46 protein-coding genes and 1 pseudogene (1 of these 47 running past the window's edge) are annotated in these 57,671 nt (G+C 61.6%); 30 read left to right on the top strand and 17 right to left on the bottom strand.

Translation table 11 applies throughout. The features are described 5' to 3' along the window. Nucleotides 1-214: 214 nt before the first annotated feature. On the bottom strand, nt 215-1,195 hold the full coding sequence (locus APH33_RS07055) for an NAD(P)H-quinone oxidoreductase (protein ID WP_054884443.1): 981 nt from the start codon (nt 1,193-1,195) through the stop codon (nt 215-217). Between the two features lie 161 nt (nt 1,196-1,356). After that, nucleotides 1,357-2,187 carry an alpha/beta fold hydrolase gene (locus APH33_RS07060; RefSeq protein WP_054884444.1) on the bottom strand — a complete coding sequence of 277 codons (831 nt, stop codon included), beginning with the start codon at nt 2,185-2,187 and terminating at the stop codon, nt 1,357-1,359. A gap of 625 nt (nt 2,188-2,812) precedes the next feature. Here APH33_RS07060 and APH33_RS07065 point away from each other — a divergent pair. Next, nucleotides 2,813-3,892: a trans-acting enoyl reductase family protein gene (locus APH33_RS07065; protein ID WP_054884445.1), complete on the top strand. Its 1,080-nt coding sequence runs from the start codon at nt 2,813-2,815 to the stop codon at nt 3,890-3,892. Between the two features lie 38 nt (nt 3,893-3,930). On the opposite strand, the gene APH33_RS07070 is transcribed toward APH33_RS07065, so the two are convergent. Next, nucleotides 3,931-4,863 carry an SDR family oxidoreductase gene (locus APH33_RS07070; protein WP_054884446.1) on the bottom strand — a complete coding sequence of 311 codons (933 nt, stop codon included), beginning with the start codon at nt 4,861-4,863 and terminating at the stop codon, nt 3,931-3,933. 319 nt (nt 4,864-5,182) lie between these two features. On the opposite strand from APH33_RS07070, the gene APH33_RS07075 reads away from it, so the two are divergent. Next, nucleotides 5,183-5,623 (top strand): MerR family transcriptional regulator, encoded by a 441-nt coding sequence (locus APH33_RS07075; RefSeq protein ID WP_054884447.1) that lies wholly within the window; start codon nt 5,183-5,185, stop codon nt 5,621-5,623. A 61-nt stretch (nt 5,624-5,684) separates the two neighbouring features. Here APH33_RS07075 and APH33_RS07080 read toward each other — a convergent pair whose 3' ends face one another. Next, nucleotides 5,685-6,629, bottom strand: a complete 945-nt coding sequence (locus tag APH33_RS07080; protein WP_054884448.1) for a hypothetical protein — start codon at nt 6,627-6,629, stop codon at nt 5,685-5,687. A gap of 222 nt (nt 6,630-6,851) precedes the next feature. Then, entirely contained in the window at nt 6,852-8,288 is a 1,437-nt protein-coding gene (locus tag APH33_RS07085) for a coniferyl aldehyde dehydrogenase (RefSeq protein WP_054884449.1), read from the bottom strand. Between the two features lie 102 nt (nt 8,289-8,390). Here APH33_RS07085 and APH33_RS07090 point away from each other — a divergent pair, with 102 nt between their 5' ends. Further along, nucleotides 8,391-9,011, top strand: a complete 621-nt coding sequence (locus APH33_RS07090) for a TetR/AcrR family transcriptional regulator (protein WP_054884450.1) — start codon at nt 8,391-8,393, stop codon at nt 9,009-9,011. A 94-nt stretch (nt 9,012-9,105) separates the two neighbouring features. Further along, nucleotides 9,106-9,807: a type 1 glutamine amidotransferase domain-containing protein gene (locus APH33_RS26445; RefSeq protein WP_082433475.1), complete on the top strand. Its 702-nt coding sequence runs from the start codon at nt 9,106-9,108 to the stop codon at nt 9,805-9,807. Nucleotides 9,808-10,476: 669 nt separating this feature from the next. On the opposite strand, the gene prpR is transcribed toward APH33_RS26445, so the two are convergent. Beyond that, entirely contained in the window at nt 10,477-12,429 is a 1,953-nt protein-coding gene (prpR, locus tag APH33_RS07100) for a propionate catabolism operon regulatory protein PrpR (RefSeq protein ID WP_054884452.1), read from the bottom strand. A 12-nt stretch (nt 12,430-12,441) separates the two neighbouring features. Further along, the gene (locus tag APH33_RS27385) at nt 12,442-12,681 is read right to left on the bottom strand and encodes a hypothetical protein (RefSeq protein WP_177332357.1); all 240 of its coding nucleotides are present in this window, start codon (nt 12,679-12,681) and stop codon (nt 12,442-12,444) included. Between APH33_RS27385 and APH33_RS07105 the strand changes: the two genes are divergently transcribed. The 7 genes from APH33_RS07105 (at nt 12,632) to APH33_RS07135 (ending at nt 19,799) form a co-directional block, all read left to right on the top strand. Further along, nucleotides 12,632-13,690 (top strand): phosphotransferase family protein, encoded by a 1,059-nt coding sequence (locus APH33_RS07105; protein ID WP_054884453.1) that lies wholly within the window; start codon nt 12,632-12,634, stop codon nt 13,688-13,690. The genes APH33_RS27385 and APH33_RS07105 overlap by 50 nt on opposite strands. Further along, on the top strand, nt 13,687-14,043 hold the full coding sequence (locus tag APH33_RS07110) for a DUF6285 domain-containing protein (protein ID WP_054884454.1): 357 nt from the start codon (nt 13,687-13,689) through the stop codon (nt 14,041-14,043). The genes APH33_RS07105 and APH33_RS07110 overlap by 4 nt, the downstream gene beginning before the upstream one ends. Nucleotides 14,044-14,094: 51 nt before the next feature. Continuing rightward, nucleotides 14,095-15,267, top strand: a complete 1,173-nt coding sequence (locus APH33_RS07115; protein WP_054884455.1) for an acyl-CoA dehydrogenase family protein — start codon at nt 14,095-14,097, stop codon at nt 15,265-15,267. After that, entirely contained in the window at nt 15,267-16,034 is a 768-nt protein-coding gene (locus APH33_RS07120; protein WP_054884456.1) for an SDR family NAD(P)-dependent oxidoreductase, read from the top strand. Before APH33_RS07115 ends, APH33_RS07120 begins: the two co-directional genes overlap by 1 nt. An 83-nt stretch (nt 16,035-16,117) precedes the next feature. Beyond that, nucleotides 16,118-17,764 carry an acyl-CoA synthetase gene (locus tag APH33_RS07125; RefSeq protein ID WP_054884457.1) on the top strand — a complete coding sequence of 549 codons (1,647 nt, stop codon included), beginning with the start codon at nt 16,118-16,120 and terminating at the stop codon, nt 17,762-17,764. Nucleotides 17,765-17,820: 56 nt separating this feature from the next. Then, nucleotides 17,821-18,144, top strand: a complete 324-nt coding sequence (locus APH33_RS07130; protein WP_054884458.1) for a DUF485 domain-containing protein — start codon at nt 17,821-17,823, stop codon at nt 18,142-18,144. After that, nucleotides 18,141-19,799 (top strand): cation acetate symporter, encoded by a 1,659-nt coding sequence (locus APH33_RS07135; protein ID WP_054884459.1) that lies wholly within the window; start codon nt 18,141-18,143, stop codon nt 19,797-19,799. Before APH33_RS07130 ends, APH33_RS07135 begins: the two co-directional genes overlap by 4 nt. Nucleotides 19,800-20,064: 265 nt before the next feature. Here APH33_RS07135 and APH33_RS07145 read toward each other — a convergent pair. Beyond that, nucleotides 20,065-20,901: pseudogene (locus tag APH33_RS07145) on the bottom strand (NAD(P)-binding domain-containing protein); the annotation flags it as partial. Here APH33_RS07145 and APH33_RS27635 point away from each other — a divergent pair. Next, entirely contained in the window at nt 20,892-21,086 is a 195-nt protein-coding gene (locus APH33_RS27635; RefSeq protein ID WP_256218599.1) for a hypothetical protein, read from the top strand. The pseudogene APH33_RS07145 and the gene APH33_RS27635 overlap by 10 nt on opposite strands. A gap of 135 nt (nt 21,087-21,221) precedes the next feature. On the opposite strand, the gene APH33_RS07150 is transcribed toward APH33_RS27635, so the two are convergent. The 7 genes from APH33_RS07150 to APH33_RS07180 all read right to left on the bottom strand — a co-directional run bounded on the left by APH33_RS07150 (nt 21,222) and on the right by APH33_RS07180 (nt 30,001). After that, nucleotides 21,222-22,475, bottom strand: a complete 1,254-nt coding sequence (locus tag APH33_RS07150; protein ID WP_054884462.1) for an aspartate aminotransferase family protein — start codon at nt 22,473-22,475, stop codon at nt 21,222-21,224. A gap of 46 nt (nt 22,476-22,521) precedes the next feature. After that, the gene (locus tag APH33_RS07155; RefSeq protein ID WP_054884463.1) at nt 22,522-23,946 is read right to left on the bottom strand and encodes a gamma-aminobutyraldehyde dehydrogenase; all 1,425 of its coding nucleotides are present in this window, start codon (nt 23,944-23,946) and stop codon (nt 22,522-22,524) included. 79 nt (nt 23,947-24,025) lie between these two features. After that, the gene (locus APH33_RS07160) at nt 24,026-25,357 is read right to left on the bottom strand and encodes an APC family permease (RefSeq protein ID WP_054884464.1); all 1,332 of its coding nucleotides are present in this window, start codon (nt 25,355-25,357) and stop codon (nt 24,026-24,028) included. 12 nt (nt 25,358-25,369) lie between these two features. Continuing rightward, the gene (locus APH33_RS07165) at nt 25,370-26,527 is read right to left on the bottom strand and encodes an iron-containing alcohol dehydrogenase (RefSeq protein WP_054884465.1); all 1,158 of its coding nucleotides are present in this window, start codon (nt 26,525-26,527) and stop codon (nt 25,370-25,372) included. A gap of 219 nt (nt 26,528-26,746) precedes the next feature. Next, a complete protein-coding gene (locus tag APH33_RS07170) occupies nt 26,747-27,622 on the bottom strand; it encodes an alpha/beta fold hydrolase (RefSeq protein ID WP_054884466.1) in 876 nt (291 codons plus the stop codon). After that, nucleotides 27,619-29,145, bottom strand: a complete 1,527-nt coding sequence (locus tag APH33_RS07175; protein ID WP_054884467.1) for an NAD(P)/FAD-dependent oxidoreductase — start codon at nt 29,143-29,145, stop codon at nt 27,619-27,621. Before APH33_RS07175 ends, APH33_RS07170 begins: the two co-directional genes overlap by 4 nt. A 274-nt stretch (nt 29,146-29,419) precedes the next feature. Further along, nucleotides 29,420-30,001, bottom strand: a complete 582-nt coding sequence (locus APH33_RS07180) for a TetR/AcrR family transcriptional regulator (RefSeq protein WP_054884468.1) — start codon at nt 29,999-30,001, stop codon at nt 29,420-29,422. A gap of 249 nt (nt 30,002-30,250) precedes the next feature. Between APH33_RS07180 and APH33_RS07185 the strand changes: the two genes are divergently transcribed. The 8 genes from APH33_RS07185 to APH33_RS07220 all read left to right on the top strand — a co-directional run bounded on the left by APH33_RS07185 (nt 30,251) and on the right by APH33_RS07220 (nt 41,747). Further along, nucleotides 30,251-31,138, top strand: a complete 888-nt coding sequence (locus APH33_RS07185) for a phytanoyl-CoA dioxygenase family protein (protein ID WP_054884469.1) — start codon at nt 30,251-30,253, stop codon at nt 31,136-31,138. 20 nt (nt 31,139-31,158) lie between these two features. After that, on the top strand, nt 31,159-32,526 hold the full coding sequence (locus APH33_RS07190; RefSeq protein WP_054884470.1) for an FAD-binding oxidoreductase: 1,368 nt from the start codon (nt 31,159-31,161) through the stop codon (nt 32,524-32,526). 89 nt (nt 32,527-32,615) lie between these two features. Beyond that, complete coding sequence (locus tag APH33_RS07195; protein WP_054884583.1) at nt 32,616-33,263, top strand: hypothetical protein; 648 nt, start codon at nt 32,616-32,618, stop codon at nt 33,261-33,263. Nucleotides 33,264-33,737: 474 nt separating this feature from the next. Next, on the top strand, nt 33,738-35,159 hold the full coding sequence (locus tag APH33_RS07200; protein WP_054884471.1) for a DUF1329 domain-containing protein: 1,422 nt from the start codon (nt 33,738-33,740) through the stop codon (nt 35,157-35,159). Nucleotides 35,160-35,183: 24 nt separating this feature from the next. Next, complete coding sequence (locus tag APH33_RS07205; RefSeq protein WP_315973029.1) at nt 35,184-36,830, top strand: DUF1302 domain-containing protein; 1,647 nt, start codon at nt 35,184-35,186, stop codon at nt 36,828-36,830. Nucleotides 36,831-36,838: 8 nt separating this feature from the next. Next, nucleotides 36,839-39,253, top strand: a complete 2,415-nt coding sequence (locus APH33_RS07210; RefSeq protein ID WP_054884472.1) for an RND family transporter — start codon at nt 36,839-36,841, stop codon at nt 39,251-39,253. Nucleotides 39,254-39,263: 10 nt separating this feature from the next. After that, nucleotides 39,264-40,226, top strand: a complete 963-nt coding sequence (locus tag APH33_RS07215) for a YCF48-related protein (RefSeq protein ID WP_054884473.1) — start codon at nt 39,264-39,266, stop codon at nt 40,224-40,226. A gap of 267 nt (nt 40,227-40,493) precedes the next feature. Beyond that, nucleotides 40,494-41,747 carry a CdaR family transcriptional regulator gene (locus APH33_RS07220; protein ID WP_218187126.1) on the top strand — a complete coding sequence of 418 codons (1,254 nt, stop codon included), beginning with the start codon at nt 40,494-40,496 and terminating at the stop codon, nt 41,745-41,747. Between the two features lie 56 nt (nt 41,748-41,803). On the opposite strand, the gene APH33_RS07225 is transcribed toward APH33_RS07220, so the two are convergent. After that, complete coding sequence (locus tag APH33_RS07225) at nt 41,804-42,370, bottom strand: TetR/AcrR family transcriptional regulator (protein WP_054884475.1); 567 nt, start codon at nt 42,368-42,370, stop codon at nt 41,804-41,806. A gap of 94 nt (nt 42,371-42,464) precedes the next feature. Between APH33_RS07225 and APH33_RS07230 the strand changes: the two genes are divergently transcribed. The 3 genes from APH33_RS07230 to APH33_RS07240 are packed head-to-tail and all read left to right on the top strand — an operon-like array spanning nt 42,465 to nt 48,145. Further along, complete coding sequence (locus tag APH33_RS07230) at nt 42,465-43,598, top strand: MexC family multidrug efflux RND transporter periplasmic adaptor subunit (protein WP_054884476.1); 1,134 nt, start codon at nt 42,465-42,467, stop codon at nt 43,596-43,598. A gap of 15 nt (nt 43,599-43,613) precedes the next feature. Further along, nucleotides 43,614-46,742: an efflux RND transporter permease subunit gene (locus APH33_RS07235; protein WP_054884477.1), complete on the top strand. Its 3,129-nt coding sequence runs from the start codon at nt 43,614-43,616 to the stop codon at nt 46,740-46,742. Continuing rightward, a complete protein-coding gene (locus APH33_RS07240) occupies nt 46,742-48,145 on the top strand; it encodes an efflux transporter outer membrane subunit (protein WP_054884478.1) in 1,404 nt (467 codons plus the stop codon). Before APH33_RS07235 ends, APH33_RS07240 begins: the two co-directional genes overlap by 1 nt. Nucleotides 48,146-48,229: 84 nt before the next feature. Here the strand turns inward: APH33_RS07240 and APH33_RS07245 are convergent, their stop codons facing one another. Then, the gene (locus APH33_RS07245; protein WP_054884479.1) at nt 48,230-48,787 is read right to left on the bottom strand and encodes a TetR/AcrR family transcriptional regulator; all 558 of its coding nucleotides are present in this window, start codon (nt 48,785-48,787) and stop codon (nt 48,230-48,232) included. A 331-nt stretch (nt 48,788-49,118) separates the two neighbouring features. Between APH33_RS07245 and APH33_RS07250 the strand changes: the two genes are divergently transcribed. The 7 genes from APH33_RS07250 to arnT all read left to right on the top strand — a co-directional run. Continuing rightward, entirely contained in the window at nt 49,119-49,730 is a 612-nt protein-coding gene (locus APH33_RS07250) for a class I SAM-dependent methyltransferase (RefSeq protein WP_054884480.1), read from the top strand. Nucleotides 49,731-49,887: 157 nt separating this feature from the next. After that, nucleotides 49,888-51,438 (top strand): glycosyltransferase family 39 protein, encoded by a 1,551-nt coding sequence (locus APH33_RS07255; protein WP_054884481.1) that lies wholly within the window; start codon nt 49,888-49,890, stop codon nt 51,436-51,438. A 370-nt stretch (nt 51,439-51,808) separates the two neighbouring features. Beyond that, nucleotides 51,809-52,957 carry a UDP-4-amino-4-deoxy-L-arabinose aminotransferase gene (arnB, locus tag APH33_RS07260; protein WP_054884482.1) on the top strand — a complete coding sequence of 383 codons (1,149 nt, stop codon included), beginning with the start codon at nt 51,809-51,811 and terminating at the stop codon, nt 52,955-52,957. Further along, on the top strand, nt 52,954-53,976 hold the full coding sequence (gene arnC, locus APH33_RS07265; RefSeq protein ID WP_054884483.1) for an undecaprenyl-phosphate 4-deoxy-4-formamido-L-arabinose transferase: 1,023 nt from the start codon (nt 52,954-52,956) through the stop codon (nt 53,974-53,976). The genes arnB and arnC overlap by 4 nt, the downstream gene beginning before the upstream one ends. Then, nucleotides 53,973-55,979 carry a bifunctional UDP-4-amino-4-deoxy-L-arabinose formyltransferase/UDP-glucuronic acid oxidase ArnA gene (gene arnA, locus APH33_RS07270; RefSeq protein ID WP_054884484.1) on the top strand — a complete coding sequence of 669 codons (2,007 nt, stop codon included), beginning with the start codon at nt 53,973-53,975 and terminating at the stop codon, nt 55,977-55,979. The genes arnC and arnA overlap by 4 nt, the downstream gene beginning before the upstream one ends. After that, nucleotides 55,979-56,863: a 4-deoxy-4-formamido-L-arabinose-phosphoundecaprenol deformylase gene (arnD, locus tag APH33_RS07275; RefSeq protein ID WP_054884485.1), complete on the top strand. Its 885-nt coding sequence runs from the start codon at nt 55,979-55,981 to the stop codon at nt 56,861-56,863. Before arnA ends, arnD begins: the two co-directional genes overlap by 1 nt. Next, on the top strand, nt 56,860-57,671 hold the 5' end (the start) of the coding sequence (gene arnT / locus APH33_RS07280) for a lipid IV(A) 4-amino-4-deoxy-L-arabinosyltransferase (RefSeq protein ID WP_054884486.1). Its footprint extends 838 nt past the window's final position; 812 of the gene's 1,650 nt are visible here — the first part of the coding sequence; the start codon lies at nt 56,860-56,862; its stop codon lies beyond the right edge, outside the window. Before arnD ends, arnT begins: the two co-directional genes overlap by 4 nt.

Here is a 57,671-nt window from a genome sequence, read left to right on the forward strand (position 1 = left end):
ACGGCCATGGGTTTCGATGAAGAGATCGGAGACCACATCCCAGGCCTCGTCCGTGAGTTCGTAGCGCCTTGCCATCACAGAATTCCTTTCCGTTAATGGCGCGTGACTCTACAAAATCTCAGCGCTAAAGGAGCGACGATTAGGTTTCTCGGGATTTCGTACAGAGCCTAGGGCGTGCGTTAAACGTCGAAAACAGTCTTGGGGGAAGTCGACACTAGGTAAGAAGAATGATTTTTCCGATGTGTTGCCCATCTTCCATGAATTTGTGTGCTGCACGTGCTTCAGTCAAACTAAACGCTTTGCAAAGCCGGGGCTTAATTTGACCATTAATGATATACGGCCAAACTTGGCTTTCAAGTTCGTCGATAATTAACTTTTTCTCATCATGAGTGCGCGATCGCAAGGTAGAACCAATGTGAGTAAGGCGTTTCACAAGAAGCTGGAAGTAATTTACAGTCGCCGAGGGACCTTTTATTAGTCCGATCTGGACGATGCGGCCATTCATCGCTGCTACTTGGAAATTCCGATCAACGTAGTCACCCCCGATGATATCTACAACAATGTCGACGCCCCGGCCTTCGGTTTCCAGCAAGACCTCATTTACAAAATCCTGCTCTGTATAATTTATAGGGTGATGGGAGCCAAGTTCACGGCTGATAGCTTGTTGCTCCTGGTTCTTAACCGTGGTGAAGATTTTCGAGGCTCCGAATGCTTTAGCAAGCATGGTCGCAGTTGTACCAATTCCAGAGGCACCACCGTGGATCAGCACCGACTCACCTGCTTTCAATTGCCCCCGCTGAAACAGATTGGTCCAGACAGTCATGAAAGTTTCCGGCAGCGCCGCCGCCTCTTCCAAACTCAAACCTGCAGGCAGATGCAGTGTTGTACGCTCATCAGCGGCAGCGTATTGGGCATAGCCTCCGCCAGGTACCAGGGCCATGACTTTGTCGCCAATGACGAAATTAGTTACCTTGGAACCCATGGCTACTACTTCGCCCGAAACCTCTAGCCCGGGAATGTCGGAGGCGCCAGGCGGTGGATCATATAGCCCTTTTCGCTGAAGTACGTCAGGCCCATTAACGCCTGCAGCATGCACCTTGATCAGTATCTCCTGCTCCTTCGGGCAAGGAATCGGCCGCGTGGTAGGTACCAGCATATCTGGTCCTCCAGGCTGGCTGATTTCGATAGCAATCATATGTGATGGAAGTTTGGTAGGGTTCATACTCTGAATCTCAGCATAAAATAATGCGGCATGGAAATTCCGATATGTCCACAGTTCGCTTTAACACGAGGAAGTCGACGTAGGTCAAAATGGCCAAAAAGGAGCCAGGATAAAGACCTGGCTCCTATGGCTAATCAGCCTCGAATAAAGGCAAGGAGATCGGCGTTGATTGTATCGGCTTCAGTGGTTGGCATCCCATGTGGATACCCAGGGTAAATTTTCAGCGTGCTATTCTGAAGCAGCTTTGCAGAAAGAACGCCAGCATCCTCGTATGGAACAATCTGATCGTCATCACCATGCATAACCAATACCGGGATGGTGATTTTTTTCAGATCTGCGGTGAAGTCCGTTTGCGAGAATGCGACGATTCCGTCGTAATGAGCTTGGGCACATCCCATCATGCCTTGGCGCCACCAGTTCCAAATGACACCTTCCGAGGGCTTCGCACCTGGACGGTTGTAGCCATAGAAGGGTCCCGCCGGCACGTCATAGTAAAACTGCGCGCGATTGGCCTTGAGCTGGGCTTGGAGATCGTCGAAAACCTGCTTGGGCAAACCACCCGGATTGCTATCAGTTTTCACCATCAGTGGTGGTACAGCGCTGATGATGGCAGCCTTGAGAACGCGGTCTTCACCATGACGGGCAATGTAATGCACCACTTCCCCGCCACCGGTGGAGTGACCGACATGAATGGCTCCTTGAGTACCGAGATGATTGACCACCGCAGCCACATCGTCGGCATAGTGGTCCATGTCGTGACCGTCCCACACTTGGCTTGAGCGTCCATGACCCCGTCGATCGTGGGCCACGACCCTGAAGCCTTTGGCGAGGAAGAACAGCATCTGGGCGTCCCAGTCATCAGCGCTGAGCGGCCAGCCATGATGGAAATGGATTACCTGGGCATCCTTGGGCCCCCAGTCTTTGTAGAAGATTTCAACTCCGTCCTTTGTCGTGACGTATCCCATGTTTGCGTCTCCTAAATTCGGTGGAGTTCGGTGAACGCCGCATAGCAGCCATCACCGCTTGTTACGCGAGTATTGCTCCTTCTTTTTTCGGTGATCTGAGGCTCATGCTGCTTGCTAAGCCTTCTGGTGCGTGACCACCTACTCCTCCCATGCCCCTGAACGGTGTCAATCTTCAGGGAGCCTTCCTTGGTCAATCAGAGTATTCGTCCTTTGGTCACTGTAAGGTTAAAGTCGGCTTTAAGGTCAAGCCTTGAAGATCAGAGTGAGGATAGGCCAGCTCGAAATGCTGCCCCTTCGGTACAGATGAATGGACGGCTGCAGCAGACAGTCGCCGCAGAAAAAGATCAAAGCGTTTGAGCATCATCACTGACTCGGGTGGAAAACTTCGATTAACATTGAAGTTTGCTTGAACGTTACGCTCCCGGGACCGCTGACACCTGCAATCCGTCGCTATGCGACAGTGCTTCATCGCTCGCCTCTAGCCGATAGAGCGGCCATCCGCAGGATGGTCACCGTACAGGTTTTGGCGAGTAGACCGAGACGGAGATCGAGATGTGAGGAACAAGTTTCTTGGTGATGGTCAGCTACTAAGCTTTTGGTATGAACGAATCAGGAAAACGATGGCATGGGATCAAAAATCAATACGCCAGCTGAGATGCGCTGGATGATCTACGGCGCTAACGGTTATACGGGGGAGCTCATTGCTCGCGAGGCCGTACGCCGAGGCTTTAGGCCCATTGTGGCCGGACGTAACCGGGAAAGCATTCAAGCGCTTGCCAATGAATTGGGCTTGGAGTTTTGTGCATTCGGGCTTAGTGATGCTTCATTGCTGGCTGATCAGATCCAAGGCCAGTCGCTAGTTCTGAACTGTGCCGGCCCATTCTCGGCCACTGCGGCACCAATGATGGATGCCTGCTTGCGCTCTGGCGCCCACTATCTCGACATTACAGGAGAGATTGCCGTATTCGAGTTGGCACAATCGTTAAGCAAGCGAGCCGAGCAAGCCGGTGTCATACTTTGTCCTGGCGTGGGCTTTGACGTGATCCCGACCGACTGCGTCGCAGCCGCGTTGAAAGCTGCGCTTCCCGACGCTACGCACCTATCGCTAGGCTTTGACTCTCGATCGGGATTCTCTCCAGGAACTGCGAAGACCTCGGTCGAAGGCTTGGCGCAAGGCGGTAAAGTGCGCCGCGACGGCAGAATCGTAAGTGTGCCACTAGCCTACAAGGTGCGCAGGATAGACTTTGGCGACGGTGAGAAAGATGCCATGACTATCCCATGGGGCGATGTATCCACCGCTTACCACACCACCGGAATTCCCAACATTGAAGTCTTCATTCCGGGCTCACCAAGCATGATCACCAACGCCAAACGCGCTAACTATTTCCGGCCGCTGCTTGGATTAGCCTGGGTGCAAAGGTTGATCAAGGCGCGTATCGCCAGAACAGTGAAAGGGCCTAGCGAGGAAAAGCGTGCCCTTCAGCCTACTTTCGTCTGGGGTGAGGTTGTGAACGCGCGCGGACAAAAGAAGACCGCCAGAATCCGCACTGCAAATGGCTACAGTTTGACGATTACTGGCTCACTGGCGGTCGTGGAGTATCTGATGAAGTCTAAATCCGTGCCTGGCACCTACACACCCGCCAAACTGGTTGGCTCAATGTTGGTAAGCCAGCTGCCGGAATCGAGTCCTCTCCAGATCAGCTAGCTCAGAATGCCACAGCCAAGGCGGACTGGAAGTCCGTCTCAACTGCTACCAAGCTCATCCAAGATTTGGGTGAGCCCTTGACGGTAGGTCGTGACTTTGAAATCGGGAAAACGCTGCTTGTACTTCGAGGAGTCGAACAGGTTGTCGTGCTCGTACCGTGGCAGCAGCTCTCGCAGCTCACGAACTTGCTTAGATATCAGGCCTACAGCTGTCAGGGTCAATTTACCTAGAACTTTATAAGTAACGTCCTTGCCAAAAATCTGAGCAGCGAGCGTGACAAATTGCTTGTAGGTCAGCCGTTCGTCGTCGCAAGGAAGGTGCCAGGTTTGCCCGTATGCATCTGTTGTATTCCCCAGAGCTGCCAGTGCCCGACTTGCATCCGGAGTCCAGATGAGGGTTCGCCGAGTATCGTCCCGCACGGGGACCCGAGGTGTCTTGCCGGCCTTTAGGTTGTCGATAACCAAGGTGTTAGTAATGCTTTGCGTCTTGCCTGGCCCATAAAATTCCGGAGCTCGCCCTATGACGACAGGAATGTCGCCTCGCTCCATCTCCTGCAACACCATCGATGCCATTTGCGCACGAACCTGCCCTTTACGACCGACCGGTTCGAAGGGCGTGCTCTCCGTCAGTACACGATCATCCTGCGGATACATATACGTGTTGTCGAAATAGACGAAGCTGGCATCGGATGCGCGAGCCGCATCAAGAGCGTTCCGCAGCATCACTGGAAACTGTGTTTCCCAGAGCTGTGTATCTGGCGGAAGTCCGGCTGTGAAATAAACTATGCTGCTACCCTTGACAGCCTTGGCTGCCTGGCTAGCGTCGAGTAAGTCAGCTGCAACCAGCGTGTCAGAGTCGCTGACTTTGCGCGGATTACGACTGACCAGCCTGATATCTTCGGTAAATGTCCGGTTCAGTTCCCGTGCCAGCTCTATGGCTATCTGGCCAGTTGCGCCTAAAACGGTTTGCATTTGGTCTCCTGGAAACCTCAGTAGAAGGCTTCTCTCTACTAACTGCGATGATGATGGCCCGATGCTTGTGCCGGCCGCGACGCTGTGGCTGCCGCCCTTGAGCGCGATAGGGCAAGGTTCTCGTAGCCCAGGCACTTACCTTAAGCTTAAAGTAAACCTTAAGGTCAAGTCCTTATCGTACCCGATCAGAGTAGGCGCAGGATGATAGGTTGGGCCGATTTGATGAGGCCTAGGATCGTAGATCCGTAATCAAGTTGGCTCTTTAGTGGTCACGGGGTTAATGTGAGCTTTAAGGTCAGAACTTCCGTGAAGGTGTGGTATGAGAATTGGAGAGCTTGCGAAAATCACGGGCCTTGCCCCTTCGCGCATCCGTTTTTACGAGGCAAGCGGACTGATTCAATCAGTTGAGCGCAAGGCCAATGGCTACCGCGACTATTCAGATGATGCAGTCTGGATACTGGAGATGATCACTAGCGCCCAGGCAGCAGGGTTTACCTTGGATGAAATCCGGCACCTGTTGCCGGCGAGTTCGCAAGGTTGGCGTCATGACCAACTGCTTTCCGGATTGAAGCGCAAGGTCGAGGAGATCGAGGTGTTACAGCAGCGCTTGGCTCGCAACAAGGAGCAGTTGCTGATGGTGATAGACGGCATTGAAAGTAAGCCAGACGGCATGCTGTGCGTAGATAACACTCAACGTGTGCTTGGCCGTCTGCGCGAGGAGATCGCTTTGAACAGGGTGAGCGCTTCACCAACCAAATGAAGCATGCCAACGTCTGTTGGGAAGTAGAGCGCCGGCTCAATGGCCGGCGCGGATATAGCGTTCAGTCACCGCTATTCAATGCTGCCAGCGGCTTTGGAGCATAGAGTGCGCTCTGGAACTCTGGCACATATTCGTATTTCACCATCTTGCCCAGCTTCAAAGAGCGGATGTAAGTCGACAGGCTACCGTCGCCGAGCACCAGACGCGCTGAGTCAGCGCTCATGCTCGAGCCATGACGGGTCTGCCAAGACGTCGCATAGCCATAGCTCAACTGGCCGGCATGGTCGAGGTTGGTAAAGCTGTTGGTCACCAAGCCGGATTCACTGGAAATGTCGTCGAGTTTTTTTGCCTTAAAGACGACATCGATATTGCCAGTCTGCGCGTCGACGATGTCATAGGACACGGTCGCGGCATCCTCTCGGCGGTTAATCTCTGTCAGCCATTTCGGCAGGTTGTAGCCCACTACACCGCGGACACGGGCAAGCTCGGTGTTCACCGGCAATTTGAGCACGTAACCCCAGAAGTCCTTGGACATGGATTGTCCGATCAAGCTGAATGGTCCGAGATTGGACTTACCTGGTTTGTTGGTGATGATCGACAAAGCAATTTCGTTGTAGCTGTCGTTGTCGCAATAATCGTAGGTGTAAGCCGTGAAAGCTATAAGGCCGCGGCCTGGCCATACCTGCAGGGGTTGCACCTGTTCGAGCACTTCGGCGGGTATCAGCTCGCGCAGGCGATCGATGTCGGCGGTGTAGACGGCGGTTACCCGGCTGTTTTTGTAGTAGAAGTTTGGCGAGTACGACTCGAAGCCCATGTCGACCCTGGTCTTTTCCAGGCCTTTAAACCAACTGAGGTCCATGCCTGGCGCTTCGGCCTGGATCACCGACAGGGGAGGGTTGGAGCGGTATCGGTCATACAAGCCGCCTTTGACGACGGGTACTTGGTGGCCTGCGATATCTATCATCGTGGTTTCGGCATGCTTTGGGATGCCGGTAGTGTCCGCCATGGTGGAGTTGGCTAAGGGCGTCAGGAGTGCACTTGCCACTGCGGCGACGGTTCCGAGTTTCACTTTTCAGTCTCTCCGGTGAATTGCATCACGCATTGATGAATGCGACCAGGCATCTCGCTTGGCGCCGAACTAGGTGGACTTTACACACGCACCTTAACTTTAAACTTAACTTTAATGTCAAGGTATCAATCACTACTTTTCGAGCTACTGAGCGTGCTGTTAAGGGCGGGGTCGAAGGGTGAAGGCAAGGGCAAAATCAGCCAACTTTCCGAACGGTGCCCGAAGCAGCCTTGGCAAGTTCCAACGACCTTGTACGAACACGCCCTTGGCATGACTCATCGAGCGAAAACCCTCAATTCCGTGGTAAGCACCCATTCCACTGGGACCCACGCCGCCGAACGGCAGGTCGTCCACAGCGACGTGCATCAGGGTGTTGTTGATGCCGACGTTGCCGGAGGTTGTGCACTTGAGCAGCGCTTCGCTGTCGGCCCCCACATTGCCGAAGTAGTAGAGCGCTAGCGGACGTGGCCTGGCATTGATAAAGCCGATAGCTTCGTCGAGGGAGCGGTAGGTACGCACGGGTAGCAAGGGCCCGAAGATTTCTTCGCGCATGACCAGTGCATCGTCACCAGCCCCCACGATCAGCACCGGAGCAAGTGTCCGCGGTCGCTCTACGGCGCGTTCCGGCGTCACGCCAGCCTCAATAATCTTGGCCCCCCTGGTGCGGGCGTCTTCGATCAGTGACTGCAAACGCGTGTAATGCTTGTCACTGACGATGGAGGTGTAGTCTGGGCTGGTTGGGCCTTGCGGATAACTACGTGCGACAGCAGCGCGATACTGGGAGATGAACTCACCCAGATCATCCTCGTGGACCAAGGCATAGTCCGGCGCCACGCACGTCTGGCCAGCGTTGGCGAGTTTGCCAAAGACGATGCTGTCGAGGGTGCTGCGTCCGGCATGCCCCAGGGCCACAACCACAGGACTTTTGCCGCCCAGTTCAAGCGTCAGCGGCACCAGATTGTCGCTAGCCGCCCGCATTACCATTCGGCCAACCTGCGTACTACCGGTGAACAATAGGTGGTCGAAGGGTAGAGCGCTAAAGCTTGCGCCTATCTCAGGGCCGCCGAGTATTACCGCGACCTCATCGGGGGCGAAACTACTCGCCAAAATGCGCTGAATCAGCTCACTGGTGCGTGGCGTCAGTTCAGAGGGTTTGATCATCACTCGATTGCCAGCAGCTAGTGCGGTGGCCAGGGGAATGAAGGTCAACGCAATTGGGTAGTTCCAAGGAGCCATGACGCCGATGACGCCTTTAGGCTGGTACTCCACATAAGCACGGCCATTACGGTGAAACGCCGCGACGTGGCGCCGCTCGGATTTCATGAAGCGGCGCAGGTGCCGCAATAGGTAATCGATGGACTGGACCACGCCAAGCAGCTCCATGATATCTGTCTCATGCCTTGAGCGGTTGCCAAAATCGGCGCTGATCGCTTCCTCCATTTCGCGACGGTAGGCAAGCACCGCCGCGCGCAACTTGATCAGGTTGGCTTTGCGCAGCGCAACGCTGGGTGGCCCGTCATTGATAAACGCATGACGTTGTTGCTCCAGCGTGGTTGCGGCGTCGACAGCAGGGATGGATGTTGCGGCGACGGTCATCTTGCACCTCTCAAGGTCATTGCAATGTAGACACTGTAAACTTGATTTGTGCGGATCTTAGGAAGACAATGTGTTCACTGTCAACATGAGTGGAGCAGCCGTATGTCATCCGATGGAATTTGCGAAGCAAAGCCCTACCACCATGGCGATTTGCGTCGCACCATCATCGATACTGCTTTGGCGACCCTGAAGGAACAGCAAGGCTGGCAATTCACCCTGCGCGAAATAGCCCGGCGAGCCCAAGTGAGTCACTCGGCTCCGTATCGTCATTTTCCAGACAAGGGGGCGCTGCTGTACGAGTTGGCGCTACTAGGCTTCGAGCGATTGAACGCGGCCATGCAAGACTCGATGGGAGCAACGATGTCGGCACCGGAGCGCTTGCAGGCAATGGCCTATGCCTACTTGGCGTTTGGTGAGGATAATCCGGATTTGTACCGGCTGATGTTCTCGACGCAGGCGGGAGACCCCGCGCAAATACATGTCGATCCCCGCGCTCAGGCACCTTTCTACCTGGTGATCGAGGTGCTGGAGCGAGGTCAGGAGGAAGGTACCATTCGCGCCCGCTCTGCCTTGGGACAGGCAACCGCAAGCTGGGCGCACCTTCATGGATTGACCCTGCTTTCGATCGATAGCCGGTTGGTGCCGGCGAAGGTCGGCGACCACGCCATTGAAGATGCCTTAACGACCTTGCTTGATGGTTTGGTATGCGATCCGGCGGCCTGATGGCCTGCCGCTGGATTCGGCGCTCATGACAAAGTACTTCTCGCCCGCATGAAGGCGATGCTTGGCCCATCCACCTACGATCAGGTATTCAGGTATGACCAAACGCATCTTGCACGTCGTTACCAACGTTGCTCATTACAGTGACCCAAGTCATCCCACAGGGCTGTGGTTGAGTGAGTTGACGCATGCCTGGCATGTGTTCGCTGACAGAGGGTATGAACAGCAGCTGGTGAGCCCGCTGGGTGGGGAATCCCCCCTAGAACCTCGCTCGCTCAAGTGGCCATTGCTCGATAGTACCGGCAAAGCCTGGTTGAACAACCCAGCAGCAATGGCACGTCTTGCCAACACCTCAAGTCCGCAAGGATTAGTGTCATCTGACTTCGACGCCATCTATTTTACCGGCGGTCATGCGGTGATGTGGGACTTCCCTGAGGACGAGGGTTTGCAGCGACTGACTCGCGAGATCTACGAGCAAGGTGGCGTCGTTTCTTCGGTTTGCCATGGGTATTGCGGGCTGCTCAATACTCGCCTGTCTGATGGTCGTCTTCTGGTAGAGGGGCGTCGTCTGACTGGCTATGCCTGGATCGTAGAAGTCTTGGCGGGCGTTGCGAGCAAGGTCCCGTATAACTCTGAGCAAGAAATGAAACGTCGTGGGGCACGCTACGAAAAAGCACTCTTGCCATTCACTTCGAATGTGGTCGTCGATGGCCGCTTGGTGACAGGCCAGAATCCGCAATCTGCCAAAGCGACTGCTGGACAGATAGTGGCATTGCTTGAATCGCCCCTTGTTTCGTAGGACCGGATAGTAGCCGCGTACCCATGTGACTGCTTTGGGTCCAGGCTGTGTGAAAACATCTGCGATTGTCTAACTTCTGATCGTCGAGATCGTGGCGGGGACGATCATGAAACGGTTCATTGAAGGTGAAGCCCGGACGCAAGTCACGCTGCTGCCGGAGTGCCTGGGGGCCGCTGCCGCGGCCCAAATAGCACAGGTCGCGCCTGGTGCCCGACTGAGGTAGATCTGCATTTAGATCTGCTGAATTTACAGGAGGCCCCAGCTTCTTTCGCTACTCGACGTACTTACTGGCGTTTTCACACAGCCTGGGTCGAAAGCGATCAGTCGCGTCCAGACCGGCTGAACATGCACATCGCGAAAACGCACCTCCGGGCGCCGTACTGTCCTACTCCGACTGCTCCGACTGCATCAGCATGGTCCTGAGGCGACTGAGCAAGAATGCCGGACGATACAGTACACCGCGCATAGTCGTCGGATCTGATAGAGGGCAAGCGCTCGCAGAATGAGTATCTCCAGGTAACTAAACAGGTTGAGCGCCCCCCACAACAAAATCGCTAGCAACCCGGCGATGTACGTCGAGCCAGTCAGTTGGCGGATGATTAGACGGTATCGGGCCTTGAGACTGTCCAACCAGACGTCATGGATTGAACATGGGATTGGGGCTTTCATTCAATTGGCAGATCGCAAGCGCCGCCACAAGGTTGTGCGGCTGATGCCGAGACGGCGGGCGGCTTCGTCGAGGTTGCCGTGGCAGCTTTCCAACGTTTCCTTTACATGGCGCAGTTGCGCGACCTTGCCGATGGTGTGCAGGTCCGTTTCGCCTGACGACTTTTTCCGGGCGGGTGAAGGGGGAGGGCCTTCGCACAGTTCAGGTAGCACGCGTGCCAGGTACTGCTCGTTCACGCGGTATTCCTCAAGCAGTTCGCGTGCCGAGAGCATCGCGCGCTCGATCACATTCTCCAGTTCCCGGACATTGCCCGGCCAGGCATAGCGTTCAAGGTACGGCAGCAGCGCGGCGGGGATGTCTGCAGCTCCCGGTGGTTGCCCCTGAACGAGCAGGCGCTGGCTGATGCCCCGGCAGATCAGGGCAATGTCCTCAGGGCGCTCTCGCAGCGGGGTGGTCTGCAGACGCAGGATGTTGAGCCGGTAATACAGGTCGGTACGGAAATCGCCGTCGTCCATGGCGCTGCGCAGGTCCTGGTGGGTGGCGGCAATGATGCGCACGTCGATGGCAATCGGTTCGGTGCTGCCCAGGCGCAGGACTTCGCGCTCTTGCAGCACGCGCAGCAGGCGTGTTTGCAGCGACACCGGCATGTCGCCGATCTCGTCGAGAAACAGCGTGCCGCGGTGCGCCGCTTCGAACAGGCCTGGCTTGCCACCTTTGCGCGAGCCGCTGAAGGCGCCTTCCTCGTAGCCGAACAATTCACTTTCCAGCAGCGACTCGGGAAACGCCGCGCAGTTGATGGCGACGAAGGGGCCTTGCCGGCGCGGGCTTTCGTTGTGGATGCCTTGGGCCAGCAACTCCTTGCCAGTGCCGCTTTCGCCGGTGATCAAGATGGTCGAATGGCTGGCGGCGAAGCGCTTGGCCAGTTGCAGCATGTCGCGGTTGGCTTTGCTGTTGCCATCGAGCTGTTCGAGCCGGTAGCGCGCGTTGAAGGCGCCGGGGCGGCGGGTGGAGCGGATGCGTTGGTCTGCGCGCTGCACGGCGGTGATGTCCTGGCAGGTGAGCACCAGGCCGGTGCGCTCGCCGTTCTCCAGGATGGGCAACAGGTTGCTAACCACGGCGTGCGAACCCAGCCGGATCACTCGGTTTTCCTCGCCGACGCCTTCCTGCAGCGCTTGCTGCAGGTCCAGTTCCGGGCACAGCTGTTGCAACGGCCGGCCCAGTGCGGCGCTGGCCGGCAACTCAAGTAGTTGGGCAAGGGCCGGGTTGAGCGATTGCACCACACCCTGGTTGTCGACCGCCGCCACGCCGGCGGGAATATGTTGCAGCACGGCATTCAGATGCCGCCGCTTGGCGATCTCGATGCGCTGGCTGTCGAGAATGCCCAGGGCTTCTTCCAGCGCCTTGCGCGCGGTGTCCTCGCTCAGCGATAAAACGCCATGCAGCCCTGCCTGCTCTGCCAGTTCCACCACCGTCGACGAGCCGATGATGCTGCGACAGCCCAGCCGGACCGCCTGATCGACGGCCTGGCGAGCCTCTTCAAGGGAGGTGTAGGCGGCCTGGTGGACCTGGACGGTGAAAAGCGCGGCCATGGCTTGCAAGTCGTGGTTGATGTGGTTGTAGCTGAGCACGGCCACCTGGGAGGAGCGCTCGCGGGCCTGCCCCAGCGCCCGCAGCAGGTCGCCGCTGCCAACTCGCATCGCCAGCACCGGGCGCGCGAGGTGTTTACGCAGGTAGGCGGCGGTGGCGCCGGCGCAGACGAACACATCCACCTTGCCAGCCTGTTCCAGTTCGCGGGCGGTCTGCAGTGCCTCGGCCACCGAGGTGTCGAGGACTTTGATGTGGGTGTCGGGGTAATCCGCCGTGAGCCCGCCCACCACGTGGGCGAGCCGGCTGAGTTGCTGGGGGCGCTGCAAGTGGCTGATCAGCACGACAACCTGGGAGGCGAGAGCGTCCATGGGCAGACCTGTTCATGGTTGAAATGTTTCGATACTGAATGAATAGGTTGCAAATATGCAATGAGATACATGCCCTTTGCCCCTCAAGAAGTTGTCGAAACCCAGGCTGCATGCGGCCTTCAGATGATCATTGAAGAGTTGGCCCACGCCTTGCTCCTGGAGTTCTGCCACCCCAGAAACCAAAGGCAGGGCCCACAGACCCATGAGCAGTTCATCAACGATTTCCCAGGCCAGCGATACGTTCGCGGCCATGACTGACGATCACCGCCTGGCCGAGTTCATCCGGGAGCAGGCCTCGGCAATGCGGGTGGTCATCCAGGCGCGCAAGCGCCTGAGCGGCGGCGCCATCCAGGAGAACTGGCTGCTGGACCTGCTGATCGAAGGCGGCCCGTGGGCTGGCGACCGGCGTTGGGTGCTGCGCAGCGATGCGCTTTCCGCGCTACCCGCCAGCCTCGACCGCGCGCAGGAGTTCGCCGTGTTGCAGGTGGCGCATCAGGCAGGCGTGAAAGTGCCGCGGCCGCTTTGGCTATGTCGCGATACGCAGGTCAACGGGCGGGTGTTCTTCCTGATGGAGTATGTGCCGGGTGTTGCTGCCGGTCGGCGGCTCAGTTCAGCGGCGGGAGCCTTGGGCCAGGCCCGGCTCGCGGAGCAGCTCGGCGCCAACCTGGCGCGCCTGCATCAGATCCGTCCGCCGAGCGCGGCGCTGGCCTTCCTGCCCCTGCCCAAACGCTCGCCGGCCCTGGCTTGCGTCGATGCCTACCGTCGTTACCTCGACACCTTGGACGATGCCTATCCGGTATTGGAGTGGGGCCTGCGCTGGTGCGAGTTGCATGCACCACGCGAAAGCCGTCTGTGCCTGCTGCATCGCGACTACCGTACGGGCAACTACCTGGCCAGCGAGCAGGGACTGGAGGCGGTGCTGGACTGGGAGTTCACTGGCTGGGGCGACCCGTGCGAGGACCTGGGCTGGTTCACCGCCCGCTGCTGGCGTTTCACGCGCCCTGACCTGGAGGCCGGCGGCATCGGCCTGCTGGGGGACTTCCTGCGTGGCTACCACCAGGTATCGCCACTGTGGATCGAGCCCCAACAACTGCACTACTGGCAGGTCATGGCGACGCTGCGCTGGGCGGTGATCGCATTGCAGCAGGGGCAGCGCCACCTGTCAGGCGAAGAGCCTTCCCTTGAGCTGGCACTGACCGCGCGCATGCTGCCGGAGCTTGAACTCGACATCCTGAACATGACCGGAGCCGATGCGCCATGACTCAAACGCACGCCCATGAACTACTCGAAATCGCCCGTCAGACCTTGCTGGAGCAGGTGTTGCCTGTGCTGCCAGGCGAGCTGCGCTACCCGGCCTTGATGATCGCCAATGCCATGGCCATAGCGGCCCGGGAAAGCCGCCTGGGTGCCCATGCCGAGGACCAGGAACAGGCGCGTCTGGCCGCCTTGGTCGACGAAGCGCCCGCGGCCTTGCCCGACCTGCGCCGTCAGCTCGCCTGCGCCATTCGCCAGGGCAGCCATGATGCCGTGCAACCCCGTTACACGCTGGTCGAGACATTGCGCCAGGTCACCCTCGCCCGATTGGCGATCAGCAACCCCAAGGCCTTGCCCTGAACGGCATTGACCACCCATTCCTCCGATAGACAAGAACACACAAGGACAGCCATGAACTTCACCCTCCCGGACGAACTGCTCGCCCTGCAGGCCAAGACCCGAGACTTCATCGCCGAACAGGTCATCCCGTTCGAGAACGACCCTCGTCAAGACAGCCATGGCCCCAGCGATGCCCTGCGCCAGGATTTGGTGGCCCGCGCCCGCGCCGCCGGCTTGCTGACGCCCCACGCCAGCCGCAAAATGGGCGGCCTGGAACTGAGCCACGTGGCCAAGGCGATCGTCTTCGAAGAGGCCGGCTACTCGCCGCTGGGCCCGGTGGCGCTGAACATACATGCCCCGGACGAAGGCAACATCCACCTGATGGACGTGGTCGCCACCGAGGCGCAGAAAAACCGCTGGTTGCGCCCGCTGGTCCAGGGCCATGCCCGTTCCTGCTTCGCCATGACGGAGCCCGCGCCCGGCTCCGGCTCGGACCCCTCAATGCTGCGCACCACCGCCACCCGCGATGGCGACGACTACCTGATCAATGGCCGCAAGTGGCTGATTACCGGGGCCGAAGGCGCCGACTTCGGCATCATCATGGCGCGCATGGAGGATGGCACGGCGACCATGTTCCTGACCGACATGAAGCGCGACGGCATCATCCATGAACGTCAGCTGGACTCGCTGGACAGCTGTTTTACCGGTGGTCACGGGCAGCTGCGTTTCGACAACCTGCGTATCCCGGCGAGCGATGTCCTCGGCGAGATCGGCAAGGGCTTCCGTTATGCCCAGGTGCGCCTGGCGCCCGCACGCTTGACTCATTGCATGCGCTGGCTCGGTGCCGCGCGCCGCGCCCACGACATCGCCTGCGACTATGCGCGCACCCGTGACGCCTTCGGCAAGCCGCTGGGCGAGCACCAGGGCGTGGGCTTCATGCTCGCCGACAACATGATGGACCTGCACGTGGTGCGACTGGCGGTCTGGCACTGCGCCTGGGTGCTCGACCAGGGCCGGCGCGCCAATGTCGATTCGAGCATGGCCAAGGTGATCAGCGCCGAGGCGCTTTGGCGGGTGGTCGATCGTTGCGTCCAGGTATTGGGTGGCCGCGGGGTGACCGGGGACACCGTGGTGGAGCGGATCTTCCGCGACATTCGCCCGTTCCGCATCTATGACGGTCCGAGCGAAGTGCACCGCATGAGCCTGGCGAAGAAGCTGCTCGACCAGCGCCTGGAGGTCCACTAATGCAGCCGAACCTTGTCCGACTGTTCGCCCTTGACGGGCGTCGCGCCCTGGTGACCGGGGCCTCCAGCGGCCTGGGCCGTCACTTCGCTATGACCCTGGCCGCTGCAGGCGCCGAGGTGGTGGTGACCTCCAGGCGCCAGGCGCCGCTGCGGGCGTTGGTGGAGGCCATCGAGGTGGCTGGAGGGCGGGCGCGGGCCTTTGCCCTCGATGTGACCAGCCGTGAGGACATCTGCCGGGTGCTCGATGCCGCCGGCCCGCTGGATGTCCTTGTCAACAATGCGGGGGTGAGCGACAGCCAGCCTTTGCTGGCCTGCGATGATCAAACCTGGGACCACGTGCTCGACACCAACCTGAAGGGCGCCTGGGCCGTGGCCCAGGAAAGCGCCCGGCGCATGGTGGTGGCGGGGAAGGGGGGCAGCTTGATTAATGTCACCTCGATCCTCGCCTGCCGTGTGGCCGGTGCCGTCGGCCCTTACCTGGCGGCCAAGGCCGGCTTGGCCCACCTGACCCGCGCCATGGCGCTGGAGTTGGCGCGCCATGGCATCCGGGTGAATGCCCTAGCGCCCGGCTACGTGATGACTGATTTGAACGAGGCCTTCCTGGCCAGCGAGGCCGGTGAAAAGTTGCGTTCGCGTATCCCCAGCCGACGCTTCAGCGTGCCGTCGGACCTGGACGGCGCCTTGCTGCTGCTCGCCAGCGATGCTGGGCGGGCGATGAGCGGCGCTGAGATCGTGGTCGATGGCGGCCATCTGTGCAGCAGCCTATAACGCGCCCTGGCGCAATAACAACAAGAACAGGAGGTAGGTATGTGCGTGCAAAACCTGAGCAAAGTGTCGATGAGGTGTCTGCCATGATGGTTCCAACCCTCGAACACGAGCTTGCTCCCAACGAAGCCAACCATGTCCCGCTGTCGCCGTTGTCGTTCCTCAAGCGTGCCGCGCAGGTGTACCCGCAACGCGATGCGGTGGTCTATGGCGCAAGGCGCTACAGCTACCGTCAGTTGCATGAGCGCAGCCGCGCCCTGGCCAGTGCCTTGGAGCGGGTCGGTGTTCAGCCGGGCGAGCGGGTGGCGATATTGGCGCCGAACATCCCGGAAATGCTCGAGGCCCACTATGGCGTTCCCGGTGCCGGGGCGGTGCTGGTGTGCATCAACATCCGCCTGGAGGCGCGCAGCATTGCCTTCATCCTGCGTCACTGCGCGGCCAAGGTATTGATCTGCGATCGTGAGTTCGGTGCCGTGGCCAACCAGGCGCTGGCCATGCTCGATGCGCCGCCTTTGCTGGTGGGCATCGACGATGATCAGGCCGAGCGCGCCGACCTGGCCCACGACCTGGACTACGAAGCGTTCCTTGCCCAGGGCGACCCCGCGCGGCCCTTGAGTGCGCCACAGAACGAATGGCAGTCGATCGCCATCAACTACACCTCCGGCACCACGGGGGACCCCAAGGGCGTGGTGCTGCATCACCGAGGCGCCTACCTCAACGCCTGCGCCGGGGCGCTGATCTTCCAGTTGGGGCCGCGCAGCGTCTACCTGTGGACCTTGCCGATGTTCCACTGCAACGGCTGGAGCCATACCTGGGCGGTGACGTTGTCCGGTGGCACCCACGTGTGTCTGCGCAAGGTCCAGCCTGATGCGATCAACGCCGCAATCGCCGAGCATGCCGTGACTCACCTGAGCGCCGCCCCGGTGGTGATGTCGATGCTGATCCACGCCGCGCATGCCAGTGCCCCTCCGGTGCCGGTATCGGTGATCACTGGCGGTGCCGCCCCGCCCAGTGCCGTCATCGCGGCTATGGAGGCGCGTGGCTTCAATATCACCCATGCCTATGGCATGACCGAAAGCTACGGCCCCAGCACATTGTGCCTGTGGCAGCCGGGGGTCGACGAGTTGCCGCTTGAGGCCCGGGCGCAGTTCATGAGCCGCCAGGGTGTCGCTCACCCGATGCTTGAGGAGGCCACGGTGCTGGATACTGATACCGGCCATCCGGTTCCAGCCGATGGCCTTACTCTCGGCGAGCTGGTGGTGCGCGGTAACACCGTGATGAAAGGCTACTTGCACAACCGTGAGGCCACCCGGACGGCATTGGCCAATGGCTGGCTGCACACGGGCGACCTGGCCGTGCTGCACCCGGATGGCTACGTGGAAATCAAGGACCGGGCCAAGGACATCATCATTTCCGGCGGCGAGAACATCAGCTCGCTGGAGATTGAGGAAGTGCTCTACCAGCACCCCGAGGTGGTCGAGGCTGCGGTGGTGGCACGCCCGGATTCGCGCTGGGGCGAGACACCCCATGCGTTTGTTACCTTGCGCGCTGATGGGCTGGCCACCGGGGACGATCTGGTCCACTGGTGCCGTGAGCGTCTGGCGCACTTCAAGGCGCCGCGATATGTGTCGCTGGTGGACCTGCCCAAGACCGCCACTGGAAAAATACAGAAGTTCGTCCTGCGTGAGTGGGCCCGGCAACAGGAAGCGCAGACCGCCAACGCCGAGCCTTGACTGAGCGGCAACACCTGCACACCCCATAACAACAAGTACATTGATCGAGGTGTCCCATGTCCAGCCTGTTATATGCGCGGGTTCGCGCCAGTGCCCGGTTTCAGCAACTGGTGGCGCGCAGAAACCGTTTCACCCTGAGCCTGTTCGTACTGATCCTGGCCACGTTCTATGGCTACATCGGGTTGGTTTCGTTCTGGCCCGAACTGATAGCCAGGCGCCTGACCCAAGGATCGAACATGACCGTCGGCGTCGCCGCCGGCGCCTGCCTGTTCGTGTTCTTCTGTGCATTGTCGGCGTTCTACGTGTACCGGGCCAATGGCGAGTTCGATCGCCTGACCCAGGCGTTACTCCGCGGGTTGGAAGAGGAGCAGGGCGCATGAAAAAAATATTGCCTCTGGCCCTGCTGCTGCACTCTGGCCTGCTGCTGGCTTCGCCCGCGCTCGACGCGGGCCCGCGTCAGCCGTTCAACCTGCATGCCATCGGCATGTTCATGGTGTTCGTGCTGTTCACCTTGTGCATCACCTGGTGGGCGGCGCGTCGTACCCGCTCGACGGCAGACTTCTACAGCGCAGGTGGTGGCATCCAGGGCTGGCAGAACGGCCTGGCGCTGGCCGGTGACTACATGTCCGCCTCGACGTTGCTGGGGATTACCGCGCTCATCTACACCTCCGGCATGGATGGCTACATCTACCTCATCGCCTTCTTCGCCGGCTGGCCGGTGTTGCTGCTGCTGATGACCGAACGGCTGCGCAACCTGGGCCGCTTCACCTTCGCCGACATTACCTCCTACCGCCTCGACCAAGGCAAGGTGCGCACCATGGCCGCCATCGGCTCGCTGACAGTGGTGTGTTTCTACCTGGTGGCGCAGATGGTCGGGGCCGGGCAGTTGATCAGGTTGCTGTTCGGCCTGGACTACCACATTGCCCTGGTGATCGTTGGCGCGCTGATGATGCTGTATGTAACCTTCGGCGGCATGGTGGCGACCACCTGGGTGCAGATCATCAAGGCATTCCTGCTACTGGTAGGCGGTTCGCTGGTGCTGTTCCTGGCGCTGCGCGAGTTCGACTTCAGCTATGACACGCTGGTCACCCAGGCCATGGGCACCCATGCCCTGGGCGAGCGCCTGCTGGCGCCCGGCAGTCTGCTGGCCGACCCATTGACCGCGCTGTCGCTGAGCCTGGGGCTGGTATTCGGCACCGCCGGGCTGCCGCATATCCTGATGCGCTTCTTCACCGTCAGCGATGCCCGTGAGGCGCGCAAGTCGGTGCTCTACGCCACCGGGTTCATCGGCTATTTCTTCAACGTCATTTTCCTGCTGGGCCTGGCGTCGATCGTGATCGTCAGCCAGCAGCCGCAGTTCTTCGAAGGCGGGCAGGTGGGTGGCAAGCTGCTGGGCGGGGGCAACATGGTGGTCATGCACCTGGCCCAGGCGGTTGGCGGCAACCTGCTGCTGGGCTTTTTGTCTGCCGTGACCTTTGCCACCATCCTGGCCGTGGTGTCAGGCCTGGCGCTTGCGGGTGCTTCGGCCATCGCCCATGACCTCTATGCGCGGGTGATCATGAAGGGCGCGGCCAGCGAGTCGCAGGAGTTGCGGGTGACCAAGCTGGCCACCCTCGGGCTTGGGTTGGTGGCGATAGCTCTGGGCATCGTGTTCGAAAACATCAACGTGGCCTTCATGGTCGCGCTGGCGTTCGGCATCGCCGCGTCGGCCAACTTCCCGGTGCTGTTCCTGTCGATGTTCTGGTCGGGGCTGACCACGCGCGGCGCGTTGGCTGGTGGCTACGTGGGGTTGGTCAGCGCCATGGGCTTCGTGGTGTTTTCCAAGCTGGTGTGGGTGGATGTGTTGCACTTTGCCGAGCCGTTGTTCCCCTATACCCAGCCTGCGCTGTTCTCCATGCCGCTGGCGTTTGCCGTGGCGTATGGCGTTTCCCGGCTGGACCGGACTGCGCGAGCCAAGGCGGAAAGGGCGGCGTTCGCCGACCAGTTCGTTAGGGGCCAGACCGGCCTTGGCGCCAGCGGTGCGGTCGATCATTGATCACCTGCGGCCGCTGGCGGATGCGTGCCAGCGGCCGGGTTCTTTCCTCAGTAACCCCTGAAGATCTCCCCGATGCTGCTGATCGCATGCCCCATGTGCTGCGCCGCCGCTCGGTTGACGAGAGAAGGCCTGGGAGCAAGCAGGGCACTCAGGAAAACGGCCAGCGTCAACACGGCCAGTAGAAAGCCAAATCGGCGCATATGATCCTCCAGCGATTTTATTGTAGTTGTCGTCAGGTTCGATTCGAAAGGCCTGTATAACGCGGTTATTGCCCGGACGCTTTGTCGTGGGCGAATGACTGGGTGATGGCTGCGATGTCCTGGTCGCCATAGCCCATTGATGCCGCGCGCTGCGCGACCTGGCACACCGCGTCGAACACTGGCGTCCAGGCCCCTTGTGCATGCAGGGATTGGGCAATGTGCGCGAAGGCATCTACATGTACATCGAGCCTCGCCTGGTCGCCTGCGAAATCCTGCGCTTCGAGCCGGCGTGCCGCTTCCTCGAGTGCGTCGGCGACGAAAAAGCGTGACGTGTCGAGCAGGAGCCTGGCTGTCTTCGAAACCGGCAGGCCAAACCGCTCGCTCGCACCCACGGCCTCGAAGAACGCAACCATTGCGGCAAACGCATGGGCGTGGAGCACGGTCGCGAAGGCCAATGCTTCGCCCCAGGGAAGGAACACCGTATGGCCGGCGAGCCCTTCAACCAGCGACCGGTGCTGCTCGAAGGCCTCACGATCGCCGGTATGAATACTGTGGCTTTCGCGATGGCCGACGTTGCGCGGGTAGGCCACGATCATCCCTTTGACGTAGTGGCCGCCCGCCCGATTGACGAGGCCCTGAAGCGCCGGTCCCTCGTCCTGGGCGTTGGTGGTGTAATCGACGATCGTACGGTTGGCCAGTGCATGCATCACACCTGGCATCCCGAGCACCTCGTGGGTCGCGTGGTTGTCCAGGAGCACGAAGATCGTGGCCGGGCTTGCAACCAGCGCGGCTTCAACGCTGTCGCACAGGTGAGCGCCAGCGGCGACGAGCGACGCAGCCTTGCCGGGTGATCGATTCCAGATCGCCACGCGTTTGCCTTGCAGTAGGGCAGTTGCCTGAACTGCTCGACGGCGGCGTCGACCAGGCGCTTTTGACTGAAGCCCAAGGCAACGCTCCACAGGCCCGACATCGCCTCGATGTAGGCGTTGTCTTGCTCATCGAAGACCCGCACGCCGTCGCCGCCGGCGATCACGAGGGGGCCGATTTCCTGGTGCTGCGCCAGGTTGGTGTTGGGGTGAATGAATGAAGCCAAGTCATTCTGGATGGTTGAAGTGACGTTGCTCATTGGCGTGATTTCCTGCCACGGACGGGTTGTCGACTGCATGCGATGAGCCTGCATGCGGCGCTGTATCGATACAGGCCGCACCGCAGGCCCGTGCAGTTACTGGCTAAACGCTGCCGCGACCGCTTCGCCGAAGGCTTTCAGGCCTTCTTCGAGCTGGTCGGTCGGGGTGTTCACCGGTGGCATCAGCTTGATGATTTCGCCGTTCGGGCCGCAGCGGTCGACCAGCACACCCGCCTGCAGCACACGCTGCTGGGCATCCTTGGCGAATGCGACTTTGCCGCGGCCGAAGTCGATGCCGGCGATCATGCCGCGACAGCGCGCGGAGCCGACGCCAGGAATTTCCGCGAAACCGGCGACCGCGCGCTCCATGGCCGCGCAGTTGGATGCCAGCAGCTTCAGGAACGACTCGTCGCGCCAATAGCCGAGCGCGATCTGGGCCGTCAGGAACGCCAGTTGGTTGCCGCGGAAGGTGCCGATGTGATCGCCCGGTTGCCACACATCCAGCCCGGCGCGAATCAACACGATCGCCATCGGCAGGCCGAAGCCGCCGATCGATTTGGCGCAGGTGATCAGGTCCGGCACCACCCCGGAGCGCTCGAAGCCGAAGAAGTCGCCGGTGCGCCCGCAGCCGGCCTGGATTTCGTCGCAGATGAGCAACACGCCGTGATCGCTGGTCCACTTGCGCAAGCGTTGCAGCCATTCGTTGGAAGCCGGGTAGACGCCGGCCTGGATCTGCACGGACTCGACGATCACCGCCGCCGGCAGCTCCGAGCCGCTGCCCTGGTCGCTGGCCAGGCGCTCGAGGAAGCCAATGCTGTCGAATTCGCCGTAGGGGCTGTCTTCGTACGGCACGAACACCACGTCGGTGGAAAGCCCAGGGCCACGGCGAGTGCGGTTGCCGGTGACGGCCAGGGCGCCGGCGGTCATGCCGTGGTAAGCCCCGTAGAACGAGACGATCCTGGTACGCCCCGTCGCCTTGCGCGCCAGCTTCAACGCCGCCTCGACGGCGTCGGCACCGGTCGGGCCGGTGAACTGCACCTTATAGTCCCAGCCGCGTGGCTTGAACAGGTCGCGCTCGATCGCTTCGAGAAACTGGCGCTTGGTGGTGGTGTGCAGGTCGAGGGCATGGGTCACGCCGTTGGACGACAGATACGCGATCAAGGCATCGCGCATGCGCGGGTCGTTGTGGCCATAGTTCAGGGCGCCGGCGCCAGCGAAGAAGTCCAGGTACTCGCGGCCGTCTTCGCCGCGGATCTTGCTGCCTTGGGCGGTATCGAACACCAGTGGCAGGTCACGGCAGTACATCCGCACATTGGACTCGAGCCTTTCGAACGTCTCGATGTTGTTCATGCAAACCTCTTGAAAAAATGATCCGGGCTATCGGGGTCGTGGGCGGTCAATGCTTGAACATCACGTGGCGAACCACGGTGTAGTCTTCCAACCCGTACATCGACAGGTCCTTGCCGTAGCCGGACAGCTTCACGCCGCCATGGGGCATTTCGCTCACCAGCATGAAGTGGGTGTTGACCCAGGTGCAGCCGTATTGCAGGCGAGCGGCCAGGCGATGGGCGCGTCCCACATCGGCGGTCCACACCGACGAGGCCAGGCCGTAGTCCGACTCATTGGCCCATGCCAGTGCCTGGGCTTCGTCTTCGAATGGCGTAACCGTCACCACCGGGCCGAAGATTTCGCGGCACACCACCTCGTCCTCCTGCGTGGCGCCTGCCAGGACGGTCGGCTCGAAGAAGAACCCCTCACTCGCAGCGCGCTTGCCGCCGGTGACCACCTCGATGTGAGGGAGCTCCTTGGCACGGTTCACGAAGCCCTCCACGCGCTCCAGGTGCTCTTGGGTGATCAGCGGGCCCATCTCGGTCGCCGGGTCATCCTGTAGCCCGCACTTGATGCTGGATACGGCTTCACGGAGCTTGCGCACGAATTCCGGGTACACCGCCTTCTGCACATAGAGGCGGCACGCAGCGGTGCAGTCCTGGCCGGCGTTGTAGAAGCCGAAGGCGCGGATGCCTTCGACGGCGGCGTCGATGTCGGCATCATCGAAGATCAACACCGGTGCCTTGCCACCGAGCTCCATGTGCATGCGTTTGACGCTGTCGGCGGTGCCTTCGATGATGCGGCTGCCGGTGCGCACGGAGCCGGTCAGCGACACCATGCGCACCTGGGCGTGGCTGGTCAGCGGTTCACCCACCGAGGCGCCGCGGCCATGGATGATGTTGACCACGCCGGCGGGGAAGATGTCGGCGAGCAGCTCACCCAGTTTCAAGGTGCTCATCGGCGTGTGTTCCGACGGCTTGAGCACGACGGTGTTGCCGCCGGCCAAGGCCGGGCCCAGTTTCCAGGCCGCCATCAACAGGGGGTAGTTCCACGGCGCGATGGAGGCGACCACGCCCACCGGGTCGCGGCGGATCATCGAAGTGTGGCCCGGGATGTACTCGCCCGCCGCCGAGCCCTGCAGGCAGCGCACGGCGCCGGCAAAGAAGCGGAACACGTCGGACACGGCTGGCAGTTCGTCCTGCAGCACGGCGGTAAACGGCTTGCCGCAGTTGTCCGCCTCCAGGCGGGCGAACACCGGCGCCTGGGCGTCGATGCGGTCAGCGAGCCTTAGCAGCAGTGCCGCGCGGTCCTTGGGCGGCGTTTGCGACCAGGCGTCGAAGGCTGCATCGGCGCTTTGCACCGCAGCATGGACCTGGGCGCGACTGGCTTCGGTGGTCTGTACCAGGACGCTGCCAAGGGACGGGTTGTACACGTCGAGGTTTTCGCCTTCGCCGGCCACCAGGGCACCGTTGATCAGGAGTTTGGTTTGCATGTCGATTCTCGCCATTGAACGGCAAGGCCAGGGCCTTGCCTTGTGGTTGTCTTCAGGGGATTCGCTTGGAAGGTGGCCGCTACGCCAGTGCGTCAGGCACCGGGTTGCGGAAGAAGCTGGTCCGGCAGGCGAGGTAAACCGCGCCCAGGGCGAGCCAGCTACAGCCCATGATCAGTGCGTCTTTATCCAGGCTGGCCAGCATCCAGCCGGCCGTGACCAGGCCGATGACCGGGAAGAGCACGCCGCGCAGCAGGCCAGCCCCGTCCTTGATGTGTGCATCGAAGGTGAGCCGCAGCGCGCAGAGGTTGACGGCGGTGAAGGCCAGAAAGGCGCCGAAATTGACCAGGGACGTCGCGGTGGCGATCGTCAGGCCAAAACCCGCGGTGCCGAAAATGCCACACAGCAGGATGTTGAAGGTCGGCGTCCGGTAGCGAGGATGTAATGCACCGAACAGCTTGCGCGGCAGTTGGTTGTCCCGGCCGAGGGCGTACAGCAACCGGCCCACACTGGCCTGGAACGACATGCCCGCGGCGAAGTGGGCGATGATGATCCCCGTCAGGACCACGGCGAAGAACAGGTCACCACCGATCATGCGGGCAATCTCGAAGGCAGCGCCGTCCACCAGCTCGAACGTGGGGGAGGGGTGCGCCAGGTACATGAAGTACGAGGAGCCGACATAGACCGAACCGCCGATCAGCGCGACCATCAGGATCGCGCGGGGCAGCGTGCGGCCCGGGTCACGGGTTTCCTCGCTGAGCGTGGACAGTGCGTCGAAGCCCAGGAACGAGTACGCAGCAATGGCGGCGCCGGCCATGCTGGTGGCGAAGGACACATCCTGGTTGAAGAACGGCTTGGCCGAAAGCAGCCCACCAGGGCCATTGGCAGCCACGATGTAATGCACGCACAGGCCGATGAATACCACGATGATCGCCAGTTGCGCGCCCATCAACAGCAGGTTGAAGCGGTTGGCCACCTGGATGCCCAGCACATTCAGCAGCGATGTAGAGACGATGAAACCGGTAATCCACACCCACTGCGGCACATCTGGAAAGGCCATGTTGAGATAGCTGGCGCCCAGCAACCAGATCAGCATCGGAATGAAGAAGTAATCGAGCAGGGCGGCCCAGCCCACCATGAAGCCGAGGTTGGCGCTGAGCATCTTGCGGGTATAGGTGTAGGCCGACCCGGCCACCGGGAACACCCTGACCAGCCGGCCATAGCTCAACGCCGTGAACACCACGCCGGTCGCTGCGATCAGGTAGGCCATTGCCGTGGTGTTGCCACTGGCCTGCGAGATCACGCCATAGGTGCCGAAGACGATCAACGGGGCGAGGAAGGCCAGGCCGAACAGCAGGACCGAAAACGGGCCCAGGGTGCGCTTCAGCGAAGCGCTGGGGGTTGATTCGCTCATGACTGGCAGCCCTCACGCTACGAAGTGGTAAGCAGTGGCGACGATTTCACGGTAGGTTTCCACGGTCATCTCCTTTGCATTGCTGCCATCGGAGAAGTTCTTCTTCGACTTTTCAGCGATGGCCAGGAAGTCTTCCTCGCGCACGCCTTTCACCTCGGCGAAGCGGGGGATGCCGAGGTCCTTGCTCATCTGGAACAGGTAGCCGACGGCGGCCTCGGCGGCCTCGGCCGGCGAGAGGTTGGGGTCGATGCCCAGTGCGTAGGCGACCTGCGCATGGCGAATGATGTCGGCATCGCGGTTATGGCCGAACACGAAGGGCAGGAAGATAGCGTTGCCCACGCCGTGCGGCGTGTCGTACATGCCACCGATGGCTTCGGAAATGCAGTGCACGCTACCTACGTCCGCATTACCGAAGGCCATGCCGGCGATCAGGCTGGCCACCAGCATCTGCTCGCGGGCGTGCAGGTTGCCGGGTTCCAGCACGGCGGGCTTGAGGTGTTGGCTGATCAGGCGGATGGCATGCAGCGCCAGGCCGTCGCTGATGGGGTTCGACACGCGGCAGGTGTAGGCTTCGATGGCGTGGGTCAGGGCATCCATGCCGGTTGCGGCGGCAATCGACGCGGGCAGCGTGTCGAGGATATGAGAGTCAAGCAAGGCCAGGACTGGCCCGAGTCGGTAATCATGCACGCTCATCTTGTAATGACGGGCGGTGTCGGTGATCACCGAGAAGCAGGTTACTTCGCTGCCGGTGCCAGCCGTGGTCGGAATGGCAACGATAGGCGGGATGGCATGGGTGAGCGTGAACGACCCTTCGTAGTCCTCGATCCGACCCTCATGGCTGAGCAGCACGCTGATGGCCTTGGCTGCATCCATGGCACTGCCACCGCCGATGGCTAGCAAGCCATCGATACCTTTGCCGCGGTATCGCTGCGCGATCTGATTGACGTCATCGCTGCGCGGATTGGCCTTGATGTCCGACACTTCCTCGAAGGCGATGCCTGCCTTCTCCAGGCTGGCGTAGACGCTTTCCAGCAGGCCCGCCGCCTTGACCCCAGGATCGGTCACGATGAGCACGCGGGCCAGGCCAAGTGAGTGCAGGTGTTCACCGGTGCGCTCGCGCAGACCAGGTTCCATCACGACTTTGCTGGGGAGTAAAAACTTCAAGTCCATACGTACCTCTTGCTCAATTGTTGTCATTGTTGAAAGGGCAGTAGAGGAGCACTTGCGCCAGGCCGTGGATAACAGCTCGAGCGGGTGATGTGTGGCCTGGCATTTCGCGCAAGCCAGCATTTTGTTGTTCTGGGTTTTGCTTGAAGCTGTGGTCAAAGGCCTCCTTCGGGGGAAAAAGAGGGGGCGGCCAAGCTGCACGCCCCTGAAAGGGTGATCGCGCTACAGCATGTGTCCTGCCAGCAGGGACAGCAGCGTGCCGGACAGGCAAGGCGGGAAGTCGTGCCCCATCCCGGGCAGCAGCACCAGGCTGGAACCACGGATAGCTGCGGCCGTGGCGTACCCGCCGCTGGTCGCGACCATGAGATCTTCATCGCCATGGATGATCAGGGTGCGGCAACGAATCCGTTGCAGTTCCTGGGTGCGGTCGCCGGAATTGATGATCGCGCCGATCTGCCTGGCCGTGCCGATGTTGCTGGCCTCGCCACCGCCTCGCTCCCAGGCCAACAGGGCATAGTCACGGAAGGCGGGCTCATTCCACTCCAGGGTCGAGCCGATCAGGCGCATGATGGCCAGGTAGTCGCGAACGCTTTCCTGCTCGCTGCGCGGCGGGCGGCGCAGCAGCTGCCGAATGGATTTGAACGCCGGCTGGCCGACGCGCAGCGATCCGGTGGTCGAAAAGATCGAGGTGAGCGTCCTGATACGCTCGGGATAACGGGCAGCGAGGGTCTGGGCGATCATGCCGCCCATCGACATGCCCACCACGTGCGCCGTTGTCAGGTTCAGGCCGTTCATGAGCCCGATCACGTCGCTGGCCATGTCACCCAGGTCATAGCCGGGGGTGCGCTTGCGCAAGAACTGCTGCATGGCCGTGGGAGGTACTACGTCGGTGAAGAACGACCGGCCCGAGTCGCGGTTGTCCAGCGTGATGACCCGAAACCCCCGCTCGACCAGGCCGGCGATGATCGGTTGCGGCCAGTAGGTCAATTGCAGCCCCAGGCCGACGATGAGCAGGACCGCCGGGGCGTCTTCAGGGCCGTGGGTGCGATAGCAGAGCTTGCGCTCCCCCGGCAGCTCGCAGAAGCGATCAGCGCTCATTGACGACTACCTTGTTGCTGCAGCACGACGCCTGCGTGCAAGGGCGCGTTGGGTACCGTGGTGAACGCGAGGCACTTGTCGGCCACGTTGCCTCGGCGCAGCAGCTTGACGTCGCGGAAGTAGTCCATCGACATCACCCAGGGCTCACGGGGCCCCTGGCGCGGCATGCTGTCCAGCGCGCGCTGCACGTATCCGGCGCCGAAGTCCAGCAAGGGTCGGGTTTCGATACCGGCAGGCGCCTTGGGCTCGCAGACGTTGTGGCCCTGTTTGTCCATGAAGCCCAGCAGGCGACAGAAATGGTCGCACAGCAGGCACACTTTCAAGGTCCAGGATGAGTTGGTGTAGCCCACGGCAAAGGCGAAATTGGGCACGCCGGAGAGCATCATGCCTTTGTAGGCGAGGGTTTCGCTGAGTACCACCGGTCTGCCGTCCTTGTGCAGGGTGATGCCACCGAACAGCTGTACGTTCAGCCCCGTGGCGGTGACGATGATGTCGGCCTTCAGTGTCTTGCCCGATTTGAGCAATACCCCGGACTCGGTGAACCGCTCGATGTGATCGGTGACGATGTCGGCCTTGCCTGCGCTGATGGCTTTGAACAGATCGCCTTCGGGCACCGAGCACAAGCGCTGGTCCCACGGGTTGTAGGGCGGGTTGAAATGCACGTCGACCGGATAGTCCTTGGGCAATTCCTTGCGGGTCAGCCACAGGAGCAGTTTTTTCGAAAGCTTGGGGAAGCGCTGGCAGAAGCCCCAGAAGGCCAGGGTGATCTTGGCGTTCTTGTAGCGTGTCAGGGAATAGGCGGTTTGCGCGGGCAGGACCTTGCGCAGGAACGCTGCAACACCATCGTTGGCGGGCTGGTTGATGATGTAGGACGGCGTGCGCTGCAGCATGGAGATGCTGGCGACCTTGTCGGCCATGGCCGGAATCAGAGTTACCGCGGTTGCGCCACTGCCGATGACGACGACACGCTTGCCTGTGTAGTCGAGGTCTTCCGGCCAGTGTTGCGGGTGGATGATCTGGCCCTTGAACTGCTCGCTGCCTTCGAACCGGGGGCTGAAACCCTGATCATAGCGATAGTAACCGCCTGCACTGAACAGCCAGCGGCATTCGACCGTGCGGATCTGCGCCGTGTGGCCATCCTCGACACGCACCGCCCACAAGCCCTTGTCGCTTTGCCAGTTGGCCGAGATGACTTTCTGCTGGTACTGGATGAAGGGAGCCAGCTGGTGCTCGTCGATGGCTTCGCCCAGGTACTCAAGAATATCCGCGGCGTCCGCCAGGGACTTGGCCTTGGTCCAGGGCTTGAAGTCGAAACCGAAGGTGTAGAGGTCCGAGTCGGAGCGGATGCCGGGATATCGGAACAGGTCCCAGGTACCCCCCATGCGCTCGCGGGACTCGAGAATGGCAAAGGTCTTGTTCGGTTGATTGCGTCGCAGGTAGGCCGCCGCGCCGATGCCAGACACACCGGCTCCCATGATCAGAACATCGAGCGGCTCAACCGGAAGAGCAGTGTGAGAGGACATGTCGCCTCCTATTGTTGTGTTATAGAGACTGATCTTTTGACTTGATCATTTGACTCAGAATAAGGTCGCATGAAGGGTGGAACAAGGTGCAAAATGCACCACGTCACTGCTATTTCAGGATGATTTGCACCTGTTGCTTCGCCGATCAACGATCAGACAGGGCAGTCTGGTAGATATCGTCATCGGTACGTTCGAAGGAGGCGCTGCGGCTTTCAGGGCCGGAGGGGGGAGTGGAACGCCGTGCAGCGACGCAGCACGGCGAAACCTGTGAGGCTCAGTAACTGGCCACCAGCAACTTGACTGCCTGGCAGGCGGTCTCGGTCTCGGCCTCCAGGCGTGCACGGTCGCCGTGGGCGGACCAGGCGAGCATCAGGCCGTCGAACAGATTGATCAGCAAGCGGCTGATAGTGGTCAGTGCTGCCTGGTCCAGCGCGCCGTCGGTGACCTTGGTGATGGCCTGTTGGGCCGCTTCGAGGGAAACGGCATAGATCTTGGTTGCCATTTCCGGGTTGTTGCGCAGGTTCCAGCAAAACAGTTCGAACTGCGTGGTGGCCATTTCCGGGTGGGCGGTGAACCAGTTGACCAGCTGGCGCAGCATTTCCCCGACCGATTCCGCCGCCGTGGCGCCTGTCGGCACGTGTTGCAACGATTGTTGCGGCATGTTGATCAAGGACTCGTAGACCGCATAGAACAGCTCGTCCTTGGTGTGGAAGACATAGTGCAACGATGCCAGCGGCGAATCTGCTGCCGCAGCGATTCGCCGGGTTGTGGCGTTGGCCACCCCATGTTCCGCGATCACCTTCACGGTGGCCTCGATAAAGTCCTGCCTGCGCTCTTCAGCACCAATCCGAGCCATTGAGCGTTCTCCCTTTTCGGTATTGCCGCCGGCCCCTTGGCCCGGCGTTGACGGTGACGAATGCTAGCGCAAGGTCAAGCCTCAATCCATGAGTCGCTGCAATCCCATCCGTATGGGCACGGTAGGGTACGGGAAATTCAAATCAAACGACTTGATCAATTGACCATGTTCGGTAATGATGAGTTCACCTCGCAGGTCGCCCGGCCTCGGTGGACAGAACAATGACAAAACCAGACAGGTAGAAAGCAGATGGATACACGAGCGCTCTCCGCAGTCAGCAGCGACGCCTCGATCGAGCAGGTGGTGGACATCATCCGGCGTGACGGTGGCGTCATCATTGCCGACTTTGTTTCACCGGCAACGCTGAAATCCCTCACCGAAGAGCTGGACAGCTACCTGAAGGTCACGCCTTGTGGTGTCGATCCTTACTTCGCTGGCACCCAGACCCGTCGTGTGGCGCGCATCATCGGGCGCAGCGACACCGCCGTGGAGGTGGCATTGCACCCGCTGTTCCTCGGCGCGGCCAGGCAGATCCTGCAAACCCCTACCCACGTCTGGGTGGGCAGCGACCGTATCGAGATGGCACCTGATATTCAACTGAGCATCACCCAGGCGATCCAGATTGGCCCGGGCCAAGGCCTCCAGCCCCTGCACCGTGACGATGCCACTTCGCTCTGGCGGCACCCACAGTATGGGCGTGAGGCCAGGCTGCAAATGATGCTGGCCATTTCAGACTTCACCGAAGAGAACGGTGCGACGCGCGTCATCCCTGGTAGCCATCAGTGGGATGACGAGCGAATGCCGACCCAGGAAGAGACCGTCGCTGCGCAAATGAAGGCTGGCTCCGCGCTGCTCTGGATCGGCTCGGTGTATCACGGCGGCGGCGCCAACACGACGGATGCCCCTCGTACTGGCCTGACGATGGCCTACGACTTGGCCTTCCTGCGCCTTGAAGAGAATCACTTCCTGTCCATTCCCGTCGAACGTGTTCGCCAGCTCCCAGGTGAAATGCAACGCCTGCTGGGCTGGAGTGCCAGTTCCACGTTGCTCGGCTGGGTGGAAATCGATGGCCAGATGCGCGATCCGCAAGAGCTCCTGGGCATGCCGGCTTTCTCCGAACCGGGTAAAGGCTTCTGACCATTCTGGGAGTGACGGGAATGAACGCGTTGAACAATGTGGCCGATGGCGACGCAGCACCGTTGAAGTTTCGTAGTTTGGGGGGATGGGTGGAGCGACCGGCTGATCTGCAGCCGACCCTCCAAGGTCACGCGCAGGCCGATGTGATCGTGATCGGCGCCGGCTTTGCCGGGCTGTCGACCGCGCTGGAACTCAAGGCGCTCGGGGCGGATGTGATGGTGCTGGAACAGGAGTTCGCCGGTTTCGGTGCCAGTGGCCGCAATGCCGGCTACCTGCTGGGGAGCATGGGTATCGAGTACAACATGTTCGTCAAGCGCGTGGGTGTGGAGCAGGCGACGCAGTTCGTCAGGCTCTATGACGAAGCGGTGCCCTACGTGGAAGGTCGATTCAAGACCTTGGGTATCGACTGTGATTACAACCCTTCGGGTGTGCTGCGGGCAGGTGTTCATTCCAGCCAGGAGAAGCGCTTGCGGGAAAACATGGCGCTGGGGCAGAAGCTGGGAGCGACGAGCCGCTTTGTCGACGGTGCCGAGATGCGTGCGCGGGGCATCCCCCCTGCGTTTCTGTTCGCCTCCGAGCAGTGTGGTGGCACCTTGAACCCAGGGAAGTACATCGGCGGCCTGCGGCGCGCGGCCATCGAGGCGGGGGTAAAGCTCTACGAACGCACGCCGTTGCTGAGCTTCAGCGAAGGGCCGGTCATTACCTGCAAGACGGCCCATGGCAGTGCAACCGCCCCGGTGATGGTGCTGGCAACCAACGCCTATACCCCGCAGCTGGGGGTATTGCGCAACAAGGTCGCAGCGATTCGGGTATCGGCAATCGAAACCCAACCGCTGTCGACGCAGCAGTTGGCTGCCCTCGGCTGGCAAGGGCGGGAAGGGATCATCACGCCGCACTACACCATGGAGAGCCATCGGCTGACGGCACACGGCACAATGGTGTTGACCGTCAAGAAGCTAGGTTATGCCTACGGTTCGAAGACGCCCAATATCCCGGACCACGACGCCTACACCGCATTGGCACAGGTACTGCGCGAGCGCTATCCGATGTTGCAAGGCCTGGGCGTCAAGCACTGCTGGAGTGGTTACGTCAGTGGTGCCTACGACTTCCTGCCGGTGATCGGCGCCATGGGCGCGAAACAGAACATTCACTACACCACCGGCTGCTCGGGCCATGGGTTGGGCACTCAATCGTTGATCGGGAAGCTGTTTGCCGAGCAAATCAGTGGCCAGGCGCCTGAGTTGCTGGCGGCGCTGCAACACAAGACGCCGTCCATGCTGCCTGAACCCCTGCAATGGTGCGCCATACACTCGGCCTTTGCGGCGGCCAAGTTGCTGGATGACTGGACCGATAGAAAAGTGCGTAAAGACAAAGCCAACAAGGGCTGATTGCAGTGGATGCGCTTGTTCTATGCCCGTCATTGTAGAGCGACGGCGCGCCCCTTTTGACAGAGGCTGTTATCGTGGAACTCATAGATTTGTTTGCGTTGATCTCATGTGTGCTGCTGGTGATGAGTGGCGTGGGTTATGGTGTTGCATTCATCAGGCGTAAGAATTATCTGTTGGGCGTGGAGTTCTTGATTGTAGGTATATCCGCAACTAACTTCACGACCTTCATCGCCACGGGATGGCAAGCCAATTATAATGTGGCCATTTTTCTGGATGCGTTTTCCCGCGGGGTCGGCGTGCCGGTTATTGCAACGCTCGGGTTGATGGCGGTGACGCACAATTACAAGCCATCGCCGGCGAAGGACCTGCTCTTGTTCATGGCCGCTTTTGCCGCGACGGCCATTTATTACCTGTCGACAGGTTTCAAAGAGTGGTTGCCCTATTTCTATATGTTGATGTGGTCGCTCTACACGCTGTTCCTGGTCTACTTTATCTGGCGACTGGTACGTGCCGGCGAGTCTGGGCATGCGCTGGCAACCCTTCTGGGAGGCGCGGCGGGGCTGACGATCGCGCTGCGGTATGACTTTTTCCCGATCCCGGGGGATGATACCAAGATGATCTTCATGACCTGCGCCTTCCTGACCTGGTCCTACTCGATTGTGCAGTTGTTTCATGCCTATGGGGCACTTCAGTGCTCAAGGAAAGTGCCCTCGAATGCCATGCTCCATCTCCGTTAAGGTGCGGGCTAGTTAACGAGGTGTTCACGGACTGACGGAATGAGCGGCTTGATATTTTCTGTTACTCCATGGCGGGCGAAAGCCTGCTTCTTTACCGCCCCAAGGGGCGGTTTTTTTATGGGTTAATCATTTGCGTTAGTTATGCTGCTCGATAAGCGAACAGCAGGTAGATTTCCGTGCGGCACTGAGTAAATCTTTTAGGCGGCGCACTATAAAAAGCATCTTTTAGTAACACATGTTTCCTTACTTCCCAATAAAGTGCAGGCGCCTGGCATGCATTGATCGATGCATAAATTCAACGCACTGATTTCTCTAGCGTAATCCGCCAATAACACATTCTGGCATGTGGCTTGCGTACTGATCACACGACATGGTCAATTGATCATGTCGTGTGATCAGGATGTAGCAGGCGCCGATTTTTTCCACTTGAAACGTCGAGCAGTCGCTCCAAGCCCTTTGTTTGAGGATCCTCCAATGAAAGAAGTCAAAGCACGGTCGGAACGTGTCTTATCCACCCGCCGTATGTTCAGGCAGCTGCTGGTTACCCTTGCGGCCTCGACCGCGATCTGTTCGGTACAGGCTGCGCCCCAGGGGGCAGAGGCGCTGGGTTCGAAGTTGACGCCGCTGGGGGGCGAGAGCGCCGCCAGTTCTAACGGGGATATACCGGCCTGGTCCGCCCCAGGGCCACAGGGGGCGGGCTGGAGCTACGGCCAGGTGCGAGGGGAGCATTGGAAGTTCAAGGGCGACAAGCCTCTGTACAGCATCGACTCGAGCAATGTGGCGCAACACGCGAGCCAGCTTTCACCGGCCCAGCTGGAACTGTTCAAGAAGGTTCCGGGCTATCGCATGGATGTCTTCCCCACCCGCCGTACCTGCGACGCGCCGAACTTCGTGGCTGAGAACACCAGGCAGAACGTGGACTTCGCCAAGCTCGATGCTTCCGGTGTCGCCCTTGAAGAAGCCCATGTTCCGGGTATCCCGTTCCCGATGCCCACTACCGGTGCAGAGGTGATGTGGAACATGAAGATGCGCTATCGCGGCGTTGGCGTAGAAATCCCTCGGAGCATTTCAGGCATTTCTCCCCGCAAGGGCGGGGAGTGGTTGCGCCAGTCGACCGACACCTTCTTCCTGACACCCTGGGGCAAGAAGGGCAGCGCGCTTTTCTCCTCCTACGGCCGCCTGGAAAACGCGACTTTCTTCAACTACCTGGAGCCCGCGGCGCTGGCCGGTCAATCCGCCGTGCAAACGGCTGTGGCCGGCGAGCAGGCCACCACCTTTTACTACTTCCCCGGCCAGCGTCGCGTGCGCCGTATGCCGTCGTATTCCTACGACGCGCCACAGATCGGCCTCGACAACCAGTACACCGTGGACGAGGCGAACGTCTTCTTCGGCACCATGGACCGTTTCGACTGGAAGCTGCTCGGCAAGCAGGAACTGCTGGTGCCTTACAACGATTTCGGTGCCTACGACACCGCCGCCAAGGTGGAGGCGTTCGCCGGCAACGACTCGATCGCACCGCAGTCGCGTCGCTATGAGCTGCATCGCGTCTGGGTCGTCGAGGCAAATGTCCGTCAAGGCATGCGCCACCAGGCGCCCAAGCGCATGTTCTACATCGACGAGGACAGCTGGAACCCGCTGCTGGCCGTCGACTTCGACAAGCAAGGGCAGATCTGGAAGGTGCGTGAAGGGTTCTCGATTCCCGTGTACGAGACCGGCGCTTGCGACGTGCAGGCCCAGGTCCAGTACAACCTGGCCGAGGGTCGTTACCTCTTCGACATGACCTCGATCGGGGCCGGCAAGAACGATATTCGCTGGCTCACCGAAGACAGTGGCAACCCTCGCCTGAAACGCGACTTCTTCACCTCCGACAACCTGCGAGCCATCAGCGAGCGCTAAACCGACGCCAGATCGAGAGCCAACATGAAAAAAATAATGACGAAAGCGTCAGGCCTTGCCATCGTGTGCGCAACCCCGCTGGCAATGGGGTTCACCTTTGAAACCGAAACCCTGACCGGGTCCTTCGATTCCACGATCACCGCAGGCATGGGCTTGCGGACGGAGTCGCGGGGCTGCAACCTGATCAACCAGGGGCCGACCGGGCACAACGTGCCCTCCGGCTGCCTGGCGCAGAGCTCCGGCGTGGCGGACCAGGGCGACCTGAACTACGACCGCGGCGACCTGTTCACCAACTACCTCAAGGGCACCCATGAGCTGTTGCTCAAGATGCCTGAGGACGTCACCTTCATGGCGCGTGGCACCTGGATCCGCGACTTCGCGGCCACCGATACCACCGGCACGCTGTCGTTCAACACCCCAGAGAGCGTCGGCAGCAACGGGCTGAGTGACGACGCCCGCGACGACCTTGCCTTCAAGGCCCGCCTGCTGGACCTGTGGGTGAGCAAAGGGTTCGACCTAGGCGGGCAGCGGGTCCGCGCGCGCCTGGGCAACCAGGTGATCAACTGGGGCGAGAGCCTGTTCGTGGCCGGTGGCATCAACAACACCAACGCCTACGACTACCAGGCCTTGGCGCGCCCCGGTGTGCAACTCAAGGAGGCCGTGCTGCCGGCACCGATGCTCAGTGTCGCGTCGGGCCTTGGCTCGGGTGTCAACGTCGAGGCCTACTATCAGTTCCGCTGGAACAAGAGCGAGTTGCCGCCGGTGGGCAGCTATTGGTCAAACACCAACGCATTGGGCGAGGGCAGGGGAGACTACGGGTTCTCCGAAAAGGACGCCCGCGACAGCGGCCAGTGGGGCCTTTCGCTGCGCTGGCAGCCGGAAGACAGCGACATCAACTATGGCTTCTACGTGATGCGTTATCACGACAAGTTGCCGTCGTTGCGCATCGCCATTCTTGACCCGAACACGTTCGCGGCGGCACCCACCTGGGAGTACCAGGAAAACCGGATGATGTATGGCGTCAGCGCCAACATGCCGATCGGTGACTGGGCAGTGGGTACGGAGCTTTCTTACCGGCCGAAGGACTCGGTCATGCTCAACCCTGCCGTCGACCTGTGTTCCGGCAATGGGGGCAAATGCTGGAAAGACGAAAAGAAATTCCAATGGCACCTCACCGGCCTTTACAGCTTCACGCCGTCCAACTCCCCGACGCTGCTCGATTTCACCGGGGCCAGCACGGGCACCCTGCTCTCGGAACTGGTGGTCATCAGGTACCCCGGGCTGCATGACGAGGTCAATGGCGAACCACTCGCCCCAGGGCTCAATGCCTGGCAACTGGATCCTGCGACAGCGCCCAAGTCCCGTGGCGACAAGACCTCGTCGGGCATCAACCTGGACTTCAGCCTGACCTATGACGGCACGTTGCTGCCGGGCTGGCAGGTCACGCCCGGCGTCTTCTACTCGCGCTCGCTTGGAGGGCGAACGCCGAACCTGAGCGCCACCTTCACCGAAGACGCGAGCAGCATGAACCTGTACCTGAATTTCGTACGAAACCCGGCCAGTTGGCAGATTTCCCTCAACTACGCAAAGTTCATGGGCGGCGAAACCCCCTACGACCAGCTTTATCGTGACCGCGATTATGTCGGTATCGCGATCTCCCGCACCTTGTGAGGCCTGCCGTGAACGGTTCTGTAAAGCTATCTGAAGCCCCGGCACGTGGCCTGTTGTCACGCGTCGAGGGGGTGTTGTTCGGGCATCGTCGTCTGGTGCTGGCGAGCCTGGCCGTGTTCACGCTGATCATGGGCTGGTTCGCCGTGCAACTGCGCATGGATGCTGGCTTCGAAAAGCAATTGCCGGTAGGCCACGAATACATCAGGACATTCGAGGCCTACCGCAACGACCTGCTGGGCGCGAACCGGCTGACCATCGTGGTCAAGGCCCGACAGGGCGATATATGGAGCGCTCCTGGCCTGAAGCGGCTGTATGACGTCACCCAGGCAGTGACCTTCCTTCCTGGCGTGTCGCGCAGCAGTGTGCGGTCCCTGTGGACGCCCAATGCCTTCGTCAACGAAATCACCGAAGAAGGGTTTCGCGCTGATCCGCTGGTACCGGGTACGGTTTCTCCCGATCACCTGGATGACCAGATCATCGCGACGATCGCCAACTCCACTGCCCAGGGTGGTTTCATCGGCACGCTGGTTTCCCGTGATCAGAGCAGCGCGATGATCACGGTGGAACTCAACGAGTACGACACCAATGGCGCCCACCTGGACTACGTGGCGTTCAACCACAGGCTGGAAAAAGAGATCCGCCAGCCATTCGAGGATGGCGAATTCGAAGTTCAGATCATCGGTTTCGCCAAGCAGATCGGTGACATCGCTGACGGTGCTTCAGCCGTACTGGAGTTCTGTTTGCTGGCGTTGCTCCTGACCGCGGGGGCGGTGTACTGGTATTGCCACTCCCTGCGTTTCACGCTGCTGGCGCTGGCCTGTTCGCTGGCCTCGCTGGTGTGGCAGTTCGGCAGCCTGCGCCTGTTGGGCTACGGGCTCGACCCGTTGGCGGTGCTGGTGCCCTTCCTGGTGTTCGCCATCGGGGTTTCCCATGGCGTGCAGCAAATCAACTTCATCGTGCGCGAGATCGCCATTGGCAAGAGCGCCGAAGAGGCGGCGCGCTCTAGCTTCACGGGGTTGCTGATTCCCGGGACACTGGCGCTGGTGACCGCGCTGGTTTCCTTCGTGACGCTGCTGCTGATCCCCATCCCGATGGTGCGTGAGCTGGCGATCACGGCCTCGCTTGGCGTGGCCTACAAGATCATCACCAACCTGGTGATGTTGCCGTTGATGGCGTCGTTACTCAGTGTCGATGACAAGTACGCTGCCGCCCAGGAAGCCTCCCGACAGCGCCGGACCCGCTGGCTGCGTGGCTTGGCCCGGCTCGCCGAGCCGCGCAGGGCGCAATGGGTGCTTGGCGTTGCCTTGGTGGTATTCCTGGTGGCGATCTGGCAAAGCCATGACCGTGTCGTTGGCACACTGCAGGCGGGCGCGCCGGAGCTGCGCGAGGACTCCCGCTTCAATCGCGATGCGGTCTCTATCGCTGGCAACTACGACATTGGCCTGGACTGGCTCAGCGTGGTGTTCGAGGTCAACACGGTCCCCTCTGGCGAAGACAGCCAGGCGGCCTGCGAGGATGTCGCCCTGGGCCAGTACCAGGATCGCTTCGTGTGGGCCATGCAGGGGGTGCCCGGTGTCCTCTCCGTCGCGTCCTTCTCCAGCAACATGCGCCAGTTCAACGAGGGCTACAACGAAGGCAACCCGAAGATGGCGGCGGTACCCATCGACCCGATGAACTACGCTGCGCTGGCCACCGAGGTGGCGCGCACGCCCGGGCTGATGCGCACCGACTGCAGCATGTCGGCGGTGCACCTGTACCTGGCCGATCACAAAGCCACGACCCTCACCCGAGTGGTGGACGCCGCCAAGGCGTTCCGCAGCGAGTACCCGAGGCCAGGCATTTCGGTGCGCCTCGCTTCGGGCAACGCCGGGGTGTTGGCCGCCATCAATGAGGAGGTGGAAAAAAGCGAAACTCCCATGTTGCTTTACGTCTATGCCGCCATCGCATTGCTGGTGTTCGTGGTGTACCGAGACCTGCGGGCAGTCCTGGTGTGTTGCCTGCCGCTGACCATCGGCACCTTCGTTGGCTACTGGTTCATGAAGGAGCTGCAGATCGGCCTGACCATCGCCACCTTGCCGGTGATGGTGCTGGCGGTGGGCATTGGCGTCGATTACGCCTTCTACATCTACAACCGCCTGCAGCTGCACCTGGCCCATGGGCAGTCGATCACCAAGGCGGTGGAATACGCGCTGCTCGAAGTGGGTGTCGCCACTATTTTCACCGCCATCACCCTGGCCGTGGGCGTGGCCACCTGGGCCTTCTCGGAACTCAAGTTCCAGGCCGACATGGGCAAGCTGCTGGCCTTCATGTTCATCGTCAACATGGTAATGGCCATGACCGTGCTGCCGGCCTTCGCTGTCTGGTTGGAGCGGGTATTCCCACGTAAGCGCCCTGTGCGCATGATCGGCGCGCTGGTGCATTGAGGAGAGAAGCATGAAGTTCAGGGTTTCATTCACCGCAGCCTTGCTCGCAGCAGCTGTGCCGCTGATGTCTCTTCAGGCCGCGCCGTTGCAGGCCGTACCGGCCGTACAGGCGAGCAATGCCAGGCAGGCCACCATGCTGGCCGCCGGCTGGGCAGGGGCGCGCATGGTGGCCGTGGGCGACCACGGTGTCGTGCTGTTGTCCGACGATCAGGGCATGCAGTGGCGCCAGGCGAGGTCGGTACCGCTGTCCACACCGTTGACGGGCGTGTCTTTCGTGGATGCCAAGCGCGGGTGGGCGGTTGGCCACTGGGGCGCGATCCTGGCCAGCACCGATGGCGGGGAGTCCTGGCAGGTCCAGCGCCTGGCCAGCGAAGAAGACCGGCCACTGTTCGCGGTGCACTTCTTCAATGCCCGGCAGGGTGTGGCGGTAGGCCTCTGGTCGTTGGTGCTGACTACCGAGGATGGCGGCCAGACGTGGGCCGAGCAGCCGGTGCAGGCCCCTCCGGGGGCCAAGCGGGCCGACCTCAACCTGATGGGACTGTTTGCCGACAGCCGCGGTACGCTGTACGCCACGGCTGAGCATGGGCAGGTTCTGCATTCCGAGGACCAGGGGAAAAACTGGCGTTACCTGGATACTGGCTACGAAGGCACCCTGTGGTCAGGCGCGGTGCTGGCTGATGGACGTCTGCTGCTGGGTGGCCAGCGCGGCACCCTGTTGCAGGGTTCAGTGGACGGCAAGGGCTTTCGCCGAGTGCCAACGCAAAGCAAGGGCTCTGTCACTTGCGTTGCGGTAGCCGGCTCTCGTGTGCTGGCAGTCGGGCTGGACGGGCTGAGCGTGCAGAGCAGCGATGGCGGGCATAGCTTTCAGGAAACGCAGACCGCTGATGGCCTTTCACTGACGGCGGCGTTGTTCAACGCCGAAGGCGTACCTGTATTGTTTTCACGCCGAGGGGTAATGCCCTACCAGCAATGAAGGGTTGGCCACTCACTCAGAGGCCAGGCATCGCAAACCGATGCCTGGCCTGTTTCCTTGCCGGGAAAGCGTGCGCACCAGCTCGAGCGGCACGATCAACGGGCAGGCTTGGCGTGGCGCCAAACCCGAAAAAGGGACATGGAGCATCACGGTGCCTCCTTGTATTTTTTGTTCAGGCAGTGGGTTCATGCTAGGTTTCCACTGGCCCTGCGCCTAGGTACGAACTGCACCATTTTCCAGCCGTTCTTTGAGTGATCTGCACAGCCCATGACCAGCACGCCATCACCCTGGCCACGCCCTTCGGAAACCGTTCGCGAGCTCATGCGCAAAGGCGCCGAACTCGCTCAGGCGCTGCCAGCCGAGTGGGTCGAGCGCCTGAACCAGGCACTGTTCTCTTCGCCCGAAGATGCCAGGTTGCTGGAGGACCCGGTCATCCTCGCGGCGTGCCGGCGCGCCAACCGGGCAGAGTTGCTGCACTGGGCGAATGCCAACCTGCAGCGCCCTGGGGAGCCGGTAGAGCCTTATGTGTCCGCTGACATGGTGGACACGGCCAGGGAGCTCGCCCGCAGGGGGTTGTCCGAACTGCTGATGAATGTTGCACGGTCGATACAGAACGCAGCCTGGGACCTGTGGATGAAGATGGCCTTCAGCCTGACGCAGGATCCCGTGGTGCTCGAGGAATTCCTGGAGGTCTCGTCGCGGTCGATCTCGGAATTCATCGACAGCAACATGCGTGTGGTGACGCAGATCATCCTCGAAGAAAAAAGCGTCCAGGCCCATGACGACCCTGTCGATAAACGCAGCCTGGTCAGCCGGCTGCTCGATGGCAGAGATGTGGATGCGGAGCAGTTCGGCAGGCGACTGGGCTACAGCCTGGCTCAGAGGCACCGTGCCTGCCTCGTCTGGAGCGAAACCCCGGACGCCGAGATTCGCCCCTTGGAGAATATGGCGCGCGCCCTGGCGCAGCTCACGGGCACGGGAGCGCCGCTGATCGTGTTCGCGGGCCCTGCGACCCTGTGGGCCTGGAGCAATGCGGCAAAGCCGCTGGACCTGAACCTGCTGCAGGACGTCGCCCGGCAATTTCCGAAGATACGCGCGGCAATCGGTTCGGCGGGCGCGGGTATGAATGGCTTCCGGCGCTCGCACCTGGAGGCCTTGACCACCCAGCGGTTGATGGGCCGTTTGGCGGGCTCACCCGCGGTGGCCACGATCGATCAGGTGAGGATGGTGTCGCTGATGACCCAGGATGCCCGCGCGGCCAGGCAGTTCGTCTCGAGCACGCTGGGGCGCTTGGCGATCGAACCTACGGTTCTTCAGCATTCGTTACACGCCTTCCTGGCCAATGGCTGCAACATCACCCAGACCGCCGAGGTGCTGGGTACCCATCGCAATACCTTGCTGCGCCGGCTGGAGCGCGCCCAGGACCTGCTGCCTATCGCGCTTGCCGACCATCGCATCCAGGTCGCCGCTGCCCTTGAACTGGTGATCTGGAGCACGCCACTCGATGGCGACGAGCAATAGTCCTCATTCCCTTCCGTTGACGCCATAGCGCTTCACGGCTGTTGTCCTGCGCGCGCTCAGCGGGGCGCCCGCCTTGCAATGCCCTGCAGAAACGCATGCTCCAGCACCGTTGCACTCTCTCTTGGCGCGCGCCCTCGTTGGCGGGCGTCGACCATGCCATGCAACAACGATACGAACATCTCGGTCAGCAACGCCGCGCTGACATCCGCTCGAAACACGCCCTGTCGCTGGCCGCTGAAAAACAACGCATCGAGCCTTTCCACATAGAACCGCAGGTCGTGCTGCTCGCTCATGTGCACAGGGTAGCGGGAGGCCAGGAACGCGACCAGTTCAGCCTGGGCCAGGTGCGCGTGAATCAGCTGACGCAACGCGGCCAGGGGCTCTTTGGCGACCAGCGTGCCGCTGTTGTCGAGGATCTGCATGAGCGTGTCTTTGGCGTGCTGTTCGAGCTGGCTATCGAGGTTGTCTCTGGTACCGCAGTAACGGTGCAGGGTTGCCCGGCTGATGCCTGCCAACACCGCCAGCTCGCCCATGGATGCTCTGGGGCGCAAGGCGACAGCGGCATAGAGGGTATTTACCAGCTTGGCGGGAAGCGATGAAAGCGGCAAGTCTGAAGTATCCATTAAGAGTCTATTATGGTTTTTATGAGACACAATTGACTCATGTGAGTTTGAAACGTAGCATCCGCCCCGTTTTCAATCAAGGTTCGAGGGCGTGATGGGCAAGACAGGCTTGATAAGGGTAGGCGCATTGGCCATGGCAATCGCCTTGGCCGGGTGTAAGCCCGCAGCAGAGCAGGGCGGTGCAGCCCATGCGAGCTATCCGGTGGAAATCGTGACGTTGGCGTCCGAGCAGGTGGCCTTGGCCGCTGAGCTACCGGGCCGAGTCGAGCCGATGCGCGTCGCCGAGGTGCGGGCGCGGGTGCCGGGTATCGTGTTGCACAAGCGCTTCGAGGAAGGGGCTGACGTCAAGGCGGGGGATGTGCTGTTCCAGATCGACCCGGCGCCGTTCAAGGCAGCCCTGGCCCGCGCCGAGGCCGACCTCGCCCGTGCTCAGGCGGTGCAGCAGGAGGCCCAGGCGCGAGTGAAACGCTATGAGCCGCTGGTCAGGATCGAAGCGGTCAGCCAGCAGGATTTCGACAGCGCCACCGCCGAATTGCGCAGCGCCGGTGCGACGGTGCGTTCTGCCCAGGCCGACGTGCAGGCCGCACGCCTGAACCTGGGTTATGCCACTGTCACCGCGCCGATCTCCGGGCGCATTGGTCGCGCGCTGATTACCGAAGGCGCGTTGGTGGGGCAGGGTGATGCGACACTGATGGCCCGAATCCAACAGCTCGATCCGATCTACATCGACTTCACGCAGTCTGCCGCTGACGCGCTGCGCCTGCGCCAAGCGCTGAAGGACGGCACGCGCGCAGCTGACAGCCAGCGTTTGACCGCGCAAGTAGAAGGCACCGACTTCCAGCGCTCGGGTGAGCTGATGTTCACCGATGTGAGTGTGGACCGCGGCACCGGCCAGATCATCCTCCGTGGGCGATTCGACAACGCGGACGGCACGCTGTTGCCGGGCATGTATGTGCGCGTGCGCACACCTCAAGGTACCGACAACCACGCCATCCTGGTCCCTCAACGGGCGGTCCAGCGTGGCAGCGACGGCCAGGCACGGGTTTTGGTCGCCGCCAATGGCATTGCTGAAGCACGCGCCGTGCAAACCGGCGTGATGCAGGGCGCACGCTGGCAGATCACCGAAGGCCTCAAACCTGGTGACCAGGTGATCGTCGGCAGCCCGGCAGGGTTGGCCCCCGGCATGCCGGTGGCGCCTGCACCGCAACAAACGGCCGCCGCCCAGTGATGCGAGGAAATTGAGATGTCCAGGTTTTTCATCTACCGCCCGAACTTTGCCTGGGTCGTGGCGTTGTTCATTTCACTGGCAGGATTACTGGTGATTCCGACCTTGCCCGTGGCCCAGTACCCCAACGTGGCGCCACCGCAGATTTCCATCACCGCCTCTTACCCTGGCGCTTCGGCCAAGGTCATGGTGGAGTCGGTGACCAGCATCATCGAACAGTCGCTCAACGGCGCCAAGGGCCTGCTGTACTACGAGTCCACCAACAACTCCAATGGCGTGGCCGAAGTGATGGTGACCTTCGAGCCAGGCACCGACCCGGACATGGCGCAGGTCGATGTGCAGAACCGCTTGAAACAGGCGGAGGCACGCATGCCTCAGGCGGTGCTGACCCAAGGGCTGAAAGTCGAGCAGGCCAGCTCCGGCTTCCTGCTCATCTACGCCCTGACCAGCACGGCCGGCAACCGTGGCGATACCACGGCCCTGGCCGATTATGCCGCGCGTAACATCAATAACGAACTACTGCGCGTGCCCGGCGTGGGCAAACTGCAGTTCTTCGCCTCGGAAGCGGCCATGCGGGTCTGGGTGGATCCGCAGAAGCTGGTGGGGTATGGCTTGTCCATCGACGACATCAATACGGCGATTCGCGGCCAGAACGTCCAGGTGCCAGCCGGCAGCTTCGGCAGTACGCCGGCTGCCAGCGAGCAGGAGCTGACCGCGACCCTGGCCGTGCAGGGCACCCTCGACACGCCGGAGGCTTTCGCTGGCATCGTCCTGCGCGCGAACCCCGATGGCTCAAGCGTACGCCTGGGGGATGTGGCGCGCATGGCCATCGGTAGCGAGAACTACAACCTGTCGGCGCGCCTGAACGGCCACCCGGCGGTGGCCGGTGCGGTGCAGCTGGCGCCCGGCGCCAATGCCATCCAGACCGCGACGCTAGTCAAGGAGCGCCTGACCGAGCTGTCGCAGTTCTTCCCCGAAGGTGTCGAATATTCGGTACCGTACGACACCTCGCGCTTTGTCGATGTGGCCATCGAGAAGGTGATCCACACCCTGATCGAAGCCATGGTGCTGGTGTTCCTGGTCATGTTCCTGTTCCTGCAGAACGTCCGCTACACCTTGGTCCCGTCGATCGTGGTACCGGTGTGCCTGCTCGGGACCTTGATGATCATGAAGCTGCTCGGCTTCTCGGTGAACATGATGACCATGTTCGGCATGGTGCTGGCTATCGGTATCCTGGTGGACGACGCCATCGTGGTGGTGGAGAACGTCGAGCGGTTGATGGCCGAAGAAGGCCTGTCGCCCGCGGAGGCGACCATCAAGGCGATGGGGCAGGTGTCCGGGGCGATCATCGGCATCACCCTGGTGCTGGCGGCGGTGTTCCTGCCGTTGGCGTTCATGTCCGGTTCGGTGGGGGTGATCTACCAGCAGTTCTCCGTGTCGCTGGCGGTGTCGATCCTGTTCTCCGGCTTCCTGGCCCTGACCTTCACCCCGGCGCTGTGCGCCACGCTGCTCAAGCCGGTGCCCCATGGCCACCATGAAAAGGCCAGTTTCTTCGGCGCCTTCAACCGTCTATTCGCCCGTGTCACCGAACGCTATTCGCTGCTCAACAGCGAACTGGTGGCACGTGCCGGCCGCTGGATGCTGGCGTATGTGGGCATCCTGGTGGTGCTGGGCTATTCCTATGTGCGCTTGCCGGAGGCTTTCGTGCCGGCCGAGGACCTTGGCTATAGCGTCGTGGATGTGCAACTGCCACCAAGCGCCAGCCGGGTACGTACCGACCACACCGCCGAGGCGCTGGAAAAATTCCTGATGTCCCGTGAGGCGGTGGCCAACTCGTTCATTGTCAGTGGCTTCAGTTTTTCGGGGCAGGGTGACAACGCCGCGCTGGCGTTCCCCACTTTCAAGGACTGGGCGCAGCGTGACAAGGCGCAATCTGCGGAGGCGGAAACGGCAGCGATCAATGCGCAGTTCGCCGCCAACGGTGACGGCACCATCACCGCCGTCATGCCGCCACCGATCGACGGCCTGGGCAACTCCGGTGGTTTCGCCCTGCGCCTGATGGACCGTGGTGGCCTAGGCCGCGAAGCACTGCTCGCGGCCCGTGATCAGTTGCTGGCGCGTGCCAACGGCAACCCGGTCATCCTCTACGCGATGATGGAAGGCCTGGCCGAAGCACCGCAACTGCGGCTGCACATCGACCGGGAAAAGGCCCATGCCCTGGGCGTTAGCTTCGAAGCCATCAACAACACCTTGGCCACCGCCTTCGGTTCGGCGGTGATCAACGATTTCACCAATGCCGGGCGCCAACAGCGCGTGGTGGTGCAGGCTGAGCAAGGCGAACGCATGACTCCCGAAAGCGTGCTGCGCCTCTATGCCCCCAATGCCGGCGGCGAGCAGGTGCCGCTCAGCGCCTTCGTCACCACCCAGTGGGAAGAGGGCCCGGTGCAACTGGTGCGCTACAACGGCTACCCGTCGATCCGCATCGCCGGCGACGCTTCGCCGGGGCACAGTACCGGCCAGGCAATGGCCGAGATGGAGCGCCTGGTCAGCGAGCTGCCGCCGGGTATCGGCTACGCCTGGACGGGCCTTTCCTACCAGGAGAAGGTGTCCAGCGGCCAGGCTGCCAGCCTGTTCGCCCTGGCCATCCTGGTGGTGTTCCTGCTGCTGGTGGCGCTGTACGAAAGCTGGGCGATCCCGCTGACGGTGATGCTGATCGTACCGATCGGTGCCCTGGGCGCGGTGTGGGCGGTGACGCTCACCGGCATGCCCAACGACGTGTACTTCAAGGTCGGCCTGATCACCATCATTGGCCTGGCGGCAAAGAACGCCATCCTGATCGTCGAGTTCGCCAAGGAACTGTGGGAGAAGGGCTACAGCCTGTGCGACGCCGCCATCGAGGCCGCGCGCCTGCGTTTCCGCCCGATCGTGATGACCTCCATGGCGTTCATCCTCGGCGTGGTGCCGCTGGCCATCGCCTCCGGCGCGGGTGCGGCAAGCCAGCGCGCCATCGGTACCGGCGTGATCGGTGGCATGCTCAGTGCCACCTTGCTGGGCGTGGTATTCGTGCCGGTCTGTTTTGTCTGGGTGTTGACGCTGCTCAAGCGCAAGCCTGCCCCGGTGCAACAGGCTATCGAGGAGGCTGAGTGATGGTCATGGCTAATCGTGTGCTTCCCTTGGTCCTGGCCTTGAGCCTGAGCGGTTGTTCCCTGGCGCCTACCTACCAGCGCCCTCAAGCACCGGTGCCGGCGGAATGGGGCACTGGCGCCGGTCACGCAGGCCGCTCGGTGGAGCAGGTACAGTGGCAGGCGTTCATAGTCGACCCGGTGCTGCGTCAGCTGATCGCCAGTGCGCTGGACAACAATCGCTCCTTGCGCCAGACCCTGCTCGACATCGAGCAGGCCCGTGCCCAGTACCGGATCCAGCGGGCCGACCGGGTGCCTGGGCTGAACGCCAGCGCTGCGGGCGATCGCCAGCACCTGCCGTCGGCGCTTTCGAGCGATGGCCGCGAAGGGGTCACCCGCACGTATCAGGTGGGCTTGTCGCTGCCAGAATATGAAGTGGACCTGTTCGGCCGCATCAAAAGCCTGAGCGATGCAGCCCTGGAGCAGTACCTGGCCACCGAGGAAGTCGGGCGTGCAGCACGCATCGCCCTGATCGCCGAGGTGAGCCAGGCCTATCTGACCTTGGACGGTGCCGAGCGGCGACAGGCGTTGACCCGCCAGACCCTGGCCAGCCGCGAGGATTCTCTGGCATTGGTCGGCCAGCGGCGCGCCGCCGGCACGGCCACGGCGCTGGACCACCAAGAGGCGTTGGGGCTGGTCGAACAGTCCCGTGCCGAGCTCGAAGTCACCGTGCGTCAACAACGCCAGGCCTACAACGCGCTGGTGCTATTGCTGGGCAGTGCCGAGGCGGCCAAGGCGATGCCCGCTGAACGCCCGGACCAGCCGATGGTGCTGAATGACATCGCGCCGGGCGCGCCGTCGGCATTGATCGAGCGCCGCCCCGATATCCTCGCCGCCGAACACCGGCTGCGTGCGCGCAATGCCGATATTGGCGCGGCGCGGGCAGCGTTTTTCCCGCGTATCAGCCTGACTGGCAGCTTTGGGACCGCCAGTGCGCAGATGTCAGGGTTGTTCGACGGTGGCTCGCGTAGCTGGACCTTCATGCCGCAGTTGTCGCTGCCGCTGTTCGACGCCGGGCGCAACCGAGCCGGTCTCAGCCTGGCCGAGGCACGCAAGGAATCGGCCGTGGCCGCCTATGAAGGCGTGATCCAGGTCGCCTTCCGCGAGGTCGCCGATGCGCTGGTCGCCACCGACACCCTGCGCCGCGAGCAAACCGCGCGCCGAGCCTTGGCCGACACCAGCCGCGAGACCCTGGCGCTGGCCAAGGCGCGTTACGAGGGTGGGGTGGACAACCATTTGCGCTACCTGGACGCCCAGCGCAGCAGCTATGTGAACGAAGCAGCGTTCATCGAAGCCAGTACCCAGCGCCAACTGGCGTTGGTCGACCTGTTCCGTGCCCTCGGCGGCGGCTGGCCGAGCAAGGGCTGAAACAGCCTCCTTTGGTTGGCATGTCCAGCCCCTTAGCCCCAGGGTTCGATGCTCTGGGGCTTTTTTTGCGCTGGCGAAGGCAGGTCAGCGAGCAGGTGCCGCAGCGCCATCGAGAAATAGCAGTTCCAGCGTGTGCACGGATGTTGCGCTGGCCGCGCGCCCGCGTCGTTCTGCATCGACGATGCCGTACACCATGCTCAGGAACATTTCAGTGAAGATCGCCGCACTGATATCGATACGGAAAGCGCCCGATTGCTGGCCACGCAGGAAGAAGGCATCCAGGGCGTCGGCATAGGCCCGCCATGGGCGGTTCGCTTCGCTGTCGTCGAACGAGTCCGGGCGGTACTGGAAGAGTAGGAAGATCATCATCTCACGATGCTTGAGATGCTCGACGATGAGGCGATGCAGGGCTGCGGCCGGGTCGCTGCCGTGCAAGTCAGCGTTGTCGATGACTTGGGAGAGGACCTGATCGCCATAGCGTTCCAGCATGTTCACCAGGTTGTCACGGGTGCCGCAGAAACGGTGCAGGGTCGCCTTGCTCACGCCGGCCGCCTCGGCCAGCTCTTTCAAGGTGGCACGGGGGTGGACGACGATCGCGTCGGCCAGCGCTTTGAGCAAGCGCTCATCGGTAGGGAGGTGCATCAGAAGATTCCACACTGCATATCGTGAGGCCATTGTGGATGAAAACGATTCCTGGAGCATCCATTTGAGCAAATAATGATTCAACCAAGGCTTGCAAGTCGCAGCCGTGAATAGGACTTGGTTGCACAGGCCGGGTAAGCTCATTATCAGATTTAACATAATATGCATTATGCGCACATTCGTATGCAGCAAGCGGGACGTGGGTCAGGCAGATTTCAAAACAAGACCAGGCTGTTTCCTGAGTCTGTGTTCGTACCTCGCTCGACACGCTATCTTCAGCGCCATGTCCAAACGGCACCCATCAAGACGATCCCACCATCAAGGACGCCAGATGCCTGACCATCCCTCTGCCGACAACATCATCGATCTCTATGACCGGCACGCCCACGCGTGGAATGAATTGCGCGGCGATCGCCTGACCGAACATAAATGGATCAAACGTTTCCATGCCTTGCTCACACCCTCTGCAACGGTACTTGATCTGGGCTGTGGCTCCGGTCAGCCCGTGGCGCGTTATCTGATCGGTGCCGGCCTGGCAGTAACTGGCGTGGATTCATCAGCGCAGATGCTTGCTCTATGTCGCAGCCGTTTCCCTGAGCATTCATGGATTCATGCAGACATGCGCACGCTGTCGCTCGATCTCCAGTTCGCCGGCATCCTCGCCTGGAACAGCTTTTTTCATCTCAAGCCCGATGATCAGCGCAGGATGTTTCCTGTGTTCCAGCGTCATGCGGCACCCGGTGCAGTTCTGATGTTCACCAGTGGTAGCTCGTTGGGTGAAGCTTTGGGTCATTTCCAGGGCGAAACCTTGTATCACGCGAGCCTGGATCCCGAGGAATACACCGCACAACTGCGTGAACACGGCTTCGCCGTACTGGACCATATCGTCGAAGACCCTGAGTGTGGCGGCCAGACGGTATGGATTGCCCGCCGCTTCCGTTGACCGTTATGCACTTCTTTTATAACTACACTAAATAACCATTTAGTGTAGTTATATGATTGTGCAGCGCAAACAGCAACTTTTTCACCAATCCTTCACTCCCCCCGCACTTTTCTCCACCTAGGATTCGCCGACAATTTGCCCACCCGCAGAGCCAGTGATGAATCTGAAAACAACCGACCAACGTGCCTTGCTGTTACTGCTGGCCGTCACCGCCTTGTTATTGACGCTGGGCCTGGGCAGTCGCGAGTTATGGGGAGCAGAAACTCGCTGGGCCAACATTTCCCTGCAGATGTTACAAAGCGGAGATTATTTTGACCCCTACCTCAAAGGCGGCGCCTATTACGACAAACCCCTGCTGTCCTACTGGCTTATCACGGCCAGCGCCTGGCTTTCCGGTGGCCTGGGGCCTTGGTCGCTGCGCCTGTCCTCGGTGGTCGCGGCATGGTTGAGTGTCTGGCTGACCTACCTGCTGGGCGAGCGCCTGTTCCGCAAGGGCACCGGCTTGGTCGCCGGCTGGATGCTGGCCACGACCTTCTACTTCGTGTTCTGGGCACGGGTCGCCACTGCCGACATCCTTACCGTATGCGGCGTACTGGCAGCGGTCTGGTGGTATTGCCGCGGGCCGGATGATACCCGCTTCTGGCGCTACGTCGGGTTCTTCGGCCTACTGGCGCTGACGTCGCTGTTCAAGGGCTTGATCGGCTTCATCCTGCCTGGCCTGGTGCTGCTGCCGCACTTGCTGCGCGAAGGCCGCTGGCGCCGCCACCTGAACCTGCGCCTGCTGGCTGCGCTGTTGCTGGCCGCAGCGCTGTACATGCTGCCGTTTCTACTCTCGCACCTGTACGGCGCGCCCAACTACGGCGAAAGCGGCCTGGGGCTGGTACTGCGGGAGAACGTGGTGCGGTTCTTCCAGCCATTCGACAACCTCGGGCCGATCTACACCTACCTGGTATACCTGCCGGTCTATACCCTACCCTGGGCACCCTGCTGGATCATCGCCGTGTGGGTTGCCCTGCGCCACTGGCGGCAGATCGAGCCGGATACCCGTTGGCTGCTTCAGGGGCTTGGCCTGCTGATGCTGTTCTTCACCGCCAGCGGCAGCAGGCGCAGCTACTATGTGCTGCCGCTGGTGCCGTTCGCGCACCTGCTCGGTGCCTGGTGGATCACCCGTCGCATGGCCCAGCGCGAGTCCGCCGGGCAGCGTCTGCAGGCCGGCTTCGCGGTTACCGCCGTGTTGCTGTTGGCGGTGCTGGGCATCCTGGTGCCCTGGAGCAATGGCGGCGGCGGCGTGATCCGCTTCGGCGAGGCGGTGCGCGAACAGGCGAGCCGTCAGGCTCCATTGGCGCAATGGCAGATGGTCATGGTCGAGGTGGACAACAAGGTGCCAATGTACCTGCAAACGGGTGGCGCCCCCTTCTACTATGTGGCGCAAACCGACAATTATCCCCGCACAGGCAACACCGCGACATTGATGGCCTGGCTGGAGCGCACCAGCGGCAAGCACTGGGACCCGCAGCGCACGATCATCGTCGCGCATTACCGCCGTGGTGAGACGCCTCCCCTTGACTACTTGCACAACGATCATCAGGTGGTCACCACCCAACCCAGTCGTGGCGAGCAGTGGTTACATAGCCATGATGATCAAAGCGTGGCTTATATTCCCCAAGGCCCAGACACGCCCCTTGCAAAGCTGCAAAGCGACAACTAACAGCCTCTATTCAGGCAACTAAAGTACAGTTTCACAGCCATCCAAATGGATGTTTATGGGTTTCAAAATTATTGTTAGCTTCACACTTGGCCGGCAACCTGAACCTCAGCTGTCTGCCTGTGCAATGTAATGATAACGCGACCCTTTTTTTATACTTCTTTCACAAAATCGAGCATACCCTTTGGCTGGATAAGCCCTTGACCATCACTACGGCATGGATGACTGAGCCCCGCAGAAAACTTTGACTTAGCGCAACGCAGCAACTTTTAGCCTGTGCACGGGATGCAAAACTTTTCTTTGCGTCTACGCTGGCAATTGAACCAATGAAATCAATGGGTTCTGTCACTTTTCCTGTATCACCGAGGTGCTCATGAGTGAGGCGTTTCTCCCCTTCTCACGTCCGAGTATGGGCGAAGAAGAAATAGCGGCTGTTGAAAAAGTCCTGCGTTCGGGCTGGATCACGACCGGGCCGCAGAACCAGGCCCTGGAAGAGCAGTTCGCGCAGTACGTCGGTTGCCGCCATGCGGTAGCCTTGTCATCGGCCACTGGCGGTATGCATATTGCCTTGCTGGCACTGGGTATCGGCCCCGGGGATGAAGTCATCACCCCATCGCAGACCTGGGTGTCCACGGCCAACATGATCTCGCTGCTCGGCGCCACACCGGTGTTTGTCGATGTTGATCGGGACACCCTGATGACCGATGCGGCACGCATCGAAGCCGCCATCACACCGCGGACCAAGGCCATCATTCCGGTGCACTACGCCGGCGCTGCCTTTGACCTCGACCCGTTGTACGCCCTTGCCGACAAGCACGGCATCGCCGTCATCGAAGACGCCGCCCATGCCGCCGGCACCCGCTACAAGGGCCGCCACGTAGGGGCTCGAGGTACGGCGATCTTCTCGTTCCATGCGATCAAGAACATGACCTGCGCCGAAGGTGCGATGTTCGTCAGCGACGACGAAGCCCTGGCCAGCCGCGTGCGCATGCTCAAATTCCATGGCCTGGGTGTCGATGCCTATGACCGCATGACCCACGGTCGCAAGCCCCAGGCCCAGGTCATCGAGCCCGGCTTCAAGTACAACCTCGCCGACATCAACGCCGCCATCGCCCTGGTGCAACTGCAACGCCTGGATGCGATCAACGCCCGCCGTACCGAACTGGCCGCCCGCTACCAGCAACGCCTGGCAGGCCTGCCGGTGCAGCCCCTGGCCGTGCCGGACTACCCGCAGCAGCACGCCTGGCACCTGTACATCCTGCGCATCGACAGCGAACGCTGCGGCCTGGACCGCGAAGCCTTCATGAAAGGCCTGCAGGAGCGCGGCATTGGCACCGGCATCCACTTCATCGCGACCCACCTGCACACCTGGTACCGCCAGCGTGATCCGCAGCTGTCGCTGCCCAACACCGAATGGAACTCAGCGCGGCTGTGCTCCATTCCGTTGTTCCCCGACATGACCAACCAGGACCTCGACCGCGTCGTCACCGCCATAGAACAGCTTGTGGGAAATCGCTCGTGAGACCTTACCCGATCCATTGCGTGTCCATCGTCATCCCGGTCTACAACGAGCAGGAAAGCCTGCCCGAGCTGCTGCGTCGTACTGGCGCAGCCTGCGAGCAACTGCGCCACCCCTATGAAATCGTGCTGGTCGACGACGGCAGCCGCGACGACTCCGCGCACATCCTGGAGGCCGCCGCCCAAGCCGAGAACAGCCCGTTCGTCGCGGTCATCCTCAACCGCAACTACGGCCAGCACGCAGCGATCATGGCCGGTTTCGAGCAGTGCAAGGGCGACGTGGTCATTACCCTCGACGCCGACCTACAGAACCCGCCGGAAGAAATCCCGCGGCTGGTTGCCGAAGCCGAACGTGGCTTCGACGTGGTCGGCACGGTACGCAGCAACCGCCAGGACTCGGCCCTGCGCCGCTGGCCGTCGAAGGTGATCAACTACGCAGTCAAGCGCTCCACCGGTGTCGCCATGAGCGACTACGGCTGCATGCTGCGTGCCTACCGGCGCACGGTGATCGACGCGATGCTCGCCTGCCGCGAGCGCAGCACGTTCATCCCGATCCTGGCCAACAGCTTCGCCCGCCACACCACCGAAATCCTGGTGACCCACGCCGAGCGAGAGCACGGCGATTCGAAATACAGCCCGATGCGCCTGATCAGCCTGATGTTCGACCTGATCACCTGCATGACCACCACGCCATTGCGCCTGCTGAGCATCGTCGGTTTCAGCATGGCCGTACTCGGCGTGCTGTTCGCCTTCGGGCTGGTCGTGCTGCGCCTGGCGTTTGGCCCGGGCTGGGCCGGCAACGGCCTGTTCGTGCTGTTCGCCGTCTTGTTCGTGTTCACCGGTGGCCAGTTCATCGGCATGGGCCTGCTCGGCGAGTACCTGGGGCGCATGTACAGCGATGTGCGCGCCCGCCCGCGGTTCTTCATCGAAAGAGTGCTGCGCAGCGGCCCCCCGCCTGCACCTGCAGCAAGCGTCACCGTTGATGGTTTCAATTCCTCTACTTCTGGTCAGGTTCACTCATGAGTGCAAAAACGGTTGTCTTCGCGTACCACGATATCGGCTGCGCCGGCATTGAAGCCCTGCTCGACAGCGGTTATGACATCGCAGCGGTGTTCACTCATGCCGACGATCCCAAGGAAAACACCTTCTACGCCTCGGTCGCACAGCTGTGCGCCCGCAAAGGCATCCCGGTGCATGCGCCGGAGGACGTCAACCACCCGCTGTGGGTCGAGCGCATCAGCCAGCTCGACCCCGACTACCTGTTCTCGTTCTACTACCGCAACCTGCTGAGCGAACCGCTGCTTGCCACCGGCCGCAACGGCGCGTTCAACCTGCACGGCTCGCTGCTGCCGCGCTACCGCGGCCGCGCACCGGCCAACTGGGTGCTGGTCAACGGTGAAACCGAAACCGGCGTGACCCTGCACCGCATGGTCAAGCGCGCCGATGCCGGCGCCATCGTCGCCCAGCTGCGTGTGGCCATCGAACGCAGCGACACCGCGCTGAGCCTGCACGGCAAGCTGCGCGCCGCCGCCGCCGACCTGCTGCGTGACACCTTGCCGAACCTGCGCCAGGGCAAGGTCAGCGAAACCCCACAGGATGAATCGAAGGCGACCGTGTTCGGCCGCCGTACCGCAGCCGATGGCCGCCTGGACTGGCAAGCGCCTGCCGAAACCCTGTTCAACCTGGTGCGCGCGGTGACCCAGCCCTACCCTGGCGCCTTCTGCCAGGTCGGCGAGCACAAGCTGATCGTCTGGAGCGCCGACGTCGTCAAGGGCAACGAAGGCCTGGCCCCAGGCCGGGTCATCAGCACCGACCCGCTGCGCATCGCCTGTGGCGAGGACTCGCTGGTGATCAGCGCCGGCCAGCGCAACGACAACGGCCTGTACCTGAGCGGCCCGCAACTGGCCAACGAGCTGGGCCTGGTCGAAGGCTCGCTGCTGCGTGGCGCCGACGCCCGCCGCAGTGCGCGCCGCACCCGTGTATTGATCCTTGGCGTCAACGGTTTCATCGGCAACCACCTGTCCGAGCGCCTGCTCAGCGATGAGCGCTACGAAGTCTACGGCCTGGACATCGGCTCCGACGCCATCGAGCGCCTGCGCAGCCACCCCCGCTTCCACTTCGTCGAAGGCGACATCAGCATTCACTCCGAGTGGATCGAGTACCACATCAAGAAGTGCGACGTGGTGCTGCCACTGGTGGCCATTGCCACGCCGATCGAGTACACCCGCAACCCATTGCGCGTGTTCGAGCTGGACTTCGAAGAAAACCTGCGCCTGGTGCGCTACTGCGTCAAGTACAACAAGCGCGTGATCTTCCCGTCGACCTCGGAAGTCTACGGCATGTGCCAGGACACGAACTTCGACGAAGACAGCTCCAACCTGGTGGTCGGGCCGATCAACAAGCAGCGCTGGATCTACTCGGTGTCCAAGCAGCTGCTCGACCGGGTCATCTGGGCTTATGGCCAGAAAGGCCTGAACTTCACCCTGTTCCGACCATTCAACTGGATGGGCCCACGCCTGGACCGCCTGGACTCGGCGCGTATCGGCAGTTCCCGGGCCATCACCCAGCTAATCCTGAACCTGGTGGAAGGCACACCGATCCGCCTGTTCGACGGCGGCGCGCAGAAGCGTTGCTTCACCGACATCGCCGACGGCGTCGAGGCCCTGGCACGGATCATCGACAACGACAACGATGCCTGCAACGGCCAGATCATCAACATCGGCAACCCGGACAACGAAGCCAGCATCCGCCAGCTTGGCGAAGAACTGCTGCGCCAGTTCGAAGCCCACCCGCTGCGCAGCCACTTCCCGCCGTTCGCCGGCTTCCGCGACGTCGAGAGCAAGGCATTCTATGGCGGCGGCTACCAGGACGTGTCCCACCGCAAGCCGAGCATCGCCAACGCCAAACGCCTGCTGAACTGGGAGCCGACCGTGGAGATGCGCGAAACCATCGGCAACACCCTGGACTTCTTCCTGCGTGAAGCGATGCGCGAGACCGAGGCCCGTCCGGCAGAAGAAGCACGCTGATGCAGGCAGGGTTGCGCATCGATGTCGATACCTACCGCGGCACCCGCGAAGGTGTGCCGCGCCTGTTGGAGTTGCTCGACGAGGCGCAGGTCAAGGCGACGTTCTTCTTCAGTGTCGGGCCAGACAACATGGGGCGCCACTTGTGGCGCCTGATTCGCCCGCAGTTCCTGTGGAAGATGCTGCGCTCCAATGCCGCCGGGCTGTACGGCTGGGACATCCTCCTGGCCGGCACCGCCTGGCCCGGCAAACCGATTGGCCGCGACCTCGGGCACCTGATGCGTCAGGCCCGCGCCGCCGGCCACGAGGTCGGCCTGCATGCCTGGGATCACCACGGCTGGCAGGCCAATGCCGGGCGCTGGAGCATGGCGCAACTGACTGAGCAGATCCGTCGGGGCGTCGACACCCTCAGTGACATCCTCGGTGCACCGGTCGACTGCTCGGCAGTCGCCGGTTGGCGCGCCGACGAACGGGTGGTCGAGGCCAAGCAGGCCTTCGGTTTCCGCTACAACAGCGATTGCCGGGGTAGCAACCTGTTCCGCCCCCGGCTGGCTGACGGCTCGCCAGGGACGCCGCAGATTCCGGTGGACATGCCGACCTTCGACGAGGTCGTCGGCCCGCAGGTGGCTGCCGCGCACTTCAACGCATTCATGCTCGGGCAATTCCGCCCGCAGGCACTCAACGTCTACACCATCCATGCAGAGGTAGAAGGGATTCTGATGGCCCAGGACTTCCGTCAATTGCTGGCCGATGCACGCCAGCGCGAGATTGCGTTCAAACCCTTGGGCGAGTTGCTCCCCGCCTCGCTCGACACCCTACCCGTTGCCCGTGTGCAACGCGGCACCCTGCAAGGCCGTGAGGGCTGGCTGGGAGTGCAAGGTTCATGAACAGACGCTGGACGCTACCGCTGCTGCTCGGCCTGTTCGTGCTGGCCTTCCTGCTGCCACTGGGCGGGCATGGCTTGTGGATCCCCGACGAAACCCGCTATGCCCAGGTCAGCCAGGAGATGCTGCTGACCGGCAACTGGGTCTCGCCGCACTTCATGGGGCTGCGCTACTTCGAAAAACCCGCCGCCGGCTACTGGATGATCGCCCTCAGCCAGGGGCTGTTCGGCCAGAACCTGTTCGGCGTGCGCTTTGCCTCGGCGCTGAGCGTCGGCCTGAGCCTGATCCTCTGCTACCTGGTGGCACGCCGCCTGTGGAATGACCCGCGCAAGAGCCTGATCTGCACCTTGGTCTACATGAGCTTCTGCGTCATGGTGGGCCAGGCCGTCTATGCCAACCTCGACCCGCAGTTCACCCTGTGGGTCAACCTCAGCCTGGTGGCCCTGTGGTTCGCCATCGACAGCCACGGCAAGGGCCAGCGCCTGGCAGCCTGGGCGGTACTGGGGCTGGCCTGCGCCATGGGCTTCATGACCAAGGGCTTTCTCGCCTGGCTGCTGCCGGTACTGATCGCGCTGCCGTGGATGCTCTGGCAGAAGCGCTGGCGTGAACTGCTGGTGTACGGGCCGGTGGCCGTGGTGGTGGCGATCGTCGTCAGCCTGCCCTGGGTGCTGGCAGTGCATGTGCAGGAACCCGACTACTGGCGGTTCTTCTTCTGGCATGAGCACATTCGCCGGTTTGCCGGTGACGATGCCCAGCACAGCGCGCCCTTTTGGTACTACCTGCCGCTGCTGGTGGCTTACAGCCTGCCCTG

Source organism: Pseudomonas sp. NBRC 111130 (assembly GCF_001320485.1).
Taxonomy (GTDB): Bacteria; Pseudomonadota; Gammaproteobacteria; order Pseudomonadales; family Pseudomonadaceae; genus Aquipseudomonas; species Aquipseudomonas vlassakiae.

Coding starts and splice junctions, on each gene's coding strand:
- APH33_RS07055 (WP_054884443.1), bottom strand. CDS start 1,195: ATGATTGCTATCGAAATCAGCCAGCCTGGAGGACCAGATATGCTGGTA.
- APH33_RS07060 (WP_054884444.1), bottom strand. CDS start 2,187: ATGGGATACGTCACGACAAAGGACGGAGTTGAAATCTTCTACAAAGAC.
- APH33_RS07065 (WP_054884445.1), top strand. CDS start 2,813: ATGGGATCAAAAATCAATACGCCAGCTGAGATGCGCTGGATGATCTAC.
- APH33_RS07070 (WP_054884446.1), bottom strand. CDS start 4,863: ATGCAAACCGTTTTAGGCGCAACTGGCCAGATAGCCATAGAGCTGGCA.
- APH33_RS07075 (WP_054884447.1), top strand. CDS start 5,183: ATGAGAATTGGAGAGCTTGCGAAAATCACGGGCCTTGCCCCTTCGCGC.
- APH33_RS07080 (WP_054884448.1), bottom strand. CDS start 6,629: ATGGCGGACACTACCGGCATCCCAAAGCATGCCGAAACCACGATGATA.
- APH33_RS07085 (WP_054884449.1), bottom strand. CDS start 8,288: ATGACCGTCGCCGCAACATCCATCCCTGCTGTCGACGCCGCAACCACG.
- APH33_RS07090 (WP_054884450.1), top strand. CDS start 8,391: ATGTCATCCGATGGAATTTGCGAAGCAAAGCCCTACCACCATGGCGAT.
- APH33_RS26445 (WP_082433475.1), top strand. CDS start 9,106: ATGACCAAACGCATCTTGCACGTCGTTACCAACGTTGCTCATTACAGT.
- prpR (WP_054884452.1), bottom strand. CDS start 12,429: ATGGACGCTCTCGCCTCCCAGGTTGTCGTGCTGATCAGCCACTTGCAG.
- APH33_RS07105 (WP_054884453.1), top strand. CDS start 12,632: ATGAGCAGTTCATCAACGATTTCCCAGGCCAGCGATACGTTCGCGGCC.
- APH33_RS27385 (WP_177332357.1), bottom strand. CDS start 12,681: ATGGCCGCGAACGTATCGCTGGCCTGGGAAATCGTTGATGAACTGCTC.
- APH33_RS07110 (WP_054884454.1), top strand. CDS start 13,687: ATGACTCAAACGCACGCCCATGAACTACTCGAAATCGCCCGTCAGACC.
- APH33_RS07115 (WP_054884455.1), top strand. CDS start 14,095: ATGAACTTCACCCTCCCGGACGAACTGCTCGCCCTGCAGGCCAAGACC.
- APH33_RS07120 (WP_054884456.1), top strand. CDS start 15,267: ATGCAGCCGAACCTTGTCCGACTGTTCGCCCTTGACGGGCGTCGCGCC.
- APH33_RS07125 (WP_054884457.1), top strand. CDS start 16,118: ATGATGGTTCCAACCCTCGAACACGAGCTTGCTCCCAACGAAGCCAAC.
- APH33_RS07130 (WP_054884458.1), top strand. CDS start 17,821: ATGTCCAGCCTGTTATATGCGCGGGTTCGCGCCAGTGCCCGGTTTCAG.
- APH33_RS07135 (WP_054884459.1), top strand. CDS start 18,141: ATGAAAAAAATATTGCCTCTGGCCCTGCTGCTGCACTCTGGCCTGCTG.
- APH33_RS07150 (WP_054884462.1), bottom strand. CDS start 22,475: ATGAACAACATCGAGACGTTCGAAAGGCTCGAGTCCAATGTGCGGATG.
- APH33_RS07155 (WP_054884463.1), bottom strand. CDS start 23,946: ATGCAAACCAAACTCCTGATCAACGGTGCCCTGGTGGCCGGCGAAGGC.
- APH33_RS07160 (WP_054884464.1), bottom strand. CDS start 25,357: ATGAGCGAATCAACCCCCAGCGCTTCGCTGAAGCGCACCCTGGGCCCG.
- APH33_RS07165 (WP_054884465.1), bottom strand. CDS start 26,527: ATGGACTTGAAGTTTTTACTCCCCAGCAAAGTCGTGATGGAACCTGGT.
- APH33_RS07170 (WP_054884466.1), bottom strand. CDS start 27,622: ATGAGCGCTGATCGCTTCTGCGAGCTGCCGGGGGAGCGCAAGCTCTGC.
- APH33_RS07175 (WP_054884467.1), bottom strand. CDS start 29,145: ATGTCCTCTCACACTGCTCTTCCGGTTGAGCCGCTCGATGTTCTGATC.
- APH33_RS07180 (WP_054884468.1), bottom strand. CDS start 30,001: ATGGCTCGGATTGGTGCTGAAGAGCGCAGGCAGGACTTTATCGAGGCC.
- APH33_RS07185 (WP_054884469.1), top strand. CDS start 30,251: ATGGATACACGAGCGCTCTCCGCAGTCAGCAGCGACGCCTCGATCGAG.
- APH33_RS07190 (WP_054884470.1), top strand. CDS start 31,159: ATGAACGCGTTGAACAATGTGGCCGATGGCGACGCAGCACCGTTGAAG.
- APH33_RS07200 (WP_054884471.1), top strand. CDS start 33,738: ATGAAAGAAGTCAAAGCACGGTCGGAACGTGTCTTATCCACCCGCCGT.
- APH33_RS07205 (WP_315973029.1), top strand. CDS start 35,184: ATGAAAAAAATAATGACGAAAGCGTCAGGCCTTGCCATCGTGTGCGCA.
- APH33_RS07215 (WP_054884473.1), top strand. CDS start 39,264: ATGAAGTTCAGGGTTTCATTCACCGCAGCCTTGCTCGCAGCAGCTGTG.
- APH33_RS07220 (WP_218187126.1), top strand. CDS start 40,494: ATGACCAGCACGCCATCACCCTGGCCACGCCCTTCGGAAACCGTTCGC.
- APH33_RS07225 (WP_054884475.1), bottom strand. CDS start 42,370: ATGGATACTTCAGACTTGCCGCTTTCATCGCTTCCCGCCAAGCTGGTA.
- APH33_RS07230 (WP_054884476.1), top strand. CDS start 42,465: ATGGGCAAGACAGGCTTGATAAGGGTAGGCGCATTGGCCATGGCAATC.
- APH33_RS07235 (WP_054884477.1), top strand. CDS start 43,614: ATGTCCAGGTTTTTCATCTACCGCCCGAACTTTGCCTGGGTCGTGGCG.
- APH33_RS07240 (WP_054884478.1), top strand. CDS start 46,742: ATGGTCATGGCTAATCGTGTGCTTCCCTTGGTCCTGGCCTTGAGCCTG.
- APH33_RS07245 (WP_054884479.1), bottom strand. CDS start 48,787: ATGCACCTCCCTACCGATGAGCGCTTGCTCAAAGCGCTGGCCGACGCG.
- APH33_RS07250 (WP_054884480.1), top strand. CDS start 49,119: ATGCCTGACCATCCCTCTGCCGACAACATCATCGATCTCTATGACCGG.
- APH33_RS07255 (WP_054884481.1), top strand. CDS start 49,888: ATGAATCTGAAAACAACCGACCAACGTGCCTTGCTGTTACTGCTGGCC.
- arnB (WP_054884482.1), top strand. CDS start 51,809: ATGAGTGAGGCGTTTCTCCCCTTCTCACGTCCGAGTATGGGCGAAGAA.
- arnA (WP_054884484.1), top strand. CDS start 53,973: ATGAGTGCAAAAACGGTTGTCTTCGCGTACCACGATATCGGCTGCGCC.
- arnD (WP_054884485.1), top strand. CDS start 55,979: ATGCAGGCAGGGTTGCGCATCGATGTCGATACCTACCGCGGCACCCGC.